We start from the raw sequence: 57671 nt of genomic DNA on the forward strand, positions 1-57671 counted from the left end.
GTGGCGGGCCGCCGGGGTGCGCACGGCCGAGGAGCGGGACACCTCGATCCCGCGCAACCTGGAGGGGTTGTCGATCGTGGTGACGGGTTCGCTGGAGACGTTCTCGCGGGACGAGGCCAAGGAGGCGATCCTGTCGCGCGGCGGCAAGGCGGCGGGCTCGGTGTCGAAGAAGACGGCGTTCGTCGTCGTGGGCGAGTCGCCGGGTTCCAAGGCGGAGAAGGCGGAACAACTGAAGGTCCCGGTGCTGGACGAAGCGGGTTTCCGCGTCCTGCTGACCGAGGGCCCGGAAGCAGCCACCAAGATCGCCACCGTCGCCGAAGACCCCGCCGACCCCCCAACCCCCACCGACGACTCCACCACCCCGCCACCTAACCCAACCCCTGCAATGCCCTGACCAGCAGTTTCCCTCACTACAAGCACCACGATCGAGTGATCACGACAGGAGGACTGAATCAAAACGTCGTTATCGCCAGCCTCGAACGTCGGTTGAAACAACGAGGCCGGCAACCAACCCCCACCCCAACCCGCCCAACCCCCGCCCGATCCGATCCATCCCACCACCGCGACCGCCGCCACCACCCAGCCACCGCCCACCCCACCACCGACCCGAAACCCGACCCCAACCGCGCCACCACACCTGCGCCCGGCCCGCCCAACCCCGTCCGGCCCGCTCGGCCGGCCGGCCAGCCAGCCAGCCAGCCAGCCGAGCGAAGCCCGCCGCAGCCGTGGACCGGGTTGGGCGGGGAGTCGGTACGTCACATCGGCCGGTAGACCGAGATGTGGCCCTTGCTGGCGCCGGTGAACGGGCGGCGGGTCCAGGATTCGTGGCGTTCGGTCAGGTGCAGGCCGGCGCGTTCGGCCATCAGGTCCAGTTCGCCGGGGTAGGTGTAGCGCTGGGCGTGTGGCTTCAGGCGGATGCCGTCGGCGGTGAAGATGACCTTCTGGCTGACGAACCGCTGCGCCGCCAGGTCGACGTCGTACACCTCGATCGCCGCCGACTCGACGTCCGCCCACAGCGCCTGGACCCGCTTGCCGCCCGGGAACTGCGACGGGTCGGGCACGTACGTCTCGATCACGAACGCGCCGTCCGGCTCCAGCACGCGCGCGACGTTCGCGAAGCAGTCCGCCTGCCGCCGGACGTCCACCAGGTTGAAGATCGTGTTGAACACCAGGTACACGAGCGCGAAGCGGCCCGTCACCGGCACGTCGGCCATGTCGCCGATGGTCACCGGCACGTCCGCCCCACCCGGTTTCGCGGCCAGCTTCGCCGCCATCAGCTCCGAACCCTCCACCCCCTCCACGGGCACACCCCGCGCCGCCAACGGCAACGCCACCCGCCCCGTGCCGATCGCCAACTCGAGAGCCCGCCGCCCACCCGCCATCGGCGCCAGGAAGTCCACCGCCGGAGTCGGGTCGAGCTCGGTTCCGCTGTCGTAGTCCTCCGCCCACACCTTCCCGAAGAACGCCGGATCACCGATCACGTCATAGCTGGACAAGGTTCACTCCCATGGGTCAGTTGGTCCGCCGCGTCACGCGCAGCAGGTATTCCTTTCGGTTCAACGGGTTCTGATCCGTCCGCGCCCGCACCGGGACCGCACCGCGCACCGGCGCGTGGTGCGAGAACGCCGCCTCCAACACCCCCTCACCACGGGTCAGCCCGGGCACCACCCGCTGGAACCCGTGCACGGACCCCGCCGGGATCTCGCCCTCCACCACGGTCACCCGCCCCCGCGGCACGCTCCCCAGCAGCACCGCCCCCCACCGCGCCAGCACCGGCGTCAACCCACCGAGCACGTCACCCGGCGCCTCCAGCGAAAACCGGTGCACGGGCGAGAGCACCGACGTCCCCGCCGAACGCAAAGCCGAGAACAACACCAACGGCGCCAGCGACCGGAAGTCGCCGGCCGTGCTCGACATGCTCTTGTCGAACGTCCCGTGCGCGTGCGACTGCCGCGCCCAATACCCGGCGTGCGTCATCGTCACCGCGCAATCGGTGACCTCCCACCCGCACAACCCCTGCCCGAGCGCCTCCCGCACGCTCTCCTCCACCGCCTTGAAGAACGCGAACGGCATCGACCCCAGCTCGACGCCCAACGCGAACGTCACCCCGTCACCCGGCTCCACCCGCAACCCCACCGTCGCCAGGAACGGGTTCCCGTCGTCGCCGATGAACTCCACCGCCGACCCCACCCCGACCGGCCGCTCCAGGCAGATCGTGGTCGTCTCCCGGAACTCCACCTCCAGCCCGTGCTCCTCGGCCAACGTCGCCTGCAGCACCTCCTTCTGCACCTCGCCGTACAGCGAAACCCGCCCGCCGTGCCGCAGGCCGATCAACGGGTCCTGCTCGGCCAACCGCGTCAGCGCCACGTGCAGCGCGCCGCGATCGGCCTCCCGCGACGGCACCACGACCGCCTCCAACGTCGGCGGCGCGAACCGGTGCTCCCCACCGGGAGGCGGAACGCCGAGGGCGTCGCCGACCCGGACACCCTCCAACCCCCACACCTTCGCCACCTGCCCCGCCCGAACGGCGCCGCGGCGCACCACCGCACCCCGCTCGAACACCCCCAAGGCCGTGACCCGCTCGGGCAACCGGTCGCGCACGCGCACCGTCCCGGAGAACATCCGCACGAACGCGACCCGCTCACCACCGGCCCCGCGTTCCACCTTGAACACCACCCCGGACACCGGCCCGTCGGGATCACCGGACGCCGGGGGCAGGAACTCCGCCAACCCCGCCATCAACTCCGGCACGCCGGCGCCCGTGATGGCCGACCCGAAGTAGACGGGGTGCACCGCGCACCGCCGGGCGTGCGCCGCCACCACCGCACGCGGATCGGGCACCACCCGCCCCTCGACGTAGGCCGCGAGCACGGCGTCGTCGTGCTCGGCCAGCACCTCGACCGCACCGTCCCCGATCCCCGGCACGACGGCAGCCGCACGGCCACCGGCGTCGACCACCCGCGCCATCGGAACCACCGCGGGCGTCAGGAGAGCCGCGACGTCCCGCAGCACGGACTCCGGTCGAGCCCCACCCCGGTCCACCTTGTTCACGAACACCAGCGTCGGGATGCGCAAGCGCCGCAACGCCCGCATCAGCACGCGGGTCTGCGCCTGCACGCCCTCGACCGCCGACACCACCAGCACCGCGCCGTCGAGCACGCCGAGCACCCGTTCCACCTCGGCGATGAAGTCCGGGTGACCGGGTGTGTCGATCAGGTTGACCGTCGTGCCGCCGACGTCGAACGACACCACCGCGGCCTTGATGGTGATGCCGCGCCGCCGTTCGAGGGCGAGCGAGTCGGTCCGCGTGCTGCCGTCGTCGACGCTGCCGACCTCGTCGATGACACCGGCGGCGTGCAGCAGCCGCTCGGTCAGGCTCGTCTTACCGGCGTCGACGTGCGCCAGGATCCCCAAGTTCAGCGTTCGCACCAAGCGTCATGTCCTCTTCTAGACAGGCGATTACGACCTTCTGGAAGGGCATGACAGCTCGCACGATCGTCCTCCTCGGTGAGGTGTCAGGGACGTCGGCCACCAAAGCAGCCGGCGAGAACGGCCGGCAACCGATTAACCCGCCGACGTCACGTGCGGGAAGCGCGCGACCCACCCCTTCTGCCAGGGCGTTTCCACCGCACGCCGGTTGTGGTCGGCCCGCGCCCACGCCACCGCGTCACCCGATGGGACGCCCGCCGGCACAGCCGGGCACGCGATCACGGTGCCCGTCCGCCCGACACCGCCGCCGCACGTCACCTCGACCCGTTCGCCGGCCACGGCCCAGGTACAGCCCGTGGTCGGGCGTGCCCTCTGGCGTGGGGTTCCGCAGGCCACGACCGCGCACGACATCGGGCCGGAATCTTGATCGCACCGTGTCGGAGCAGTTGTCTGGACGACAATCGGGGACTGTCCGATGACGTGGAAGGGAACCAGATGGCCGACATCGTGGTGAGGCCCGCCAGGGAAGACGAGTGGGCGGCGGCGGGTGCGATCACCGTGGCCGCCTACCAGGCCGACCGCCACATCGACAGCCACACCGGCGGGTACGCCGACACGCTGGTCGATACGCGCACGCGCGCCCGTGAGGCGGAACTGCTGGTGGCGGTGGACGTCGAGAACACCGTGCTCGGCACCGTCACGGTGGTCCGGCCCGGCACCCCGTACGCCGAGGTCAGCAGGGACGGCGAGGTGGAGTTCCGGATGCTGGCGGTGAGCCCGTCGGCGCGCGGGCGCGGCGTCGGCGAGGCCTTGGTGCGCGCGGTGATCGTGCGGGCGCGTGAGCTCGGCGCCCATCGGTTGGTGATGAGCAGTTCCGAGCACATGACCACGGCGCACCGCCTCTACCAGCGGCTCGGTTTCCGACGGCGGCCCGATCGCGACTGGCGGCCGGTGCCCGGCGTCGACGTGACCGCGCTCGGGTTCAGCCTCGAACTCGCATGATCTCGTCGCGCAGCGAACGGTCCCGCGCGGCCCGGTCGTAGAGCAGTTCCACCAGCGTCGCGTGGTCGAGTTCGGCGAGGCGGACGCGCAGCTCCTCGTCCTCCGCGTCCGGCGGCGGCACGGTCAGGCCGCGTTCCAGCAGCACCAGGCCGACCGCGACGCAGTGCTTGCAGAAGAAGCCCTGCGACCCGTACGGGCAGGTGCACGCGCCGTCCAGGCGGGTGTCGTCCCACTGGAGCGTCACCCGGTACTCGGCCGCGCCGACCACGACGCCTTCCACGTGCCGCGAGCGGACGGCCAGCTCGACCACGGCGTCCCGGTAGGTCAGCCCGCGCCAGTACGACTTGGCGCCCGCGTGGTGGCGCAGCAGGGCTGAGGTCAGCGTCGGCATGGCGGTATCCAACACCTTGTGGTTCGGTGGGTTACGTGCTCCAGGCCTGTCTGAACGGCGCCCGTGAGCCGGGCAGCCACCCTAGTGTGCCGATCACGCCGCAGCAGCTGGCGGCCGACGCCGCGGCGTGCGGAGAGCTGGGCGTGACGTCGTTCCACCTGCACCCGCGGGACGTGGTCGGCTTGGAGGTGCTGGCCGGCCCGGAGGTCGCCACTTCGGTGTCCGTGGTGCGGTCCGTCGTGCCGCGGGCGGAGATCGGCGTGACGACCGGCGCGTGGATCGTGCCGGACCCCGTGCGGAGGGCGGAGCTGGTGCGCGGGTGGGCGGGGCTGGCGGCGGGACGTCCGGACTTCGCGTCGGTCAACGTCCACGAGGACGGGTGGCTCGCCGTCGCGGACGCGTTGCGCGACGCGGGCATCGGCATCGAGCTGGGTGTGTTCCACGTCGAGGCGGCGCGGGCGTTGCTGGACGTCGGCGTGCCCGCGGGGACGGTGCGGGTGTTGGCGGAGGTGCGGCCGGGGGAGACCGCGGAGCACGCGGCGCGGTTGCTGGACCTGCTCGGACCGCTCGGGGCGCCGATCCTGCTGCACGGCGAGGACGACAGCGCGTGGCCGGTGCTGGACTACGCGGTGACGCGCGGGCTGGACACCCGGATCGGCCTCGAGGACACGCTCACCTTGCGTGACGGCACGCAGGCCGCGGACAACGCGCAGCTGGTGAAGCTGGCTCTCTGACGCGCGAAAAGCACTGGTAGCGCGGTCGCGTGCCGTGGTTTCGTTGCGCCATGGTGTCCACCGACCGGCTCCTCGCCTTCGCGGCCATGTCGTTCCTGCTGATCGTGATACCGGGGCCCAGCGTCCTGTTCGTGGTCGGGCGGGCGTTGGCGCAGGGTCGCCGTGCCGCTCTGATCACGGTCCTGGGGAACACGCTCGGCGCTTATGCCCTGGTCGTGGCCGTCGCGTTCGGCGTCGGGACGGTCGTGGAGCGTTCGGCGGTCGTGTTCACGACGTTGAAGCTGGCCGGGGCCGCGTACCTGGTGTACCTCGGGGTGAAGGCGGTGCGGCAGCGCGGGGCGCTGCACGCGACGTTCACCGCCGGCGGCCCGGCGCAGGGCGGGCTGCGCACGTTGTGGGAGGGCTTCGCGGTGGGCGTGGCGAACCCGAAGACGATCGTGTTCTTCGCCGCCGTGCTGCCGCAGTTCGTGGACCGCGCGCAGGGCCACGTCATCCTCCAGATGCTCCTGCTCGGGCTGGTGTTCAACGTCATCGCGGTGGCGTCCGACAGCGTCTGGGGCCTGGCCGCCGCCACCGCCCGCGCCTGGTTCGCCCGCTCGCCCCGCCGACTGGCCATGGTGGGCGGCGCCGGCGGCGTGGCCATGATCGGCCTGGGCGTCACCGTCGCCACCACGGGCCGCCAACCCTGACCCGCGCGTGTCGAACCCTCAGCGCCCGCGTGTCGAACACTCAGGACCACCGTGTCGAACCTCCAGGACCCCCGAGTTCAACGTTCCGGATGTGGAGCTCGGGGGTCCTGAGTGTTCGACACGCCGGTCCTGAGTGTTCGACACGCGGGACCTGAGGGTTCGACACGCGGGTCAGTCGGGGAGGACGACGGAGACGATGCCGGCCAGGTGGGCCAGGCGGGCGACTTCGGCGGCGCGGAACATCGGACCGCCCGGGCGGCCCACCAGCAGGACGCGGTCCGGCTTGCCCAGAGGGGTGGCGGCCAGTTCGGTGCCCAGTTCCTGCCAGGTCGCGGGCACCCAGTCGTCCTCGCCGTCGAGGACGGTGGCGCGGGGCAGGGGCAGCCACGGCGGGGTCTGCAGCTTGGTCTCGGGAGCGGCCGATGAGGAGGTCAGGCGGTGCACGACGCCGCCGTCCCACGACACGACCACCGCCCACCCCGCACGGATGATCTTCGGCACGCCCTCGGTGAACACCGCGAGGCCGTTGCGGGGGTCCTCGGCGACCTCCTCCACCAGTTCCAGCTCGCGGTGGGTGTCCAGCACGCCGGCGTACGGCCGGACCGCGTCCACCTCGACGCCTTCGATGGACTCCGCGGCCGTGATCAGCACGTCGGGCAGCCGCCCGGAGGGCAGCTCGACCACCAGGTCGTCGATGGCCAGGCCCGCCCCGCGCTCCACCACGTCCACGCTGAGGATGTCGGCCCCGATCTCGCCGAGCGCGGAGGCGACCGCGCCCAGGGTGCCGGGACGGTCCGGGAGCTGGACCCGGATCAGGAAGGACACGGTGCACGCCTCCAAAGGCTGTGGTGGAGCATCGACGTGGAAACTCGCCGGTCGATGATTCTCGCAGACGCAGCTTCGCTTTCCGACCCACCAGGCGCGTTGCGCACGGGTAAAATCGCGCACCCACGCGCGCGAGCGCGGGCAACCCGGTCGGAGGTCGGCCTGACCAGCCAATAGACTCGGCAGGTCCCAAATCCGAAAAACCGACCCACGGGGGTTGACGAGGTGCCCAGCATCTCCCGCGACGAGGTCGCGCACCTGGCCCGCTTGGCGAGGCTCGCCGTCACCGACGACGAGCTGGACCTGTTCGCCGGCCAGTTGGACGTGATCCTGCAGTCGGTGGCCACGGTGGGCGACATCGCCACCGCGGACATCCCGCCCACTTCGCACGCCGTTCCGCTGACCAACGTGTTCCGCGAGGACGTGGTGCGTCCCAGCCTCGGTCAGCAGCAGGCGCTCGCGGGCGCCCCCGCCGCCGAGGACGGACGCTTCCGCGTGCCCCGCATCCTGGGGGAGGAAGCATGACCGCCGACGTTATCTTCCGCGCGGAGGCGGAATCATGAACAGTCTGATCCGCAGCACCGCCGCGGAGCTCGCGGCCAAGATCGCGAGCCGCGAGGTCTCCGCGGTGGAGGTCGCCCAGGCGCACCTCGACCGGATCGCCGAGGTCGACGGCGCGGTCAACGCGTTCCTGCACGTCGACACCGAGGGCGCGCTCAACGCCGCGCGCAAGGTCGACGAGGACATCGCCGCCGGCGCCCACGTCGGCCCCCTGGCCGGCGTGCCGATCGCGCTCAAGGACGTGCTCACCACGGAGGGCGTGCCCACCACGGTCGGCTCGAAGATCCTCGAGGGCTGGATCCCGCCCTACGACGCCACGGTCACCCGCCGGTTGAAGGAAGCCGGCGTGGTGGTCCTCGGCAAGACCAACATGGACGAGTTCGCGATGGGCTCCTCCACCGAGAACTCCGCGTACGGCCCGACCCGCAACCCGTGGGACCTGGACCGCATCCCGGGCGGCTCGGGCGGCGGCTCGGCGGCGGCGCTGGCCGCGTTCCAGGCGCCGCTGTCGATCGGCACGGACACCGGCGGCTCGATCCGCCAGCCCGGCGCGGTCACCGGCACGGTCGGCGTGAAGCCCACCTACGGCGGTGTGTCGCGGTACGGGCTGGTGGCGTTCTCGTCGTCGCTGGACCAGGCCGGGCCGTGCGCCCGGACCGTGCTGGACGCGGCCCTGCTGCACGAGGTCATCGCCGGGTACGACCCGATGGACTCCACCTCGATCAACGCGCCCGTCCCGCCCGTGGTGGCCGCCGCGCGCGAGGGCGCGAACGGCGACCTGTCCGGCGTGCGCGTCGGCGTGGTCACGCAGTTCAGCGGCGAGGGCTACCAGCCCGGCGTGCTGCGCAGCTTCGAGGCGGCCGTGGCGCAGCTCAAGCAGCTCGGCGCGGAGGTCGTCGAGGTCTCGTGCCCGAGCTTCGACTACGCGCTGCCCGCGTACTACCTGATCGCGCCGAGCGAGGCGTCGTCCAACCTGGCCCGCTTCGACGCGATGCGCTACGGCATCCGCGTGGGCGACGACGGCACCCGCAGCGCCGAGGAGGTCATGTCGCTGACCCGCGAGGCCGGTTTCGGCCCCGAGGTGAAGCGGCGCATCATGATCGGCACGTACGCGCTGTCGTCGGGCTACTACGACGCCTACTACGGCTCGGCGCAGAAGGTGCGCACGCTGATCAGCCGCGACTTCGACGCCGCGTTCGCCACGGTGGACGTGCTGGTCTCGCCGACCACGCCGACCACCGCGTTCCCGATCGGCGAGCGCACGAACGACCCGATGGCGATGTACAAGGCCGACCTGTGCACGATCCCGGCGAACCTGGCCGGCAACGCCGCGATGAGCGTCCCGAGCGGACTGTCCGACGAAGACGGCCTGCCGGTCGGCCTGCAGATCATGGCGCCCGCGTTGCAGGACCACCGGATGTACCGGGTGGCGGCGGCGTACGAGGTGGCGCGGGACGCGGCGCTCGGCGCGACGGTGATCAGCGGCGTGCCGCAGTTGGCGGGTGCCCGGTGAACCGGGGCGCGGTGGGCCGGGCGCGGACGGTCCTCGCCCTCGTCGGCGCCGCGGGCGCGGCCACCAGCGCGTTCTCCACGTTGAAGGCGGCTCGCGGCAAGAACGACAAGCTCGCGCTGGCCAACGCGGCGGCGAGCATCCTGGTGGCGATCACGGGCGCGGCGCTGGCCGTGCGGGGTCTGCGGAAGGACGGGAAGGCATGACGTCGGTGCACGAGCTGATGGACTACGCCGAGGTCATCGAGCGCTTCGACCCGGTGCTGGGGTTGGAGGTGCACGTCGAGCTGCACACCAACACCAAGATGTTCTGCGGTTGCGCGAACGTCTTCGGCGGCGAGCCGAACACGCAGGTCTGCCCGGTCTGCCTGGGCATGCCCGGCGCGCTGCCCGCGGTCAACGGCACGGCGGTGGAGTCGGCGATCCGGATCGGGCTGGCGCTCAACTGCGAGATCGCCGAGTGGTGCCGGTTCGCCCGGAAGAACTACTTCTACCCGGACATGCCGAAGAACTTCCAGACCTCGCAGTACGACGAGCCGATCGCGTTCAACGGCTTCCTGGACGTGACGCTGGACGACGGCTCGCTGTTCCGGGTCGAGATCGAGCGCGCGCACATGGAGGAGGACACCGGCAAGTCGCTGCACGTCGGCGGCTCGGACGGCCGCATCCACGGCGCGGAGCACTCGCTGCTGGACTACAACCGCGCCGGCGTGCCGCTGATCGAGATCGTCACCAAGCCGATCGAGGGCACCGGCGAGCGCGCGCCCGAGGTGGCGCGCGCCTACGTCACGGCGTTGCGCGACCTGTTGAAGGCGCTCGACGTGTCGGACGTCCGGATGGACCAGGGTTCGCTGCGCTGCGACGCGAACGTGTCGCTGATGGCCAAGGGCGCGACCGAGTTCGGCACGCGCACCGAGACCAAGAACGTGAACTCGCTGCGCAGCGTCGAGCGGGCGGTGCGGTTCGAGATGACCCGCCAGGCGGCGCTGCTGGCGGCAGGCGGCACGATCACGCAGGAGACCAGGCACTTCGACGAGTCGACGGGGTCCACCTCGTCGGGCCGCACGAAGGAGACCGCGGAGGACTACCGGTACTTCCCGGAGCCCGACCTGGTGCCCATCGCGCCGTCGCGCGAGTGGGTGGAGGAGCTGCGCGGCACGTTGCCGGAGCTGCCCTGGGAGCGCCGCAAGCGGGTGCAGCAGGAGTGGTCGCTGACCGACGCCGAGCTGCGCGACCTGGTCAACGCGGGCGCGGTGGACCTGGTGGCGGCCACGGTGGAGGCGGGCGCGACGCCCGCCGAGGCCCGGTCGTGGTGGGTGGCCTACCTGACCAAGGAGGCCAACGCGCGTGGCGTCGAGCTGGCCGAGCTCGGCATCACGCCGGCGCAGATCGCGCGGGTCGTCGGGCTGGTGAACTCCGGTGAGCTGACCAACAAGCTCGCGCGCGAGGTCGTCACCGGCGTGCTGGACGGTGAGGGCGAGCCCGAGGCCGTCGTCGAGGCGCGCGGCCTGAAGGTCGTCTCGGACGACTCCGCGCTGGAGAAGGCGGTGGACGAGGCGTTGGCGGCGCAGCCGGACGTGGCGGCGAAGATCCGCGACGGCAAGGTGGCGGCGGCCGGCGCGATCGTCGGCGCGGTGATGAAGGCGACGAAGGGCCAGGCGGACGCGAAGCGCGTGCGGGAGCTGATCATCGCCCGCTGTTCGTAGGGTTCGGTTCGGCGGTGGGGCGGTGCTGCGGTCGCGGCGCCGCCCCACCGCCACTTTCGCGTCCGCGAGGGGATGGGTCCACCGCCGAGCGGTCCATTCGCGATTCGTCCTACTCGGACACCGATGGTCACCATTTCGGGACGGCCCGTGTCCGGACCGGGAATGATCCGGGTGTGATTCCACGTCGGGCGGACCGGGTGGACTCGCCTTATTGCGGACCCTGGGTGCCTGCAGCCTGTTAACACATTCCTCCATTCGAGTGGTAACACTTTCCGAACGGCCGCTCCCGTGCTGGTCAGCGAAGCTCAAGATCGACTCGTTGGTCGCTCTCGGTAAATTTCCACCTCCCCAGGTGCGTCCATCTGTGTCAGGCTTGGGCCGTTCGGCAGGGCCGGGGGGCCACCGAAACGACCTGAATCAGCCGCCGAGGATGCCCCGATCAGGGGGTCCCGTTGTAGGGGAGGCAACGTCATGACCCGCACTGACCCGAAGCTCGTCGCCGAGATCGACGCCATCGAGGGCGAGGTCGCCGACACCGAGCAGACCACCACCGACCTGGTTGGCATCGGCGGGCTGGAGCCGACCGGGGGTCCGTACAAGCCGACCACCGACGACCCCGAGGTCGAGCGGCTCGTGAAGCCGATGGGCGGCCCCTACAAGCCGACCGGCGACCCGGAGACGAACGGCGGCCCGTACAAGCCGACCACCGACGAGCCGGCGGCGGTCACCCAGACGAAGTAATACGGGTCACCGACAATCACGGTGACGTCACGCTGAATGCCGCCGGCCACAGGTCGGCGGCATTCCTCTGCCGCTTGTGATCTCATATGACCGTGCCTGGCGAAACGCGTGGCTCCTCCGGACCGGATCACGCCGTCAGACGGGCCCGGCAGCTGCACCGCAGCGCGTTGGACGCGGCCACCGCCGACCGCCACCCGTCCGCCATCCGGCAGATGCGCAGGGGGCTGGCCCTGTTGGAGGCGCCCGGGATCGACCCGCAGGAACGGCTCGAGGTCCGCACCCGGCTGCTCAACACGCTGGCGTTCTGCCTCGCCGAGACGGGCAAGGTCGACGACGGCCTCACCCAGCTCGCCGGCGTCGACGCCGAGCTCGCCGGGCTGCGGGACGAGGAGCTGCGCGCCCACCTGTCCACCCTGGTCAACCTCAACCGCGCGGCCCTGCTGTGCCGGGTCGGCCGCATCGACGAGGGCATCGCCCAGCTCGACCGCGAGATCGAGCGCAGCGCACGACGCCTGTCCGCGCACGCCGACCCCGAAGCCGTCGACCTGCTCGCGCTGGCCCTGTCCAACCGGGGCAACGCGCACGGCGAGGTGCACCGCTACGACAAGGCCGCCCGCGACCTCGACCGCGCGGTCGAGCTCGCCGACGCGCACGGCCTGCCGCTGCGCGCCGCGATCGCCAAGCACGCGTTGGGCAACGCGGTGCAGCGCGCCGGCGACATCCCGGCCGCCCTGCGCCACTACCACGAGGCCAACCGGGCGTTCCAGGACCTCGAACCCGGCCTGCTGCTGCGCCTGCGCATCGACCAGGCCGAGGCGATGATCAGCGTCGGGCTGGCCGACGAGGCGGGCCGGCTGCTGGACGAGGTGCTGCCGGAGCTGCGCCGCCAGCGCATCGGGCAGGACGTCGCCGAGGCCGAGCTGTTCCGCGCGGCGGCGGCGCTGCAGGACGGGGACCTCGTCCTGGCCCGGCGGATGGCGGCCTCGGCGCAGCGCAAGCTGGTCAGGCGCGGCAGCCCGGCGTGGGCGGCGGTGGCGGGGCTGATCGCGCTGCGGGTGGACGTGGTCCGCACGCTCGGCTCGCGGCGCCCGGTCGCCGGGGTGGTGCGGCGCGCGATCGGGCTGTCCGCCGAGCTGGCCGGGCTGAAGCTGCACGACCAGGCCGCGTTCGCGCTGGTGCTCGCCGCACGGCTGGAGATCCGGCGCGGCGACCCCGACCGGGGCGCCGACCTGCTGCGCGACGTGCCCAAGACGCGCCGGATCACGCCGATCGACCACCGGATGCTGCTGCGGCTGTGCCGGGCGGAGCTGGCGCTGGCCCGCGGCAACCAGCGGGTGGCGTTGGCCCAGGCCAAGGCGGGGCTGGCCGAGCTGGGCCGGCTGCGCGACCGGCTCGGCGGGCTGGAACTGGTGTCGGGCACCGCCGTGCACGGCCGTGAGCTGGGCGAACTCGCCGTGCGGCTGGTGCTGGGCGGCAACGACTCGGCGGCCAACGCCAAGCGCCTGTTCACCTGGCTGGAACGCACCAGGGCCCAGCTGTACCGGTACGACCCGGCTGTGTCCACTGTGGATTCCGAGCTGGGTGAGCGGATCGCCGAGGCGCGCACGCTGAGCCGGGCCCTGCTGCGGGCCCGCCTCGACGGCCTGCCGACCGGGGAGCTGGAGTCGCGGCTCAAGGCGAGCCAGCGCGCCGCCACCCGGATGGGCTGGAGCGCCAGCCCGTGGGGCACGCCGCGCCCCGTCGTCACGCCGGACGAGGTGCTGTCCCGGCTGGACGGTCGGGCGATGGTGAGCTTCGCGGTGTCCGGTGACGAGCTGATCGCCGTGGTGTTCGCGGGCGCTCGGGTGCGCATGGTGCGCCTCGGGTCGGCCGCCGACGCCACCGAGGGCGCGCGCCGCCTGCACGCCGACCTCAACGCGCTCGCGCCCGACCACCTGCCGCCGCCGTTGGTGGAGGTCATCTCGGCGTCCGCCCGCCGTGAGGCGGAGAAGCTGGACCGGCTGCTGCTGGGCCCGCTGGCGCCGATGATCGGCGACCGGTCGCTGGTGGTGGTGCCGACCGGCGCGCTGTACGTGGTGCCGTGGGGCGTGCTGCCCACCTGCGTGAACCGGCCGACGACGGCGGTGCCGTCGGCCACCGCCTGGGTGTCGGCGGTCCGGCAGGAGCGCGACCACGTCGAGGGCGTGCTGCTGGTGCGCGGGCCCGGCTTGCAGGCCGCGCAGGGCGAGATCGACCGGCTCGCGGGCTACCACGGCGACGCGAAGCTGCTCGGCGTCGCGGAGGCCAAGGTCGGCGCCGTGCTGGCGGCGTTGGACGGGGTCGAGCTGGCGCACATCGCCGCGCACGGCGAGCACGAGCCGGAGAACGCGCTGTTCTCCCGGCTGGAGCTGGTGGACGGCGCGATGTTCGCGCACGAGATCGGCCGGGTGCGCCGCCCGCCGCACCAGGTCGTGCTGGCCGCGTGCGAGCTGGCGCTGAACCGGGTGCGGCCGGGCGACGAGCCGCTCGGGTTCGCGGGCGCGTTGCTGGCCGGCGGCGCGCGGACGGTGATCGCCGCGTCCAGCCGGGTCGGCGACCGGCCGTCGGCGGCGGCGATGGCCGACTTCCACCGCAACCTCGCGGGCGGCGCGTCGCCGGCGGTGGCGCTGGCCGAGGCGGTCGCCGTCGACCCGCTGCGGCGCCCGTTCGTGTGCCTCGGGTCGGGGTAGTGCGGCTGACCAGCCATTCGACCGGTTGACCTGGATCACCCGCACCCGCTAGTCAGGGTGGAGGAGTTCTTCGGCGATCACCCCTAGGGGGCCCGGTGCGCTGGTTGACGCTCACGGTGCTGTTGCTGGCCACGATGACCACCCCCGCGACCACCGCGCCCGCGGTCGGCCCGGCGCACGAGCCGGGCAACGGGCCCGAGCGCAACCAGGTCGCCGCCGTCGACCCGCCGTCGCACGCCACCGCGCGCGGTGACAACTGGCCCGACGCCAACCCCGGCTACCCGCGCCGAACCCAGCTCCGCGTGTACCCGGAGGACCAGGCCGACCGGGCGATCAAACTGGGCCTCGCGCCGTACCACGCGCTCGCGCCGCGCCTCAACGACCTGCAGCGGCGCAGCGACCGGGTGTCCGTCGAGGTCGTCGGCCGCTCGACGATGGGCCGCGACCTCTACCTGGTCACGCTCACCGCGCCGGAGACGCCGGCCGAGACCCGCAGGCAGGACGCGTGGCGCGACGAGATCGAGAACGACCCGGCCGACGCTGCCCGCGACATCTTCCTCCGCACCGGCTACAAGGCCCCGGTGTGGATCAACGCCAACATCCACGGTGACGAGTGGGAGGGCACCGACGGCGCGTTGCGCGTCATCGAGGACCTCGCCTTCGACCCGGCCGCCCGCGACTTCCTGCGCCGCCACCGGGTCTACGTGCACCTGACCGCGAACCCGGACGGCCGGGTGGCCGGCACCCGCGCCAACGCGGCCGGGTTCGACCTCAACCGCGACTTCGTCACCTCGTCGCAGCCGGAGTCACGGGCCGTGCGGGACGTCGTCAAGCGCATCCAGCCGCTGCTGGTGCTCGACGAGCACGGCTACGTGGCCAGCACGCTGATCGAGCCGACCACGCCGCCGCACGGCCAGAACTACGACTTCGACCTCTACATCAGGCACGGCTACGCGGGTGGCCTGCGGATGGAGGACGCGGTCCAGGCGCTCGGCCATCCCGAGGCGGCCACGCCGGAGATCCCGTTCCGCGACTACGAGCCGGGCGTGTGGGACGGCTGGGCGCCGATCTACACCGCGCAGTACTCGATGTACCACGGCGCGGTGTCCTACACGATCGAGATCCCCATGCGCGTGAACCGGACCGACTACACGACACAGCCGGTGACGGAGTTGCGGCGGCGTTCGGCGATCAACACGGATGTGGTCGAGGCGACGATCCGCAGCGCGCTCACCTACGTGAACGAACACCGGTCCGCCATGGTGGACAACCAGATCGAGATGTTCCGCCGCAGCCTGGCTGGCGAGCCGCAGCGGGCCGTGCCGGACGGTTTCGTGCCCGGTTTCGGCCCCGAAGACCGCTACACCACGGAGTTCCCGCGCGCGTACGTCATACCGGTGGGTGACGGGCAGCGGTCGGGGCAGGCCGCCGCACGGCTGGTCGACCACCTGGTGGCGCACGACGTCCGGGTGAAGCGGGCCGACCGGCCGTTCACCCTGGGCGACCGCTCCTACCCGGCCGGGTCCTACGTGGTCGACCTGCGCCAGCCGAAGCGGGCGCTGGCGAACGTGATGCTGGAGGCCGGCCGGGACATCTCCGACCAGGTGCCGGTCATGTACGACATCAGCGGCTGGAGCCACCGGCTGCTGTGGGGCGCGTCGGTGGACGTCGTGCGGGACGGACCGCTGGACGTGCGCGGGCGCGAGGTGTCCGCGGCGTCGCCCACGGGCTCGCTGGACGCTCCCGAGGGCAGCGACCTGGCGCTGGTGCTGGCCGACGGCAAGGACGTGGCGGCGGTGAACGACCTGCTCGCGCGGGGTGTCGGGCTGCGCAGGCAGGAGGACGGCACGATCGTGGCGCCCGCGTCGGCGCGGTCGGCGGCCGAGGAGGTGTCGGACCGGTACGGCGCGCGGTTCACGGCGGCGGCGCCGGGCGGTGTGCCGCTGCGGCGCCCCGTGGTGGCGGGCGCGGTGGCGGCCGACGAGCTGAAGGCGTTGCGGGACATGGGATTCGACATCCGGCCGGTGTCGACGGCCTTGCTGGACAGGGGGTTCGACCTGACCGGTGTCGACGTGCTGCTCGTGTCGTCGGGGTTGCGCTACGACCAGCTCGGCGCGCCGGCCAAGGCGGCGGTGGACGGGTTCCTGGCCCGCGGCGGCGTGGTGACGCGCGGCGCGACGGGCGTGCGGTTCAACGCCGACGCCGGCGTGCTGCCGGTGCGCGCGGTGGCGGGCCGGGAGGACGCGAACGGCGTCGTCTCGGTGCTGGACGAGGCGGGCGCGGTCGACCACTCGTTCGTCTACGCGCCGTACTGGTTCACCGACCTCGGGCCTGGCGTGAGCGCGCGGCAGCGGTACCAGGGCCTCGTCGCCGGGCACTGGGCGACCCGCCCGGACGGCTCGGGAGGCAGCCGGGACGCGGCCGGGCGGGCGGCGGTCGTCGCGGGCACGTCGCCGCGGGGCGCGCGGGCGGTGCTGTTCGGCACCGAACCGCTGTTCCGCGACCACCCGAAGGGCCTGTACTGGCAGGTGGCGGACGCCATCTACCGCACCACGGCACCCTGAGCGCGTTGTGACGCCCCACCGCACCGCGAGCCCTGACGTCAGTCCTTGCCGCCGACGGGGCCGCCCTGGCGCACGATGATCACCACGCGGTCGTCGCTGGAGACCGGCGCGCCGCCCGGGTTCTTGTTCACGGTGCCGGACAGGGCGGTCGTGTCGTCCAGCATCAGCAGCGGACCGAGGCGGCCGAAGCCGTCCTCGCCGTGCAGACCGGCCTCGGGCTTGCCGGTGAAGCTGCCGTCCGGGTTCATCGGCAGGTTGAGCACGCCCGGGGTGGCGCTCGCGGCCACCATCACCGCGTTCGAGAACGACGCGCAGCCGGAGACGCCCGGGCGCTCGGGCCACGACCACGCCGGGTCGCCCAGCGCCTTGCCCGGCTCGACCCGGTACAGCAGGTCGGCGGTCGCGCCCGCGTCCGTCACCCACGTCTTCGTGCCGTCGCCGGACACGCACAGCCCGCCGGGCGACTTCAGGCCGCTCGCCAGCACCCGGGAGCCCGCCGTCGGGTTGCCGCGCGCGGGCTGGCCCGTGGCGTCGATCCGCAGCACCTTCCCGGCCAGCGAGTTCGGGTCGGCCGCCGCACCGGGGTTGCCCGCGTCGCCGGTGGCCACCAGCAACGCGCCGGTGCGGTCGTAGGCGAGCACGCCCCGGTTGCCGGTCGGGCCCTTCGGGATGCCGGTCAGCACGGGCTTGGGCACGTCGTCCGGCGCGATCCGCAGCACCCGGTTGTCGGTCGCGGTGGTCACGTACACGAAGACCAGCTGGTCCTCGGCGTAGGTCGGAGACAGCGTGAGCCCGGTGAGCCCGCCGTCGCCCGCCGCGTCCACCTCGAGCTTCGCCACCTCGACCGGGTCGACGTCCTTGGTCACCTTGAGCAGTCGTCCGGTGGTGCGCTCGGCGGCCAGCGCCGTCACCGCGCCGGTGGTCTGGTTGACGTCGGTCAGCGCCACGCCGGAGATCGGGTTCAGGCACGTGCCGACGACGGCGGGGTTGAAGTCCTTGCAGCCCTGCGGCGGTGGCACGGGCGTCGGCTGCTGGCCGGGCTGCTGGCCCTGGACGGGGCCCTTCGGCAGCTCGCCGGGCAGCTCGGGCACCGGCCCGGCCTGCGGCGTCAGCTGCTGGGCCGCGCTCCACCCCGCCGGTCCCGGCTGCTCGGGGAAGCTCGCGCAGCCCGCGGCCAGCAGGCCGAGGGCCGAACCGATCAGCACTCCACGCAGTCGTGACACGGGTCCCAGGTTAAGCGCGTGGCCGTGAACGCGAGGTGAGCGGCCCTTCCACGTCGTCGTGCACGGCCCGGCGCACGGCGTCGGCCCGGTCGAGCAGGAGCTCCAACTCCTCCACCACCACCTGGGGGTCCTCCAGCGGCAGGAAGTGCGTGTTCGGCAGCACCCGCACCCTGGCCTGCGGCAGGGCGGCGACGGGGCCGAGCACGCCGTCGGCCGAGGCCAGGAAGTCGTACCGGCCCGCCAGCACCGTTGTGGGGCACGTCACGCCGGTCAGGTCGAGCCGGGGCGTGCGGCCCAGCGCCAGCGCCAGGGTGAGGTACCAGCCCCAGTCGTGCTGGAGGTAGCGGCGCAGCGACCCGAGCAGCGGCCCGCCGACGTCCGGCACCGGCACGCGGTGCAGCACGGCGTCCAGCAGCGGCGCGGCGGCCTTCAACGCCGTCAGCCCGCCCACGCCGAGCAGCCGCCGGACCGGCTCCGGCACGCCGGGGAAGCCGAACACGTTCGCGAACGTGTCACCCGGCGCGCCCGTGACCAGCAGCAGGCCCGCCACCCGGTCCGGGTGCCGCAGCGCCAGCTCGGCGGCCACCGTCACGCCCATCGACCAGCCCATCACCACGCACCGCTCGACGCCGCCGTCGTCCAGCACGGCCAGCGCGTCGGCGACGTGGTCGGCCAGCTCGACGCGGGACGGGTCGGCCGGCCGGTCCGAGTCGAGGGTGCCGCGGTGGTACCAGCCGTGCACGCGGGCCGACGGCAGCTCCGGCCACGCCGTCGGCACGGCGCCGAGACCGTGGCTGAGCAGCACGTCCGGCCCGTCCGCGTCGGTGCGCCACAACCTGATCCGCGTGCCGTCCGCGGAGAAGACGTCGTGCTCCCGCATGCCCGCAAGTGTGCCGTAACGTGCGCTCCCGTGAGCCTAACCGTGCTGGTCCCCGACGACCTGGGTGTCCGCGTGCTGTCCGACGTGGAGGGCGTGCGGCCCGTCCGCTACGAGCCGGGCCAACCGCTGCCCGCCGAGGCCGCCCACGCCGAAGTCCTGGTGCCGAAGTTCCTGCTGGGCGCGGACCCGCGTGACGTGTTCGGCCGACTGCCCTCGCTGAAGCTGGTGCAACTGCTGTCGGCGGGCGCCGAGCGGTTCATCGGCGTCGTACCCGATGGTGTGATGCTGTCGACGTGTCGCGGCGCGCACGGCGGCAGCACGGCGGAGTGGGCGATCGGCGCGCTGCTCGCGATCTACCGGGACTTCCCGGTGTTCGAGCGGGCCAGGCAGGAACGCCGCTGGGACTACCACCTCACGGAGACGTTGCAGGGCAAGGAGGTGCTCGTCGTCGGCGCGGGCGACCTCGGCGAGCAGTTCCGGCGCAGGCTGGAGCCGTTCGACGCGACCGCGACCCTGGTCGGCCGCACCGCCCGGCCCGGCGTGCGCGGCGTGGACGAGCTGCCCGACCTGCTCGGCGGGTTCGACGCGGTGGTGGTCGTGGTGCCGCTCACCGAGGAGACCACCGGGATGGTGGACGCGAAGTTCCTCTCCCGGATGAAGGACGGCGCGATCCTGGTCAACGCGGCGCGCGGCGCGGTGGTCGACACCGGCGCGCTGGTGGCCGAGCTGTCGTCGGGGCGGCTGCGCGCGGCGCTGGACGTGACCGATCCGGAGCCGCTGCCGTCGGACCATCCACTGTGGACGGCGCCGGGCCTGTTCCTCACGCCCCACGTGGCCGGCAGCTGCACGGGCCACGCCGAGCGCGCGTACGCCGTGGTGGCCGCCGAGGTCGGCCGGTTCGCCCGCGGTGAGCAGCCCCGGAACCTGGTCAAGGGCGATTATTAGCCCATTCGGGGGAATCGAGCCGACTGAAAGGACGCTCGCGGACGTCGTCCGAACCTCCTAACGTGCGGGTGCGTGGCTACTCACGACGACCGCTCGAGGACATCTGGCGGCTACTCCGACGACGGGTTCTACTCGACGAGTGGCGTTGGCGGAGGAGTTCACCACTTCGACGACGGCACGCGGACGATCGACAGCGACGCGTTCGGCAAGGACACCAAGGGCTTCGACGCCTCCGGCTACACGCCCATCGCGGACTTGGACGACAAGCCCGCTTCCCACTACGACACCTTCGAGGACGACGAGCGCAAGCCGTTCGGCTGGACCGCCGGCGCCGACATCGGCCTGCTGGTGCTGCGGCTCGCGTTGGGCGGCGCGTTCGTCATGCACGGCCTGCAGAAGGTGTTCGGCCTGTTCGGCGGGCCGGGCATCGACGGGTTCGCCCAGTACCTGCAGTCCACCGGGTTCCGCGAGGCCCGGATCCTGGCCTGGGTCACCGGCATCACCGAGCTCGGCGGTGGCGCGCTGCTCGTCCTCGGCCTGTTCACCCCGCTCGCGGCGGCCGGTGTGCTCGGCGTGATGGCGAACGTCATCGCCCTGAAGTACCGCGGCGGCTTCTTCGCGCCCAACGGCGTCGAGCTGGAGGCGGTGTACGCGGCGATGGCCTTCGCGACGCTGTTCGCCGGTCCCGGCCGCGCCGCCCTGGACTACAACCGGAGCTGGTTCCGCCACCCGCTGCTGTCCGGTTTCATCTGCCTGGTGATCGCCGCCGGCGCGACCGCGGCAACCCTCTACGTCTTCAGATGATCGTCAACCGGCCGACCACCACGCGAGGTCGCGTCGACCGTTCGCGACTCGTTTCCCGGCGATCACGTTCTTCGGTCGTCGGGACATCAGGAGCGAACGGTCGACTTCCAGGCGACCTCGCCCGCCGTCTGCGGAGCAGCGGCTATCGAACAGAGTCCACATCCCGCACCGCGCCCGTAGAGGCGTCCGTCGCCATCCGGGCGTAAGCGCGCAGCGCCGCCGTCACCGGGCGGACCCGGTCGACCGGCTGCCACGGCCGCTCCGACGCCTCCATCTTGGCCCGCCGCTCGGCCAGCGCGGTCTCGTCCACCAGCAGCTCCAGCCGCCGCTCGTGGACGTCGATCAGGATCCGGTCGCCGTCCTGGACCAGGCCGATCACGCCGCCGCCCGCCGCCTCCGGCGAGACGTGGCCGACGCACAGGCCCGTCGTGCCGCCGGAGAACCGGCCGTCGGTGATCAGCGCGCACTTCTTGCCCAGGCCCGCGCCCTTGAGGAACGCGGTCGGGTGCAGCATCTCCTGCATGCCCGGCCCGCCCGCGGGACCCTCGTAGCGGACCACGAGCACGTCACCGGGCTGGATCTCCTTCTTCAGGATCGCCGAGACGGCCTCCTCCTGGGACTCGACCACCCGCGCCGGCCCCTCGAAGTGCCACAGCTCCTCGTCGACGCCCGCCGCCTTGATGATCGCGCCGCGCTCGGCCAGGTTGCCCCGCAGCACGGCCAGGCCGCCGTCCTTGGTGTACGCGTGCTCGACGTCGCGGATGCAGCCGCCCGCCGCGTCCGTGTCCAGCTTCGACCAGCGGTTGGACGTGGAGAACGCCTCCGTCGTGCGCACACCGCCCGGCGCCGCGTGGAACAGCTCGACGGCCCGCGGCGACGGCGACGGAGCGCGCACGTCCCACTCGCCCAGCCACGACGCCATGTCCGGGCTGTGCACGGTGTGCACGTCCTCGTTGAGCAGGCCGGCCCGCCACAGCTCGCCGAGCAGGGCCGGGATGCCGCCCGCCCGGTGCACGTCCTCCATGTGGTAGTCCGAGTTCGGCGACACCTTCGACAGGCACGGCACGCGACGGCTCAGCGCGTCGATGTCGGCCAGCGTGAAGTCGACCTCGCCCTCGCGCGCGGCGGCGAGGATGTGCAGCACGGTGTTCGTGGAGCCGCCCATCGCCATGTCCAGCGCCATGGCGTTCTCGAACGCCTCGCGGTTCGCGATCGAGCGCGGCAGCACCGACTCGTCGTCCTGCTCGTAGTACCGCTTGCACAGCTCCACGACCGTGCGGCCGGCCTCGGCGAACAGCTCGCGGCGCGCGGAGTGCGTGGCCAGCGTGGAGCCGTTGCCCGGCAGCGCCAGGCCGAGCGCCTCGGTGAGGCAGTTCATCGAGTTCGCGGTGAACATGCCCGAGCACGAGCCGCAGGTGGGGCACGCCGACCGCTCGACCTCGGCCAACCCGGCCTCGTCCACGTCCGGCGAGGCGGACGCGGAGATCGCGGTGATCAGGTCGGTCGGCGCGACGGCGACACCGTCCACCACGACCGCCTTGCCGGCCTCCATGGGTCCACCGGAGACGAACACGACCGGGATGTCGAGCCGCATCGCCGCGTTGAGCATGCCCGGCGTGATCTTGTCGCAGTTGGAGATGCACACGATCGCGTCGGCCTGGTGCGCGTTGACCATGTACTCGACCGAGTCGGCGATGATCTCCCGCGACGGCAGGGAGTAGAGCATCCCGCTGTGCCCCATCGCGATGCCGTCGTCGACCGCGATCGTGTGGAACTCGCGCGGCACCCCGCCTGCCTCGCGGATCGCTTCGGCCACGATGTCCCCGAGGTCGCGCAGGTGCACGTGCCCCGGCACGAACTGCGTGTAGGAGTTGGCGATGGCCACGATCGGCTTGCCGAAATCGCTGTCGGTCATGCCGGTCGCGCGCCACAGCGCGCGTGCGCCCGCGCCGTTGCGGCCGTGGGTGGTGGTGCGGGAACGGAGCGGTGGCACGGCTCCTCCAGAAGTCTTTGCCAGACGAATTCGCGTACGTCGCGCGCGGGGTGTGGGGCGCGGAAAGCGGGAGCGGTGCCTCAGAGACTACTCCGCCGCAACGCGCCGACGACCAGCACGGCGGCGAGCGCGAGCGTGATGACGTGCACAGCCGTGCACCACAGGCAGATCTTCCCGATCAGCAGGAACTCGGCGGCCACCAGGTACACCACGAACAGCACGCCGACGCCGACGGACGCCAGCCGCGCCCAGTGCAGCGCCTCGTTGCGCCAGGCGAACGGCAGGCACGCGACGGTCAGGAACGCGAAGAACGCGAGCCCCAGCACCGCGACCGGGATGCCGACCAGCTCGGACTGCTCGCTGGTGGTCACCGTGCCGCAGTCGATCACCTCGCCCTCGGCGCACAGCAGCGCGCCCGTGGTGAAGTGCGCGACCGTGAGGTAGGCCGAGACGGCCAGGCCCGCCACGGACAGCACCAGGCTGACGACGGGCACCCAGCCGAGGGTTCGCGTGTTCGAACTCACTCCGGCGACTTTACGGGCGGCGGCGTTTCGTCCTGGTCAGGCCCCGCGGGCTCGGCCGAGGGCCCGCCGGCCTCGGGCACGGCCGTCGGATCGGCCACCCGACCGCCGCTGACCTGCGACAACATCGGCAGGTGGGCGGCGCGGACGGCGGGCAGCCGGACGAGTGAGCCGTCGGTCAGCACCGCCGACAACCACCCCTTCGGGACCACCTTGATCGCCTTCACGTCCGACCACGGCACGACCCGCTCGCCGAACGTGCCCCGCGCCACGATCCGCTCGCCGTCCACGGTCGTCCGGTTGCGCACCACCCACCAGGCGAACGCGGCCGGCAGCAGGTAGAGGGCCTGGAGACCCGGTACGCCCCAGGCGACGGGCGTCGCGCAGATCGCCGCTGAGCCGGCGGCGAGCAGGGCGGGCGTGGGGATGCGGAACACGACTTTCGGCACGATTCGAGATGCTGTCACTCCTCGTCCGAGCGGGTGACCTCGGCCCACGTCCACGCACGTGGGGCTTCCACGATCCGGGAGTGCCGTCCCGCACAGTTGACGCTCCGCCTCCTTGACGGTTAACGTCAGCCCCATGCAGCGCAACCTCGTTCTCGTACTTCCCAGGCGCGTCGACGCCTAGGCATTCGAGCTTGCGTCGACGCGCGACCCTCGTGCGACCCGTTCGGGTTGGCGAGGGTTTTTTCGTGCCCGGACCGTGCATTCTCCTTACCCACGAGGCAGACAGATGACCAGCGCAACCTCGCGACCGGCTCCCGGAGAGTCGTCGTCGCCCCGCCCTGGACCGCGGCCGAAACCGGCCCCGCCGAGCGGCGCTCCCATCCGCGTGACCGGTGCCCAGTCCCTCGTCCGCTCGCTGGAGGCAGTGGGCTGCGAAGTGGTCTTCGGCATTCCCGGCGGCACGATCCTGCCTGCCTACGACCCCCTCCTCGACTCCACCAAGGTGCGCCACATCCTGGTCCGCCACGAGCAGGGCGCGGGCCACGCCGCCACCGGGTACGCCCAGGCCACCGGCAAGGTCGGCGTCTGCATGGCGACCTCGGGGCCGGGCGCCACCAACCTCGTCACGCCGCTGGCCGACGCCAACATGGACTCCGTCCCGGTGGTCGCCATCACCGGCCAGCAGTCCCGCCCCCTGATCGGCACCGACGCGTTCCAGGAAGCCGACATCTGCGGCATCACGATGCCGATCACCAAGCACAACTTCCTCGTCACGGACGCCGCGGACATCCCGCGCGCCATCGCCGAGGCGTTCCACCTGGCCGCCACCGGCCGACCCGGCCCCGTCCTGGTGGACATCCCCAAGGACGTGCTGCAGGAGATGACCTCGTTCTCCTGGCCGCCGGAGCTGCGCCTGCCCGGTTACCGGCCGACGACCCGGCCGCACGGCAAGCAGGTGCGCGAGGCCGCGAAGCTGATCGCCGCGGCCCGCCGGCCCGTGCTGTACGTCGGCGGCGGCGTGATCAAGGCCGAGGCGTCGGCCGAGCTGCTGGAGCTGGCCGAGTCCACCGGCATCCCGGTGGTGACCACTCTGATGGCGCGCGGCGCGTTCCCCGACTCGCACCCGCAGCACATGGGCATGCCCGGCATGCACGGCACGGTCGGCGCGGTCGCCGCGATGCAGAAGTCGGACCTGCTGATCGCGCTGGGCGCGCGGTTCGACGACCGGGTCACGGGCCAGCTGTCCACGTTCGCGCCGGATGCGCAGGTCGTGCACGCCGACATCGACCCGGCCGAGATCTCGAAGAACCGCCGCGCGGACGTGCCGATCGTGGGCGACTGCAAGGAGATCATCCGCGACCTGGTCGACGCGGTGCGCGCGGAGAAGGAGAACGCGGCGCGCACGGTCGACCTCGCGCCGTGGTGGGACCAGCTCAACGCGCTGCGCGAGACGTTCCCGCTCGGCTACGACTGGCCCGAGGACGGCACGCTGTCCCCGCAGTTCGTGATCGAGCGGATCGGCCTGCTGACCCCGCCGGACACCCTGTTCACCGCGGGCGTCGGCCAGCACCAGATGTGGGCCGCGCAGTTCGTGAAGTACGAGCGACCGCGCACCTGGATCAACTCCGGCGGCCTGGGCACGATGGGCTACGCGGTGCCCGCCGCGATGGGCGCGAAGGCGGGCGTGCCGGACGTCCAGGTGTGGGCGATCGACGGCGACGGCTGCTTCCAGATGACCAACCAGGAGCTGGCCACCTGCGCCATCGAGGGCATCCCGATCAAGGTCGCGGTCATCAACAACGGCAACCTGGGCATGGTCCGCCAGTGGCAGACCCTGTTCTACGGCGAGCGCTACTCCAGCACCGACCTGGGCACGCACAAGCACCGCATCCCCGACTTCAAGCTGCTCGCCGAGGCCTACGGCTGCGCCGGCCTGCGCGCCGAGTCGCGCGAGCAGGTCGACCCGGTCATCCAGCAGGCCATGGAGATCAACGACCGGCCGGTCGTCATCGACTTCGTGGTCGGCAAGGACGCCCAGGTGTGGCCCATGGTGGCCGCCGGCACCGGCAACAGCGAGATCATGGCCGCGCGTGGCATCCGCCCGCTGTTCGACGAGGACGAGTGACCACTGATGACTAGGCACACCCTGAGCGTTCTGGTCGAGGACAAGCCCGGTGTCCTCGCCCGTGTGGCGGGTCTGTTCTCGCGGCGCGGCTTCAACATCGAGTCGCTCGCCGTCGGCCGCACCGAGCACCCGGACATCTCCCGGATGACCATCGTGGTGTCGGTCGACGAGCTGCCGCTGGAGCAGGTCACCAAGCAGCTCAACAAGCTCATCAACGTCATCAAGATCGTCGAGCTCGAGCCCGCCGCGTCGGTCCAGCGGCAGCTCCTGCTCGTCAAGGTGCGCGCCGACGCGACGGTGCGCAGCCAGGTCCTCGAGACGGTGCAGCTCTTCCGCGCGAAGGTCGTCGACGTCTCCCCGGAGGCGGTCACGGTCGAGGCCACCGGCACGTCTGAGAAGCTCGACGCGCTGCTGCGGATGCTGGAGCCCTACGGGCTCCGCGAGATCGTCCAGTCCGGCATGGTCGCCATCGGCCGTGGCGCCCGCTCCATCACCGCGACCGCGGTGCGCTGATTTTCCAGTTCCGAGGAAGGAAGTACCACCAGTGAGCGTCGAGATCTTCTACGACGACGATGCCGACCTGAGCATCATCCAGGGGCGCAAGGTCGCGGTCATCGGCTACGGCAGCCAGGGGCACGCGCACGCGCTGAGCCTGCGCGACTCGGGCGTCGACGTCCGGATCGGCCTCCCCGAGGGCTCCAAGTCCCGCGCCAAGGCCGAGGAGGAGGGCCTGCCGGTCGGCACGCCCGCCGAGGTCTCCGCCGAGGCCGACCTGATCATGATCCTGGCGCCGGACACCGCGCAGCGGCACATCTACGCCAACGACATCGCGCCGAACCTCAAGGACGGCGACGCGGTCTTCTTCGGCCACGGCTTCAACATCCGCTACGGCCTGATCACCGTGCCGTCCAATGTGGATGTCGCCATGGTCGCGCCCAAGGGCCCCGGCCACCTGGTGCGCCGCCAGTTCGTCGACGGCAAGGGCGTGCCCGCGCTGATCGCGGTCGAGCAGGACGCCTCCGGCAACGCGCAGGCGTTGGCGCTGTCGTACGCCAAGGGCATCGGCGGCACGCGCGCGGGCGTCATCAAGACCACGTTCAAGGAGGAGACCGAGACCGACCTGTTCGGTGAGCAGGCCGTGCTCTGCGGTGGCACGTCCGCGCTGGTGCAGGCCGGTTTCGAGGTGCTGACCGAGGCCGGTTACGCGCCCGAGGTCGCCTACTTCGAGTGCCTGCACGAGCTCAAGCTCATCGTGGACCTCATGTACGAGGGCGGCATCGCCCGCATGCGGTACTCGATCTCCGACACCGCCGAGTTCGGCGACCTCACCCGGGGCCCGCGCGTCATCACGCCGGGGGTCAAGGAGGAGATGCGCAAGATCCTGGGCGAGATCCAGGACGGCACCTTCGCCACCGAGTGGGTGAACGAGGACGACGCCGGCCGCGGCAACTACAAGAAGTTGCAGCAGGAGGGCGAGCAGCACCCGATCGAGGAGGTCGGCAAGAAGCTGCGCGGCCTGATGTCCTGGGTCGACCGCCCCATCACCGAAACGGCGTAAGATAAGCGGTTTTTTCACCGGGGCCCGCGGTTTCGACCGCGGGCCCCGGTATACCTAGGGCCCATGACCGACAGCGCGCCCATCTACGACGACAAGGCCCACGTCCGGGGCAACCTCGACCTCGCCGGAGCCGAGTGGATCCGCAGCGACGAGGGCGCGGAGGACGAGGAGGAGCACGTCGAGATCGCGTTCGTCGAGCACACCGACGGCGTGACCTACACGGCGATGCGCAACTCCGCCCACCCCGACGGCCCGGTCCTGGTGTTCACACCCGCCGAGTGGGAGGCCTTCATCCTCGGCGTCAAGGACGGCGAGTTCGACGAACCCTGGTAACCCGCCTCCCCGCGCTCCGGAGCGCCGCCCTCCCGCACCCCGAACCTAGGGACTCGCGAGAGTCCTACGTCCACGTCGCGAGAGTCCTACGTCCAGAACGCGCGTGTCGAACGTTCGCGCACCCCGAGTTCAACGTTCGCGTCGGCGGACAGGGTGTCTCAGGACACGTCGGTTCCGTGAAGGGCGTGGCGTCCCGCGGGCAAGTAGAGGCATGACGAGGACGACTGCGAGTTCAGCGGGGCCGGGCCCGGCGCCGCCGCTCGGCGATGACCCGGACCTGTCGGGGCCGGATCCGGGGTCGGTGTTCGGGCGGCTCTTCGACGACCACGCCGGGTCGCTGCACGCCTACCTGGCCCGCCGGGTCGGGGACCAGGCCGCCGACGACCTGGTGTCGGAGACGTTCCTGGTGGCGTTGCAGCAACGGCACACCTATGACGCGGCGCGGGCCGGGGTGCGGCCGTGGTTGTACGGGATCGCCAGCAACCTGCTCCGGCGGCACGTGCGGCAGGAGGTCCGGGGCTGGCGCGCCAGGGCCCGGGTGGTGGGGTCGGACCGGGCGCAGGCGGAGTCGCCCGAGGTCCGCACGACCGAGCGGGTCACCGCGCAGCAGCGGGTCCGGCAGTTGGCGGGCGCGCTGGCCGCACTGGAACCGGGGGACCGGGACGTGCTGCTGCTGACCTCGTGGGGTCGTCTGAGCTCGAACGAGGTGGCCCAGGCCCTGGGCATCCCCGTGGGCACGGTCTACTCGCGCCTGCACAGGGTGCGTCGGTGGCTGCAATCACACAGTTCTGTTGCGACCGGTGGAGCGGAGGACGGCGATGGGTGAGGGGGATCGGGCCGGGGTCCGGCAGGTGTGGACCGAGGACGAGCTCGACCGGGCGCTGACCGGGCTGTACCTGGAGATCAAGACCGATCAACGGGGTCTGGCCGGGGTGCGGGAGAACCTGGTGGCGACCGCGGCCGCCCAGGCCCGGCCGCGGCTGGGCCTGGCCGAGGCCGGGGAGGGAGCACGTCGGCGGCGGCCCTTGCGCCGCTGGTTGGCCGCGGCGGCCGCGGTCGCGGTGCTCGCGACCGGGGGCGTGTTCGCGCAGGCGGTGTTCTTCTCCGACAGCACCGCCAGTGCCCGGGCGCGGGAGGCGTTGACCAGCGCCGCCGAGGTCGCCGCGCGGGCCCAGGATCCGGTGTTGGCGGACGGCCAGTACCGCTATCTGGCCACCCACGCCTGGTGGGCGAGGACGACGGGCGCGGAGAGCGAGAGCTTCACCTTCCTCAACGAGAACGTCATCGAGACCTGGATCCCCGCCGACCCGGACGGGGAGTGGCTGCGGCGACGCGGGGAGACCGGCAACCGCAAGTGGGTCAAGGGCACCGAGGCCGAAGCCCGCGCGGCCGGGGCCGTGATCGAGGAGACGCCGTGGCCGGAGCAGCGAGCCAGGGGCGGCGAGTTCGCGCAGGGCGCTCCGGAGCACGGCAACTGGCAGTTCCCCAAGCCGGAGTTCCTCGCCGGCCTGCCCACCGACCCCGAGCGGTTGTACGAGCGGTTGCACCAGGACAGCGGCGGCGGAAAGCGATCACTGGTCTACGCCGCCGACGCGTTGCGCACCCGGCTGATGCCCGCCGCCGCCCGCGCGAACCTGCTGCGGGCGTTGACCCACCTCCCCGGGCTGGACGTCACCGACGGCGCCGCCGACCTCGACGGCCACCGGGGCGTGGCGCTGGGCATCTCCGAGGGCGGAGAGCGTCAGGAGATCATCCTCGACCCCGGCACGGGCGAGGTGATCGGGGAGCGCACGGTGTCCGACTCGGTGTTCGCCGGCATCCCGAAGGGCACCGTCACCGGCTACTCCTCCACCACCACGGCGGTGGTCGACGGCATCGGGGCCAAGCCCACCCGGTGATCCGTCGGCAGTCCGGTGGTGAACCCGCCACCGGACTGCCATCGGTGGGATGGCGGCCGGGGGACCGGCTGCTCCGCCGAGGTGCAGCCACCCCGTGACCGGGCTCCCTCCCGCCGTGACCGGGGCGCCTTGCGGGACGCGCGTACCGTGTTCCAGCAGGTGAAACGGGGCACCCGGGTGTCAACCGCCGGGCGGGTGCTGACTATGCTCGTTAACAACCCGGACACATTGCCGTGGCCGGCCGGCGCGGGTGACGACCTGCTCGACGGCCCCGCGCTCCCCACCCGTTCACACCTCCGGGAGCGACGTCCGTGACCAAGCCCGTTGTCCTCATCGCCGAGAAGCTCGCACCGTCCGTTCTCGACGTCTTCGGTGATGGCATCGAGGTGCGCCACGTCGACGGCACCGACCGTCCCGCGCTGCTCGAAGCCGTCGCCGACGCCGACGCACTCCTGGTCCGCTCCGCCACCAAGGTGAACGCCGAGGTCTTCAAGGCCACCACCAAGCTGAAGGTCGTCGCCCGCGCGGGTGTCGGGCTCGACAACGTCGAGGTGCCCGCCGCCACCGAGCGCGGCGTCATGGTGGTCAACGCGCCCACCTCGAACATCGTCAGCGCCGCCGAGCACGCCGTCGCGCTGCTGCTCGCCACCGCGCGCCAGATCCCGGCCGCGCACGCCACGCTGCAGAACCACGAGTGGAAGCGCAGCAAGTTCAACGGCGTCGAGGTCCAGGGCAAGACCGTCGGCGTGGTGGGGCTGGGCAAGATCGGCCAGCTGTTCGCCGCGCGCATCGCGGCCTTCGGCACCGAGCTCATCGCCTACGACCCGTACGTCAGCGCCGCCCGCGCCGCGCAGCTCGGCATCGAGCTGGTGACGTTGGAGGAGCTGCTGGAGCGCGCCGACTTCATCTCCATCCACCTGCCGAAGACCCCGGAGACCAAGGGCCTGATCGGCGCCGAGCAGCTGGCCAAGGCCAAGCGCGGCGTGATCATCGTCAACGCCGCCCGCGGCGGTCTGGTCGACGAGGAGGCGCTGGCCGAGGCCGTGAAGGAGGGCCAGGTCGGCGGCGCGGGCATCGACGTGTTCTCCACCGAGCCCACCACCGAGAGCCCGCTGTTCGGCCTGCCGAACGTCGTCGTCACCCCGCACCTGGGCGCGTCGACCACGGAGGCGCAGGACCGGGCGGGCACCGACGTGGCCAAGTCGGTGCTGCTCGCGCTGGCCGGCGACTTCGTGCCGGACGCGGTGAACGTGCAGGGCGGCGGCGTGGTGGGCGAGGAGGTCCGCCCGTACCTGCCGCTGGTGCAGAAGCTGGGCACGGTGGTCGCGGCGCTGAGCGCGAAGGCCCCGACGAGCGTCTCGGTCGAGGTGCGCGGCGAGCTGTCCAACGAGGACGTCGCGGTGCTGCCGCTGGCCGCGCTGCGCGGCGTGTTCTCCAGCGTGGTCGAGGAGCAGGTCACCTTCGTCAACGCGCCGGCGCTGGCCACCTCGCTCGGCGTGAGCGTCGACCTGGTCAAGGAGCCGGAGAGCGCCAACCACCGCAGCCTGGTCACGGTGCGCGCGGTGCAGGCGGACGGCGCGGTCATCACGGTGTCCGGCACGCTCACGGGGCTGGACCAGGTCGAGAAGCTGGTCGGCATCAACGGCCGCGGCTTCGACCTGCGCGCCGAGGGCAACGTGCTGCTCCTGGAGTACCCGGACCGGCCGGGCGTGATGGGCGCGGTCGGCACGCTGCTCGGCGAGGCGGGCGTGAACGTCGAGGCCGCCCAGATCAGCCAGACCAAGGACGGCGCGGACGCGTTCATGCTGCTGCGCGTCGACCGCCCGGTGGACACCGCGGTGCTGGACCCGATCGGCGCGGCCGTCGGCGCGCGCACGGTGCGCTCGGTCAACTTCGAGTGATCGGCTAGTCCCCGAAACGGAGTAACGCCGCCGAGACCTGTCGATGTATATCGTCGCAGGTCTCGGCGGTGTCACAGTTAACCGTTAGTTGTCAAAACTGTGGTTGCCATCACTCGTTTGGGCTAACTGATCAGCTCGATCGAGCGATTAGGTTCCTCGCACGAGGTTGACCCGGTGCCGTAGAGGGCACGGCACCACGCGGGCAGTGCCCCTACTGGAGAAGACGCTGCCTGCCCGGTCGAATCCGACCTCGCTTGGGGCACGTTGTGAGCCGATCTCGCGTTTTCGCCAGATCTGCCGTACCGGTGTTGGCCGCGATGCTCGTCGCCGGGTCCACCGCCGGTACCGCACTGGCCGCGGAAGATCCACTGGCACCGTCCGTCGCGAACGCGCGCGGTCTGGATGCGGGCAAGTTGCAGTTGAAGGTGTCCGACCGGCTGACGGCCGCCAAGGGCAGGGTCACCGCGTTCGTGGAGTTGGAGGCCAAGCCGGCCGTCGACGCGTTCGCCGAGAAGACCAGCCAGGGCGCCACGAAGCAGCAGGCCAAGGACGCCGCCAAGGCCACGAGGAACGACACCGGTCGGGTCACCGACGTCGTCGTGAACGCCTTGAGGGGCAAGGACTCCGCCACCAAGGAGCTGTTCCGCACCGCGAACGGCGTGCCGGGCGTGGTCGTGCAGGCCGACGCCGCGAAGGTGCGCGAGCTGGCCCAGCGCGCGGACGTGAAGTCCGTGCGCACGGTGGTGCCGAAGAAGCGCCAGAACTCCACCGCCGTGCAGCTGACGAACACGCTCAAGGCGTGGCAGGAGTACGGCAAGCTCGGTGACGACACCCGCGTCGGCATCATCGACACGGGCATCGACTACACCCACAGCGACTTCGCGGGCCCCGGCACCATCGAGGCGTTCGAGGCGATCGACGAGACCAAGGTCGACGCCTCGTACTTCCCGACCGCCAAGGTGGTCGGCGGCTACGACTTCGTCGGCAACGCCTACGACGGCGAGAGCGACGACCCGGCGATCAACACCCCGAAGCCGGACCCGAACCCGCTCGACTGCAACGGCCACGGCTCGCACGTCGCCGGCACCGCGGCGGGCTTCGGCGTCAACGCCGACGGCTCCACCTTCAAGGGCGACTACACCAAGCTCACCCCCGAGGCGCTGGACGCGATGCGCATCGGCCCCGGCACCGCGCCGAAGGCCCTGCTGTACGCGCTGAAGGTGTTCGGCTGCGACGGTTCGACCAACGTCACCGCGCAGGCCCTGGACTGGGCGCTCGACCCCGACGGCGACGGCGACTTCTCCGACCACCTCGACGTGGTCAACCTGTCGCTCGGCTCGGACTACGGCGCCCCGGACGACCCGGACAGCCTGTTCGTGCGCAAGCTCAACGCCTCCGGCGTGCTGACCGTGTTCTCCGCGGGCAACGGCGGCGACCTGTACGACATCGGCGGCTCGCCGGGCAGCACCCCCGAGGCGCTGACCGTGGCCAGCACCCGTGACGCGTACGTGCTGCGCGACGCGGTCGAGGTGACCGCGCCCGCCGGCTCCGCCGGTTCGAAGCCCGGCCAGTACAGCGTGGCCTACAACTACGAGGGCGCGAACGTCAGCGGATCCGTCGTGGCGATGAGCGACGCGGCCAACAAGGACGGCTGCCTGCCGTTCTCGGCCGCGGACAAGGCCGCCGTCGCGGGCAAGATGGTGTGGCTGGAGTGGGACGACAACGACGCCACGCGTCGCTGCGGCTCGGTCGGCCGGAGCAACAACGCCACCGCCGCGGGCGCCATCGGCGCGCTGTTCACCTCCAACCTGGAGCACTTCAACGCGGGCATCTCCGGCAACGCGGCGATCCCGGTGTTCCAGCTGACCGGCTCGGCGACCGCGGCGCTGCGCCCGGCGCTGGCCGCGGGCACGCTGGCCGTCCGCCAGGCGGGCGACCTGCGCACCTCGCTGCCCACGTACGACCAGTCCATCAGCGACACCCCGAGCTCGTTCACCTCGCGCGGCGTGCGCGGCCCGGTCGTGAAGCCGGACGTGGCCGCGCCCGGCGACTCCATCGCCTCCGCGCTGGTCGGCTCGGGCAACAAGACGATGGTCAACTCGGGCACGTCGATGGCCGCACCGCACATCGCCGGCATCGCCGCGCTCGTGCGCCAGGTCCACCCCGACTGGACGACCGAAGAGGTCAAGGCCGCGGTCATGAACACGGCCGGCCACGACGTGAAGGCCGGCGACAAGACCTACGCGCCCAACCGCGTCGGCGCGGGCCGCGTCGACGGCAAGGCCGCGGTCGAGAACCAGGTCCTCGCCTACGTGCAGGACAACCCGGGCTCGGTGTCGGCGTCGTTCGGCACGGTCGAGGTGGCCGCGCCGGTCAGCCTCACCAAGACCATCAAGGTGGTCAACAAGTCCACCAAGTGGGTGGACTACACCGTGGGCTACGAGGCGCTGACCCAGATCCCGGGCGTGCGCTACGACCTGTCCGCGAGCACCGTGCGGCTCAGCCCGCGCGGCATCGCCCGGATCACCGTCACGCTGAAGATCGACGACCCGGCGGCGCTGCGCAAGACCGTCGACCCGACGATCGAGGCGAACCACCTCGACGTGCCGCGCCAGTACCTGGCCGACGCGTCGGGCCGGGTCGTGCTCACGCCGAAGTCCGGTTCCTCGGTGTCCCTGCGGGTGCCGGTGTACTCGGCGCCGAAGCCGGTGGCGGACATCGCCGTGGCCAACAGCGTGCGGGTCAACGGCAAGGGCCAGGGCGTGCTGAACCTGACCGGCCGGGGCGTCGACCAGGGCGCCTACCGCTCCCTGGTGAGCGTGCTGGAGCTGCAGGCGTCCTCGCCGCAGCTGCCGGAGTGCCGCCGCAACGTCACCGACAACTGCGTGCTCAACGACACGGCCAAGGGCGGCGACCTGCGGCACGTGGGCGTCGCCTCGACCGCGCCGCTGGCCAAGGCGCAGGGCAAGCCGGCGGACGCGATGCTCGCGTTCGGCCTCTCCACCTGGGGCAACTGGTACAACCTGGGCAGCAACACGATCCCGTTCGTCGACATCGACACCAACGGTGACGGCACGTTCGACTACGAGGTCTACGCGACCAAGCTGACCGACACCGACCTGCTGGTCGCGGCCACGGTGGACCTGTCCACCGGCGCCACGGTCGACCTCCAGGGCGTCAACGGCCAGTTCGGCGACGTCGACACGAACGTGTTCGACACGAACGTGGTGGTCCTGCCCGTGCTGCTGTCGGCGCTGGGCATCGACGCGTCGGCGGACACCTCGCGGATCGCCTACCAGGTCGGCGTGGCCGGGTTCTACGTGGCTCCGGGCTCGTCCAACGGCCTGGTCGACGCGCTCCCGAACCCGCTGTCGTTCGACCCGCTCAAGCCGGGCCTGTGGGTGCAGGGCGGTGGCGACCCCGCGCTGTCCTACCTGGCGCGTCCGGCCACCGCGCTGGTGGTCAACCACGACGCCGAGGCCGCGGCGGCCGACGGCGCGGACAGCCTGCTGGTCCTGCACCACCACAACGCCTCGGGTGACAAGGCGGACGTGGTGAAGGTGCGGGCGAGGTCGACGGTCGGCGTGGCCGTCCGCCCAGTGGCCTGATCGTCGTGCACCGCTCTGGCCGGTCGGGGGTTGCCCCGGCCGGCCAGAGCCGTTTAAGCGCATCGGGTGACACCCAAAAGGGCGCACTGGACCGTTCGGGTGTCCCGCAGTCCGGGAGATATGACCACGGAGGGGTGTTCCGAGTGCGGTTTCACGGCCTCGGACCGGTAGCCTTTCGCAATGGAAACTAGTCCCGTGCAATGGGACTGATACCTGGGAGGTGTGTGGATGCGGCTCGCAGTGATCCCAGGAGACGGGATCGGGCCCGAGGTCGTCGCCGAGGCCCTGAAGGTGCTCGGTGAGGTCGTTCCAGCGGCTGAGATCACCCGCTACGACCTCGGCGCGGCGCGCTGGCACGCCACAGGTGAGTTGCTGCCGGAGTCCGTGCTCGGGGAACTCCGCCAGCACGACGCGATCCTGCTCGGCGCCGTGGGCGATCCGTCGGTGCCGAGCGGAATCCTGGAACGCGGCCTGTTGCTGCGGCTCCGGTTCGAGCTCGACCACCACGTGAACCTGCGGCCGGCGCGGCTCTACCCCGGTGTGCGCAGCCCGATCGCCGACCCGCCCGAGATCGACATGGTGGTGGTGCGCGAGGGCACGGAGGGGCTGTACGCCGGCAACGGCGGCCTCCTGCGCAAGGACACGCCGCACGAGATCGCGACCGAGGTGTCGATCAACACGTCGTTCGGCGTGGAGCGGGTGGTGCGCGACGCGTTCGCCCGTGCCGCGAACCGGCCGCGCAAGCACCTCACGCTCGTGCACAAGACCAACGTGCTCACGCACGCCGGGTCGTTGTGGTCGCGCGTGGTGGAGGAGGTGTCGTTGCAGCACCCCGACGTGACGGTGGCTTACCAGCACGTGGACGCGGCGACGATCCACCTGGTCACCGACCCGGGCCGGTACGACGTGATCGTGACGGACAACCTGTTCGGCGACATCCTGACCGACCTGGCGGCGGCCGTGACCGGCGGCATCGGGCTGGCGGCGTCGGGCAACCTCGACGTGACCAGGCGCAACCCGAGCATGTTCGAGCCGGTGCACGGCAGCGCGCCGGACATCGCCGGGCAGGGCATCGCCGACCCGACGGCCGCCGTGCTGTCGGTGGCGCTGATGCTCGACCACCTGGGCGAGTCGGAGGCGGCGCGGCGGATCGAGGCGTCGGTGGCGTTCGACCTGGCGACCCGCGACCACTCGTCGCCGGGCGCGACCTACGCGGTGGGCGACCGCCTGGCCGCCCTGGTCTCCTCGAACGTCCGAACCGCCTGACCGCGAGTCGAACCTTCAGGTCTCGCGTGTCGAACCTTCAGGACCCGCGTGTCGAACGCTCAGGACCCGCGTGTCGAACGCTCCGGTACCCCGAGTTCAACGCTCAGGACCGGCGTGACCCGACCTGAGTGTGGAATTCGGGGGACCTGAGCGTTCGACACGCGGGACCCGGAGGTTCGACACGCGCGAGCGCAGTACGTGATCAGGGCCACCACGGCGATGTCGTGGTGGCCCTGAACGCGTCACGGGCCGTAGGGTCGCCGGTGCCGCCCGTGGGGGAAGTCCGGTCGAATTCCGGCGCTGACCCGCAACGGTAGGCCGAACGTCACGCTGCACGACGCTCGGCGAGCCCGATCACCCGTGGGCGGTGGGAAGAAGCTCCAACTCCTGCCGTGGTCTGCGGGACGGGTGCGCCGGCCTGCCGCGAGCGGGTGCGGGTGGCCGGTCTGGGCCACCCGTCCGAAAGGCGACCGGTGACCTCCACCAGCAGTCGGGGCACGTCCGACCCCACTCCGCCGCCGACACCGCGCACCCCGTCGGCCTCACGTACCCCGTCGGGACCGCGTAGAACGCCGACACCGCGCACCTCGCCGACACCGCGCCGCCCGTCCACCGCGGGCCTGTGCCTGGTCCTCACCGCCGTCCTCGCCGCCTCGGTCGTCGCCGGCGTCGCGCTCGGACCGGTGAGCATCCCGTTCGGCGACGTCCTGCGCTTCCTCGCCGCCGCGCTCACCGGCGGCACGATCGACGCCGCCGAAGCGGGCCCCTACCGGATCGTGTGGGACATCCGCCTGCCCCGCGTGCTGCTCGCCGCCGTGGTCGGCGCTGGCCTGTCCGTGGTCGGCGTCGCCATCCAGGCCATGGTCCGCAATGCCCTGGCCGACCCGTACGTGCTGGGCATCTCCTCCGGCGCGAGCGTCGGCGCCACCGCCGTCGTGACCACGGGCCTGTTCGCCTCACTCGGCGTCTACGCCCTGTCCACGGCCGCGTTCCTCGCCGCGCTCGCCGCGATGGCCCTGGTCTACGTGGTCGCCGGCCGCGACCTCGCCCCGCTGCGCCTGGTCCTCACCGGCACCGCCCTGGCTTACGGCTTCTCCGCCGTAGCCATGCTGCTGGTCTTCCAGTCGCCACGCGGTGAGGCCGCACGCGCCGCGATGTTCTGGCTGCTGGGCAGCCTCGGCGGCGTCACGTGGGGCTCACTGCCCGTCGCCGCCGCGGTCGTGCTGGCCGGCGTCGCCTACCTCCGGACCCGCGCCAAGCACCTCAACGCCCTGTCCATGGGCGACGAGACCGCCACCACCCTCGGCATCGACGTCTCCCGCACCCGCAAGGCGCTGTTCGGCGTCACGGCCGCCATGACCGGGGTGCTGGTCGCGGTCAGCGGCGCGGTCGGCTTCGTCGGCCTCATGCTGCCGCACCTGGTCCGCCTCACGGTCGGCGCGGACCACCGCAAGGTGCTCGCCGTCGCACCGCTCGCGGGCGCGTGCTTCCTGATCTGGGTGGACGTCGCCGCACGCCTGCTCGCCGCGCCCGAAGAGCTGCCGCTGGGCGTCATCACGGCCGCGCTGGGCGTGCCGTGCTTCATCCTGCTGATGCGCCGCCGCGGCTACGTGTTCGGCGGTCGCTGATGGACGTCCGGCTGGAAGACCTCACCGTCACCGACATCCTCCACGGCGTGGACCTGCACGCCGCGGCGCACGAGGTGCACGGCATCGTCGGACCCAACGGCAGCGGCAAGTCCACCACGCTGCGCTGCGTGTACCGGGCGCTCGCGCCGTCCGGGGGAGTGGTCCGCCTCGGCGGCCGGGACATCGCCGCGATGAGAATCCGCGACACCGCCGAGCACCTCGCCGCGCTCACCCAGGACAGCCACGTCGAGTTCGACTTCACCGTCACCGAAGTCGTCGCGATGGGACGCCTCCCGCACCGCGGGACACCCGAGCACGACGACGAGGTGGTGGCCGGAGCACTGTCCCGGGTGGATGCCGCGCACCTCGCCCACCGCGGTTTCCTCAGCCTGTCCGGCGGCGAGCGCCAGCGCGTCCTCATCGCCCGCGCCCTCGCCCAGCAGCCGAAGGTGCTGGTCCTGGACGAGCCCACCAACCACCTGGACATCAGCCACCAGCTCGCCGTCCTCGCGCTGGTCCGGAGCCTGGACGTGACCGTCCTCGCGGTCCTGCACGACCTCAACCTCGCCGCCGCCTACTGCGACCGCCTGCACGTGCTCGACGGCGGTCGCGTGGTGCGCAGCGGCACACCGGACGAAGTGCTCACCCCCGAAGTGCTGCGCGAGGTCTTCGACGTCCGGGCCCACGTCGTCCGCCACCCCACCAGCGGCGCACCCCAACTGCTGTTCGAACACTAGGGAGCCCACCGAAGTGAAGAAGTTCGTCGCCCTCGCCCTCCTCCTCACGACGGGCTGCGGCGCGCAGATCGCACCGACCGCCGCCACCGACGAGGTCACCGTCACCAACTGCGGCCAGGAGGTCTCGTACGCGAAACCGTCCCGTGTGGTCACCAACGACACCGGCATCGCCGAACTCATGTTCGCGCTCGGCCTCGGCGACCGGATGGCCGGTTACGTGATCGGCGCCGGCCAGGCGGGCGACGTCGCCTCCTCACCGTGGAAAGCGGACTTCGACCGCGTGCCGAACCTCGGCGAGCAGATCACCAAGGAACTCGTCCAGGGCGCCAAGGCGGACTTCGTGTTCGCGGGCTGGAACTACGGCTTCTCCGAGGCGACCGGCTTCACCCCGGACGCCCTCGCCGACCTCGGCATCGCCACCTACCAGCTCACCGAGGCGTGCCGCAACGGCGTCGGCAAGCAGCGCGGCATCATGCCGCCGTTGGACGCCCTCTACACCGACCTGCGCAACCTGGGCCGCGTGTTCGGCGTGGAGCGGCAGGCCGAGGACCTGATCGCGGGCTACCGCAAGCAGGTGGAGGACGCCGAGAAGCTGGTCCGGCGGCACCGCCCGAAGGTGTTCCTCTACGACAGCGGCCTCGACCAGCCGTTCACCTCGGGCCGCAACGCCGCGCCGCACGACATCATCGGCAAGGCGGGCGGCGACAACATCTTCGGCGACCTCGACGACAGCTGGACCACAGTGGGCTGGGAGGCCGTCGTCGACCGGGCGCCGGACGTCGTGCTGATCAACGACTACGCCGACGGCGAGGCGACCACACCGGACGAGAAGCGGGCGTTCCTGGAGTCCTACCCACCGCTCGCCGACGTGCCCGCCATCAAGGCCGAGCGCTTCTTCGTGCTGCCCTACGCGGCCCTGGTGGAAAGCCCGCGCAACCCGGCCGCCATCGCCGCGTTCGCGAAGTTCTTGGCCGATAGCTACCACCCATAGTGTGGGACAACCCGTCCGTGGCTTGGTATCCGCGGACGGGTTGTGGCACCATCGGCCACGTGGCTCTCCACACGGTGATCATTATTTCTGAGCGCGTCGGGTAGTGCTCCCTCGAAGCACCCGACGCGCCGACCTCTCGCATCCTGCGGGGGGTCTTTTTGTTTTCCAAGATCTTTAGGAGCCCTCTCGTGACCCCCCTCGGCGATTCATTCCACGTCTTCGACACGACCTTGCGGGACGGTGCCCAGCGCGAGGGCATCTCCTACTCGGTCAACGACAAGCTGGCCGTCGCCCGCCTGCTCGACTCGCTCGGCGTCGGCTTCATCGAGGGTGGCTGGCCGGGCGCCATGCCGAAGGACACGGAGTTCTTCGCCAGGGCGGCGGCGGGGGAGCTCACGCTCAAGCACGCGCAGCTCGTCGCGTTCGGCTCGACCCGCAAGGCGGGCGTCAAGGTCGAGCAGGACGCGCAGGTCAGGGCGCTGCTGGAGGCCCGGACGCCGGTCGTGACGCTGGTCGCCAAGTCCGACCGCAGGCACGTCGAACGGGCCCTGCGCACCGACGTGGCGGAGAACTGCGCGATGGTCCGCGACACCGTCGCCTTCCTGGTGAACGAGGGCCGCCGGGTCTTCGTCGACGCCGAGCACTTCTTCGACGGCTACGCGTACGACCCGGACACCGCGCTGCGCGTGCTGGAGTCCGCAGTGGAGGGTGGCGCGGACGTCGTCGTGCTGTGCGACACCAACGGCGGCCAGCTGCCCCTCGGGCTGGCCGAGACCGTCGCCGACGTGGTCGCCCGCACGGGCTTCCGGGTCGGCATCCACTGCCAGGACGACACGTCCTGCGCGGTGGCCAACACCATCGCCGCGGTGCAGGCGGGGGCGACCCACGTCCAGTGCACCGCGAACGGCTACGGCGAGCGAGCGGGCAACGCCGACCTGTTCGCCGTCGTCGGGAACCTCGTGACCAAGCTCGGCCTGCAGGTGCTACCGCACGAGTCGCTGGCCGAGCTCACCCGGGTCTCCCATGCGCTGGCCGAGATCGCGAACATCGCGCCCGACACCCACCAGGCCTACGTCGGGTCGTCGGCCTTCGCCCACAAGGCGGGGCTGCACGCGAGCGCGATCAAGGTGGACCCGGAGCTGTACAACCACATCGATCCGGACACCGTCGGCAACGACATGCGGGTGCTGGTCACCGAGATGGCGGGTCGGGCCAGTCTCGAACTCAAGGGACGTGAGTTCGGGATCGACCTGACCCGCCGGCCCGAGGCGCTCACCAACGTGGTGCGCAAGGTGAAGGAGCTGGAGGCGGGCGGCTGGTCGTTCGAGGCCGCCGACGCCTCCCTGGAACTGCTCCTCAAGGCGGAGCTGTCCGATCTGGACGCGCCACCGTTCGTGCTCGAGTCGTACCGCGTGGTGCTCGACCACCACCAGGACGGCTCGATCGTGTCCGAGGCCACGGTCAAGGTGCACGTGGCGGGCGAGCGCGTCATCGCCACCGCCGAGGGCAACGGCCCGGTGCACGCGCTGGACGCCGCGTTGCGCAAGGCGCTCCTGCCCCACCTGTCGTGGTTGGACGCGGTGGAGCTGAACGACTACAAGGTGCGCATCCTGACCGATCAGCACGGCACTGACGCCGTCACCCGCGTGCTCGTGGAGTCCACCGACGGCGAGCGCGAGTGGACCACCGTGGGCGTGCACGGCAACATCGTCGAGGCCAGTTGGCTCGCCCTGTGCGACGCGCTCGTGCACAAGGCGATGCGGGTCAGCCCGTCACCAGCGTGAGCCGCTCGGCGGCCAGGACGCGGTTGAGCGGCTCGAAGTAGGACGAGCCGCCGACCGAGCAGTTGCCGCTGCCGCCCAGCGAGTGCCCCTGGGCCTGCGAGCCGGTGAAGATCGGGGCCCACTGGTCGCCGGGCTCGGTGCACACGCTGGTCCGGGTGAGGCCGTAGACGACCCCTTCCGGGTAGTTGACCGTGACGTTCTTGGCCTGCACGGCGCCGCACCGCAAGCCGGTGGTGCGGCCCGCCGCGCACACCGTGCCGCCGACGGGCGTCTCCGCCGAGCCGGTGATGACGCCGGCGCGCCCGGCGATGGTGGGCCGCTGGACCCAGGCGGCGGTGTTGGTGATCCGGACGATCGCGTAGGTCGTCCGGACCGCGACGATCGGGCCTATGTCCACCATGTTCGGACCCCGGACCACCGTGCCGACGATCCCGCACGACGGCGGCACGATCAGGAAGCCGCGGGCGTTGAAGCCGTTGGCGCAGCGCCCGCCGTTCCACGTGTAGAGGGGCGTGCCCGCTTCCAGCGGGGTCGGCAGCGCGGACGTGGTCGCGGCGGCGGGAGCGGCGGCGGCGACGAGCAGGGCGAGTACGAGCAGCAGGGTTCGCATCCCTCCGACGCTAGGCACGCGCGGTGCGGGCGCAAGCCGCCGGTTAGGGTGAACTCCGTGCGCATTGCCCGTATCGCCCAGCCCGACGGCCTGGCCTTCGCCGCGATCGAAGGCGACGGCGACGACCTCACCGCGGTCGAGATCGCCGACGACCCCTTCGCCAACCCGACGTTCACCGGCCGCCGCTGGCCGCTGGCCGACGTCCGCCTGCTGGCGCCGTTCCTGCCGCCCAAGATCGTGGCCATCGGCCGCAACTACGCCGAGCACGCCGCCGAGCTGGGCAACGAGGTGCCCGAGAACCCGTTGATGTTCCTCAAGCCCAACACCGCCGTGATCGGGCCGAACGCGGACATCAAGCTGCCCGCGGTGTCCGAGCGGGTCGACTTCGAGGGCGAGCTGGCCGTCGTCGTCGGCGTCGGCGGCCGGGACATCCCCGCCTCGCGCGCCCGCCAGTCGATCCTCGGCTACACGATCGCCAACGACGTCACCGCGCGCGACCTGCAGAAGGCCGACGGCCAGTGGACGCGGGCCAAGGGCTTCGACACGTTCTGCCCGCTGGGTCCGTGGGTGGAGACCGAGTTCGACCCGTCCGACGTGGCCATCCGCACCGAGGTCGACGGCGTGGTCAAGCAGGACTCGCGCACCTCGCTGCTGGTGCACGACATCCCCGAGCTGATCGAGCACATCTCCTCGGTGATGACCCTGCGACCGCTGGACGTGATCCTCACCGGCACCCCCGCCGGCGTCGGCCCGCTGACCGCCGGGCAGACCGTCTCGGTGACCGTCGAGGGCCTCGGCACGCTGACGAACACCGTCACCAACCGCTGAGCACCGCTCAGCCGCGCTCGATGCGCTCGGGCGCGCGCCGCGCGAACCCCGGCGCGTGCTCGGGCCGCAGCCCGATCGCCACCAGGTAGGCGGGCACGCCCTGCAGCCGCGGGAACCGCCCCATCAGCCGGACCGGCAGTGGCGGGCGCCCCGGCGTCGCGCTCGACGTGGCGGTGAGCGTCGGCTTGAGGAACGAGTCCTGGATCCGCCGCTGGATCGCCTGGGTCACCGCCGTGGGCAGCCACCGCCTGCGCCGCACCTTCGCCAGCACCTTCGGGCTCAGCTCGCCGCGGCGCAGCGGCGCGGCGACGAGCGACGCGGCGGCCACCGCGTCCTGCACGGCCAGGTTGATGCCGACGCCGCCGATGGGCGACATGGCGTGCGCCGCGTCACCGATGCACAGCGCGCCGTCGGCGTGCCAGCGCCGCAGGCGGTCGAGCTTCACGTCCAGCAGCTTCACGTCGTCCAGCGACTCGACGGTCTCCACCCGCTCCGCCAGCCACGGCACCAGCTTCACCACCCGCTGCCGGAACGCGGCGATCCCCTCCGCCCGCAGCAGCTCGTCCGTGCCCTTGCGGATGAGGTAAGCGCACTGGAAGTAGTCGCCCCGGTTGATCAGCACCATGGCCTGGCCCTGCGTGAACCGGCCGGTGGCGCCGCTGAGCTCGCCCGGGTCGCGCGGCAGCCGGAACCACCACACGTCCATCGGCGCGCCGAACTCGTGCACCGGCAGCCGGAGCTGCTCGCGCACCAGCGAACGGCGCCCGTCGGCCGCGATGACCAGGTCCGCGGCCAGCTCGCCGGTCTCGCCGCCCGGCGTGCGGTAGCGGACGCCGGTCACCTTGCCGCCGCTCCTGAGGAGCCCGGTGAACTCGGTGTTCATCCGCAGCGTGAACGTCGGCTCGCGCTTGCCCGCGTCGGCGAGCAGGTCCAGGAAGTCCCACTGAGGCACGAACGCGATGTGCTTGTGCCGCCCGGGGAGCCGGGTGAGGTCGCCCATCGTCTGCGGGCCGCTGTCCAGCAGCACCTGCACCTTGTCCACGAGCTGGTGCGGCACCTCGGCGAACGACGGCCCCAGGCCCAGCTCGTCCAGCAGCGTCAACGTCGACGCGTGCACCGTGTCGCCGCGGAAGTCGCGCAGGAAGTCACCGTGCTTCTCCAGCACCGTCACCTCGACACCGGCCCTGGCCAGCAACAACCCGGCCACCATGCCCGCCGGGCCGCCCCCGACGACCACGACACCAGTCCTCTCCATGATCCACCCCTCTGCTTTTCAACACCAGTTGAATAAGTTCAGGATGCTCCTGCGCGGGGCCCCGGTCAAGCCCGATACGCTGATCGGGTCATGAGCGCATCAGCAGCATCTCCAGAGGTCCGCGTCCGCTTCTGCCCGTCGCCGACCGGCACGCCCCACGTGGGGCTCATCCGCACCGCCCTGTTCAACTGGGCGTACGCCCGCCACACCGGCGGCTCCGTGGTGTTCCGGATCGAGGACACCGACGCGGCCCGCGACTCCGAGGAGTCGTACCTCTCGCTGCTGGAAGCCATGCGCTGGCTGGGCCTGGACTGGGACGAGGGCCCGGAGATCGGCGGCCCGCACGCGCCGTACCGGCAGAGCCAGCGGCGCGACCTCTACGACGACATCGCCAAGCGCCTGTTCGAGGCGGGCGAGCTGTACGAGTCGTTCTCCACGGCCGAGGAGGTCGAGGCACGGCGCAAGGCCGCCGGTCAGGACCCGAAGCTGGGCTACGACGGCCACGACCGCGGCCTGACCGAGGAGCAGCGGGCCGCGTTCCGCGCCGAGGGCCGTCAGCCGGTGCTGCGCCTGAAGATGCCCGACGAGGACATCTCGTGGGTCGACCTGGTGCGCGGTGAGATCACGTTCAAGGCGGGCAGCACGCCCGACCCGGTGCTGGTGCGCGCCAACGGCGACCCGCTGTACCCGTTCGTGAACCCGGTCGACGACGCCCTGATGGGCATCACGCACGTGCTGCGCGGTGAGGACCTGCTCCCGTCGACCCCGCGCCAGATCGCGCTGTACCGGGCGTTGACCCGGATCGGCGTGACCACCTTCACGCCGCGGTTCGGGCACCTGCCGTACGTGATGGGCGAGGGCAACAAGAAGCTGTCCAAGCGCGACCCGCAGTCGAACCTGTTCCTCTACCGCGACCGCGGCTTCCTGCCCGAGGGCCTGCTGAACTACCTCGCGCTGCTCGGCTGGTCCATCGCCGACGACCGCGACATCTTCACCGTGGCCGAGCTGGTCGAGGCGTTCGAGCTGGAGAAGGTCAGCCTCAACCCGGCCCGCTTCGACCTGAAGAAGGCCGAGGCGATCAACGCCACGCACCTGCGCGCGCTGCCCGTCGAGGACTTCGTCAGCCGCGTGCTGCCCCACCTGGTCAAGGACGGCGTGCTGCCCGCCGAGCCGACGCCCGAGCAGGTCGCCCTGCTGTCGGGCGTCGCGCCGCTCGTGCAGGAGCGGCTCGTGGTGCTGTCCGAGGCCTCCGGGATGGTGCGGTTCCTGTTCGCCGCGGAGGAGGACTTCGCGCCCGAGGAGGACTCGGCGGCCAAGGCGCTCGGCCCGGACGCCCGGCCCGTGCTCGAGGCGAGCGTCGCCGCCCTGGAATCGCTTCCGGAGTGGACGGCCGCCGCCGTCGAGGAGGCGCTGAAGGTGTCGCTTGTGGACGGATTGGGCCTCAAACCGCGCAAGGCCTACGCGCCGGTGCGGGTCGCCGTGACGGGCCGTACCGTCTCGCCACCACTCTACGAATCCATGGAACTACTGGGTCGGAGTCGCTCGATCGGGCGATTGCGCCGCGCGCTCGGGGCAATCTGACTGGTTCGTTCGGGCGGTTCAGGGGTGCTTGACCGTGCAAGAACCCCTAGATATCACCTCTCTGGTCGAGTCGGACGAGGGGCGACCGCACCTAGCCTCACGGGGTGACAACCGCAGCCCCGACTTTCACCCCTCGGAGAACCGGCGAGATCCGGGCCGTGTGCCTCGACGTCGACGACACCCTCGTCGACTACAGCACCTCGTCCCGGGCCGCCCTGGCCGCGATGGTCGGCAACGCCGACGCCTGGCCGCTGTGGCAGCGCATCACGGACGAGCACTGCGAACGCCTCCTCGCCGGCGAGCTCGAGTACGAGACGATGCGCAACATCCGCACCCGCGCCTTCTTCGCGGCCCTGGGCGAGGAGTTGGACGAGGACGAGGCGACCCGCCGGGAACTGCGGCGGCAGGAAGTCCTCGCGTCCGGCTGGCGGTTGTTCCCGGACGTCGTGCCGTGCCTGGAGTGGCTGCGGGCCACCGGTCTGCCCATGGCGGCCGTGAGCAACGCCTCAGGGCGCCACCAGCGGGTGAAGATCGCCTCGCTGGGGCTCGCGCAGTACTTCGACACGGTCCTCATCGCCGGCGAGGTCGGCGCGGCGAAACCGGACCGGGTGATCTTCGACACCGCGTGCGCGGACCTCGGCGTCGACCTGGGTGACACGGTGCACATCGGCGACCGCCTGCACGCCGACGCGATCGGCGCGCGCGACGCCGGCATGAAGGGCGTGTGGCTGAACCGCGAGGGCCCCCGCGAAGGCGCGCTGCCCGCCGGCATCTCCGCCATCAGCAGCCTCGCTGAGCTGCCGGAACTCCTGGTCTGCGAGCTCTCGACCGCCTCGGCGTGACCCCGATTTCCGTTCCGCCGGGTACGTGGTCTAGTATTCCTCCCGGCGGAACGGAGAGGCCCCCTGAGCAGGACCGGCAGGGAGTCGAACCGGGAATCCAATGGGGTATGGTGTAATTGGCAGCACGACTGATTCTGGTTCAGTTAGTCTAGGTTCGAGTCCTGGTACCCCAGCTGCGAAGTGGCAAATCAAGTGTGGTAAGCTACTCGCAACGCAGGACAGCAAGACATGATAAAGTGAACATCGAAAAGTTCCTGGCCCCGTCGTCTAGCGGCCTAGGACGCCGCCCTCTCAAGGCGGTAGCGTGGGTTCGAATCCCATCGGGGCTACAGATCAGGGAGATCCCCGTTTCGCGTCAGCGAAACGGGGATCTTTCGCATTTGCACCGGGTGCGCGGCCCCCGGGCCCGCGCAGGAGGGCTTCGCCCCCTGCACCCCCGGCACCGGCTGGCACTGTGTTCGGTCGGTGGGCCGCCGGCGGTTGGCACCGCGGCGAGTTGGATTGGCGCCTGCGGCGGTGGCACCCGGTGAGTGGGTGGTGCCCCCGCCAGGTGCTGGTGACGGGGGCGATCCAAGGCCGGTAGGCGGGCCGAGCCCGGCTGGGCAGGGCGGCGGGTTGCCTGGGCGTCAGAGGCGGGACTGGAGGGCCTCGGCGGCGGCCAGGAGGTCGGCGGCCCAGCGGGCGCCCGGGCGGCGGCCCATGCGGTCGATGGGGCCGGAAACGGATACCGCGGCGACCACCGTGCCCGTGCTGTCGCGCACCGGCGCGGAAACAGACGCCACTCCCGGTTCCCGTTCCGCCACCGACTGCGCCCAACCGCGGCGGCGGACTTCCAACAATGTGCGCTCGCCGTAAACGGCGTCGGCGAGAACGGAACGTTGAGTTCCCGGATCGGCCCACGCCGCCAATACCTTCGCGCCGGATCCCGCCGTCATCGGCAATCGCGCGCCGATCGGCACGGTGTCGCGCAAACCACTCGGTGGTTCCGCGGAGGACACGCAGATCCGCTGCATCCCGTCCCGTCGGTACAACTGGACGCTCTCGCCCGTGATGTCGCGCAACCTCGGCAACACCGAGGACGCCGCGTCGAGCAGCGGGTCGGTGGCCCCGCCCGCCAACTCCGCCAGTGCCGCGCCCGGGCGCCAGCGGCCGTCGGAACCCCGTCGCAGCAACCGGTGCACCTCGAGCCCGACCGCCAACCTGTGCGCGGTAGCCCTCGGCAAGCCCGTCCGGTTGCACAACTCGGCGAGCCCACACGGATCCTTTGCGACGGCGTTCAAGACGGCCACTGCCTTGTCGAGCACGCCGATCCCGCTATGCTGTCCCACAAGCCGATACTAACTTCCCACTGTCTGGGAAGTCCAGATCTATCGACTGTCCAGATCTTGGGAGAGTTGCGATGAGCCGCACGCTCGCGGAGAAGGTGTGGGAAGCACACGTCGTGCGCCACGGCAGTGGCGCGGAGCCGGACCTGCTCTACATCGACCTCCACCTGCTGCATGAAGTGACCAGCCCGCAGGCGTTCGACGGCCTGCGCCTGGCGGGGCGAGGGCTCCGCCGCCCGGACCTCACGATCGCCACCGAGGACCACAACGTCCCGACGATCGACATCGAGCTCCCCATCGCCGACCCGGTCTCGCGCACGCAGGTCGAGACGCTGCGCAAGAACTGCGCGGAGTTCGGCGTGCGGCTGCACCCGATGGGCGACGCCGAGCAGGGCATCGTGCACGTCGTCGGCCCGCAGCTGGGCCTCACCCAGCCCGGCATGACGGTCGTCTGCGGTGACAGCCACACGTCGACGCACGGCGCGTTCGGCGCGTTGGCGTTCGGCATCGGCACGTCCGAGGTGGAGCACGTGATGGCCACCCAGACGCTGCCGCTGCGGCCGTTCAAGACCATGGCCGTCACGATCGACGGCGCGTTGCAGCCCGGTGTCACGGCGAAGGACATCATCCTCGCGGTGATCGCGAAGATCGGCACCGGCGGCGGCCAGGGCTACGTCCTGGAGTACCGGGGCAGCGCGATCGAGGCGCTGTCCATGGAAGCGCGCATGACCGTGTGCAACATGTCGATCGAGGCGGGCGCCCGCGCGGGGATGATCGCGCCGGACCAGACCACGTTCGACTACATCGAGGGCCGCCCGCACGCGCCGTCGGGTGCGGACTGGGACGCGGCCGTCGAGTACTGGAAGACCCTGCGCACCGACGACGACGCCGAGTTCGACGCCGAGGTCCGCCTCGACGCCGACGAGCTCACGCCGTTCGTCACCTGGGGCACCAACCCGGGCCAGGGCCTGCCGCTGGGCGCCGCCGTGCCGGACCCCGAGACCATCGTCGACGAGAACGAGCGCGTGGCCGCCGAGAAGGCGCTGACCTACATGGGGCTGGAGCCGGGCACCCCGCTGCGCGACATCCACGTCGACACGGTGTTCCTCGGCTCGTGCACCAACGGCCGGATCGAGGACCTGCGCGCGGCGGCGGACGTCCTGCGCGGCCACAAGGTCGCCGACGGCGTGCGGATGCTCGTCGTGCCCGGGTCCATGCGGGTCCGCGCGCAGGCCGAGACCGAAGGGCTGCACGAAGTGTTCTTGGCGGCCGGCGCCGAGTGGCGCCAGGCCGGTTGCTCGATGTGCCTGGGCATGAACCCGGACCAGCTCAAGCCGGGCGAGCGCAGCGCGTCGACCTCCAACCGCAACTTCGAGGGCAGGCAGGGCAAGGGTGGGCGCACCCACCTGGTTTCGCCACTCGTGGCCGCCGCCACCGCCGTCCGCGGCACGCTGTCGTCGCCCGCCGACCTGGTCTGAAGGGAGTCTCACCGAACATGGATGCGTTCACCAGGCACACCGGGGTCGGCGTTCCGCTGCGCAGGTCCAACGTGGACACCGACCAGATCATCCCGGCCGTCTACCTCAAGCGCGTGACCCGCACGGGCTTCGAGGACGGCCTGTTCGCCGCCTGGCGCGGTGACGAGCAGTTCGTGCTCAACCAGGAAGCGTTCCGGGCGGGCAGCGTGCTCGTCGCCGGGCCCGATTTCGGCACCGGGTCGTCCCGCGAGCACGCCGTGTGGGCGCTCATGGATTACGGCTTCCGGGTGGTCATCTCGTCCCGGTTCGCCGACATCTTCCGGGGCAACGCGGGCAAGCAGGGCCTCGTGGCGGCCCAGTGCGAGCAGTCCGATGTCGAATTGCTGTGGAAGCTGCTCGAGAACGAGCCCGGCACCGAGGTGACCGTCGACCTCACCGCGAACACGGTTGTGGCGAAGGACTTCACCGCCCCCTTCACCGTCGACGAGTACACCCGCTGGCGGCTGCTGGAGGGATTGGACGACATCGCCCTGACCCTCCGGCACGCCGACGACATCACGGAGTTCGAGCAGCGCAGGCAGGGTTGGTTGCCGACTACCGATCCGCTGCCCGCGGGGTGACCGGCGAAGGGGTCGGATTCCCCCCGAACAGCGGGAATCCGGCCCCTTCGATCCCTCCGCCGGCCGCCCGGGTGTCCCTCGACAGGTCGTAATTGCCCACGCCACAACAAGAAATCTGGCGTGGCGATTGGTATTTCCTTGCATATGGGCTTACCGTGGGCAATCAGTCGGCCCGACTAGGGCCGTGAGCGTCCTGGGAGGGACTGAAGGTGAACAAGGCCCAGCTCATCGAGGCGCTCGCCGAGCGCCTTGGCGACAAGAAGAACGCCGCTGCCGCTGTCGACGGCATCGTCGACGTCATCGTCCGCAGCGTCCACAAGGGCGAGAAGGTCAACATCACCGGTTTCGGTGTCTTCGAGAAGCGTGCCCGTGCGGCGCGCACCGCTCGCAACCCGCGCACCGGTGAGACCGTGAAGGTCAAGAAGACCAACGTTCCCGCGTTCCGCGCGGGTTCGACGTTCAAGGACGTCATCAGCGGCACGAAGAAGCTGCCGCGCGTCACGGCCGCCAAGCCCGCTGCCGCTGCGGCGGCCAAGCCGGCCGCCGCGACGAAGGCGCCGGCGACCCGCAGCACCACCGCTCGTGCCACCACTGCGCGCGCGACGCGCAGCACCGGCACGGCCACGCGTGCTGCTGCGGCAGCCACCAAGGCGCCGGCGACCCGCCGGACCGCCGCGGCTGCGAAGCCCGCCGCCACCGCCACCAAGGCCGCGCCTGCCAAGAGCACCGCGACCAAGGCCACCGCCGCGAAGGCGACGACGGCGAAGGCGACCGCGGCGAAGCCCGCGGCGGCCAAGAAGGCCACCACGGCCAAGGCGACGACGGCGAAGGCCACCACGGCCGCAGCCGCGAAGCCCGCGGCGAAGAAGGCCCCGGCCAAGAAGAAGTGAAGTCGGGCCGGTTGATCACCGGCCAGGCACGCAACACACGCTCAGGGCCCGGTGCGGACGCGCACCGGGCCCTGAGCGCTGTCTACCCCTTGGCATCGGGTTCGGCTCGGCACAGGCGTTCTGAGCCCCGTTTCCGCGCCCGTGCGGACGGGCTCTTCACGTCGGAACCCCGAACCCCTCTCCCGCACGTCCTCCCCACCCGCGTGTCCTAGGTCCAGAACCCGCGTGTCCTCCGTTCAGAACGCGTGTGTCCTACGTTCAAGACCCCCGAGTTCAACGCTCGGAACGGGTGGGTGCGGCTCGGACCCGTGTGTGTTCGGCCACTCGGATAGAGCAGTCCGGCGGGGCGTGGTGCCAGGCTCGACACCGGCGCCTGCGTGGTGGAGATGCTTCGCAGGGTCCCCGCCGGGGGCTCCCCGGTTTTCATGCTGCCGGCTCAGTCTGACGATTTCGGCGTAGTTCGGGCCGCCTGTGGAGAACTCACCGTGCTCGAACGAACTCCCGGCGTGACCCGACCGGACTAGTGGGCCGGCAATCAGGTCAGGGATCGGGGCGGTGGGTCAGGCGGTGGGGGCGGCCAGCGCGGTGGGGAAGTAGCGGGCCGAGACGAGACGCGGCCAGGACCGGTGCGAGTCCGAAGTGGACCAGCCCGGCTCCGGCCGGCGGAACGCCAGCAGCCACGCGCTGCCCTTCTTGCAGGGCGTGCCGCCCAACGACAGGCCGCCCAGGTCGGCGAGGGTGGAGACGACGTCCGGGATCACGCCGCCCTGGCTGCACACGACCGGCGTCCCGGCCCCGTCCGCGATCTCCAGCAGGCGCACCAACCCGGCCTCGCGGTCCGGCCAGTACCCCTCCTCGGACAACCGCGGCTCCAGCAGCACGCCGACGCCCAAGTCCTCCGCCACCCCCTGAACGGTCTCCACGCACCGCACCCGAGGCGCGGAGTGCACCCGCGCGGGCCCCCACAACGGCAGCATCGACCGCAACCCGCCCGCCTGCCGCCACCCCGCCGAGCTCAACGGCCGCAGGTCGTCGTCACCCGGCCAGTGGTCGCGCTTGCCGGCCTTCGCGTGCCGCACCAGCAACACCGTCGCGAGATCCGAGGGCTCCGCCGTGAACGCCGCCAGCACCGAACGGTCGGTGTCGGACGTCACCAGCGAGGCCGCCTCGGCGAACGGCACCCACCGCAGCTCGTCCACCTCGTCGTTCGGCGCGAACGCACCCGACGCGACCTGCGCGCTGAAGTAGTCCACGACCTTCGGCTTGCCGAAAGCCCGGTACGACACCTGGCACAGGTACCGCCCCAGCACGGCGTGGAACCCGGTCTCCTCCAGCACCTCCCGCACCGCCGCCGCGGGCACGGTCTCGCCGGGGTCCACCTTGCCCTTGGGCAGGGACCAATCGTCATAACGCGGCCGGTGCACGACCGCCACGGAACCCTCGCGCCACAGCACGGCGCCGGCTGCCCGGATCAAACGACTCACCCGATCGCGCGGTGGTTGCGCAGCATCTCGGTCTGGTGGTCGCGCACCCTGGTGCCGTCCGCAGGCGACGCCTCCCACTCGCCGTCCGGCTGCAGCACCCAGCACCGCGTGGTCGGCTCCAGCGCCGAGTCCATCATCGCGTCGAGCTGCGCGGTGAGCTTCGGGTCGGTCACCCGCAGCTGCACCTCGACCCGCCGGTCCAGGTTGCGGTGCATCATGTCGGCGCTGCCGATCCAGTGCTCGGCCGAGCCGACGAAGTGGAACACCCGCGAGTGCTCCAGGAACCGGCCCAGGATGGACCGGACGTGGATGTTCTCCGACAGCCCCTTGATGCCCGGCTTCAACGCGCACACCCCGCGCACGACCACGTCCACCCGCACCCCGGCCTGCGACGCCCGGTACAGCGAGTCGATGACCTGCTCGTCCACCAGCGAGTTCACCTTGATGCGCACACCGGCCGGCGCGCCCGCCCGCGCGTGCTCGATCTCACGCTCGATGCGCTCCACGATCCCCCGCCGCACGCCGTAGGGCGCGACGAGGAGGCTGCGGTAGTGGTCCTGCCGGGCGTACCCGGTGAGCACGTTGAACAGGTCGGTGAGGTCCGCGCCGATGGTCGGCTCGGCGGTGAGGATGCCGATGTCCTCGTACAGCCGGGCCGTCTTCGGGTTGTAGTTGCCGGTGCCGATGTGGCAGTACCGCTGGATCCGCGAGCCCTCCTGCCGCACCACCAAGGAGGTCTTGCAGTGCGTCTTGAGCCCCATCAGGCCGTAGACGACGTGCACGCCCGCCTTCTCCAGCGCACGCGCCCACTTGATGTTCGCCTGCTCGTCGAACCGCGCCTTGATCTCCACCAGCGCCACGACCTGCTTGCCCGCCTCGGCCGCGTCGATCAGCGCGTCGACGATCGGGGAGTCGCCCGACGTGCGGTACAGCGTCTGCTTGATGGCCAGCACGCGCGGGTCGGCCGCCGCCTGCTCGATGAACCGCTGGACGGACGTGGAGAACGAGTCGTACGGGTGGTGCACCAGCACGTCGCCCTCCCGGAGGGTGGCGAAGATGCTCTTGGGCGTCTCACGTTCGCCGAACGCCGAGTGCGTCGCGGGCACGAACGGCGCGTCCTTGAGCTGCTTGCGGTCCACGCTGTAGAGCTGCCACAGGCAGGACAGGTCGAGCAGTCCGGGCACCTGGACGACGTCGTGCGGGTCGACCTCCAGCTCGCGCAGCAGCCGTTCCAGCATGTGCTCGGTCATGTCGTCGGCGATCTCCAGCCGCACCGGCGGCCCGAACCGGCGGCGCGCCAGCTCCCGCTCCAACGACTTGAGCAGGTCCTCGTCCTGGTCCTCCTCGACCTCCAGGTCGGCGTTGCGGGTCACCCGGAACGCGTGGCACTCGATGACCTGCATGCCCGCGAACAGCTCGCCCAGGTGCGCCGCGATCAGCTCCTCCAACGGCAGGAAGGTCGCCGTCGGGCTGGTCCGGTCGCTCTCCACGCGGACCAGGCGCGGCACGTTGTCCGGCACCTTGATGCGCGCGAACCGCTCCGCGCCGCCCTCCGGGTCGCGGACGGTGATGGCGAGGTTCAGAGAGAGGCCGGAGATGTAGGGGAACGGGTGCGCGGCGTCCACGGCCAGCGGCGTGAGCACCGGGAACACCTGGTCGGTGAAGTAGTTCGACAGCCGCAACTGCTCGAAGTCGGTCAACTGCGCCCAGTTGACGATGCTGATGGCGTGCTTCTCCAGCTCCGGCTGGATGTGGTCGAGGAAGGCCCTGGCGTGCTGCTCGACCAGCTCCTGGGTGCGCTTGGAGATGTTGGACAGCTGCTCGCGCGGGGTGAGCCCGTCCGCGCTGCGCACCGAGAGGCCGGTCTCGTCGCGGCGCTTCAGGCCCGCGACCCGGACCATGTAGAACTCGTCCAGGTTCGACGCGAAGATGGCCAGGAACTTCGCCCGCTCCAGCAACGGCTGGGAGGCGTCCTCGGCCAGCGCGAGCACCCTGGCGTTGAAGTCCAACCAGGACAGCTCCCGGTTGAAGTACCGGTCGTCGGGCAGGTCGACCTGGGCCTCGGTGGCCGTGACCGCGGGTGGTGAGCTCGGGAACGACCGGGTCGCGCCGTCGGCCGGTTGCTGAGCCGGTTGCTGCGCCGCCGTCGTGCCCGCACGGGTGCCGGCGGCGCCGCGGCGGGTGGCCGGGCGCGGTCGGCGGCGGGGGGCGCTCGCGGCGGGCGTGGTCCGCGGCGTCCTCGTCCGTCGCTTGGGCGCGGGCTGGTCGGGAGTGTTGTCCGTGCTCACGATCAGCATTGTTCCCCAATACGGGCGACCGTGCGCTGAGCTGAGCCGACGAGGAAGTGAACTCCGCGTCACACCGGGCGGAGCACGCCTCGCACGGCGCCGGCGGCATCCCGCACGAGGGTGACCCGCTGGCCGGGGCGCAGCGAGCGCCAGCCGCCCTCGGCGACGGCTTCGGCCGACACGTCCACCAGCACGCCGTCGTCGCGCAGCACGGTGGCTGAGCCGTCCGGGTGATGGGCGCTCACCGTGGCCTGCTCGGGTTTGGCGGGGTGGGTCACGGGGCAGAACGTAGTCGACCGCAGGCGGTCCGCGGGGCTCAGCCGCCGACGAGGGTGATGGTGGCGGCGGTGCGCGGGCCGAGGCCCAGGTCCGCGGCGAGGCGCAAGTCGTCGGCGGTGTCGACGTCGTGGCGCAGCGACGGCCACGGGCCCAGCAGGGGCGTGGCGCCCGAGGCCGCGTGGGCGGCGGCCGATCCCACGCCGAAGGCCGGAGCGAGGTCGCCGCCGGGTGCGGAGAGCAGCAGGGTCGTTCCCGTCCCCTGGCGGTCCGGGCAGAACGAGCGGCCGTCGGCGGTGGCCAGGGCGGCGGCGAGGTCGGTGGTGCGAAGTGCCGGCAGGTCGGCTTGGAGGGCGCCGATCACCGAAGCGGGGTCGCGGGACCGGAGGACGGTGGAGCCGTGGCGCAGGGCTTCGTTCAGGCCTTCGGGACCGGGGATCGACTCGACGCCGAGCGCTCGCAGCTCCGCCACGACGGACGGGTCGGACGTGACGGCCAACACACGCCGGACGGCCGGCAGGGCTGCGGAAATCGTGTCCAACGCGAAGGCCAGGGCCAGCGCCGGCCGGTCCAGCCGGGTGCCGACCAGCCGCGTCTTGGCCCGTTCCAGGGTCTTGACCGGGACCACCAGGTCGACGTCGGCTCCCACCCCGCCATACTCCCGGATGCCTGCTGGACCTGGCCAGGGGGCCTCAGGGCTGATTGTCGCCCCTGGCGACGTGGGGAAGACTCCAGGTCCACGACGGAGAGGGAGTGCACGTGGCCAAGGAGAAGGGCGGCTTCTGGGTCGGGCTCGCCGCGGCGGTCTTCTACCCCGCGACCGCGCTGATGGCGCGGCGGCGCAACGAGGGCGCGGAGTGGGTGCCCAGGACGGGCGGGGCGCTCATCGTGATGAACCACGTGTCGCACCTGGACCCGGTCTACGACGCCGTCTTCACGCACAAGCAGGGGCGCGTGCCGCACTTCCTCGCCAAGCACAGCCTGTGGAACGTCCCGTTCGTCGGCATGGTCGTCAAGGGCGCGCGGCAGATCCCGGTGTACCGGGGCACGGCCGACGCGCAGCAGAGCTTGCGCGCCGCGCACGAAGCCTTGGAGCAGGGGCTGGTCGTCATCATCTACCCCGAGGGCACGATCACGCGCGACCCGGACGGCTGGCCGATGGCCTCGCGGACGGGGGTGGCGCGGCTCGCGTTGGAGCACGACGTGCCGGTGCTGCCCGCGGCGCGGTGGGGCACGCGCGAGGTGTACGACCACTACCGGAAGAAGTTCCGGCCGTTCCCGCGCAAGACGGTGGTGACGAAGGTGGGCCCGCCGGTCGACCTGGACGCCTACCGGAGCAGGCCGCAGAACCTGGCGCTGCTGCGCGAGGTGACCGACGTGCTGATGAACGACGTGAAGGGCCTGCTCGCGGACATCCGCGAGGAGCAGGCGCCCGACGGCTTCTACACCAAGAAGGCTTGACGTGGACCGGGTCGCGGTGCTGGGCGCCGGGTCGTGGGGCACCGCTTTCGCGAAGGTGCTCGCGGACTCCGGCACGGACGTGGTGCTGTGGGCGCGGCGCGCCGACGTGGCCGACGCCATCTCGGCGGAGCGGGTCAACGCCGACTACCTGCCGGGCGTGACGCTGCCGTCGAACCTGACCGCCACGTCGGACGCGAAGAAGGCGTTGGACGGCGCGCGGGCCGTGGTGCTGGCGGTGCCGAGCCAGACGTTGCGGGAGAACCTGAGCGGCTGGCGGCCGTGGCTGCCGGCGGGTGCGACGCTGGTCAGCCTGGCCAAGGGCGTCGAGCTGGGCACGCTGAAGCGGATGAGCGAGGTGATCCGCGAGGTCGCCGGTGTGCCGGAGGACCAGGTCGCGGTGGTGTCCGGGCCGAACCTGGCCAAGGAGATCGCGGCCGAGCAGCCGACCGCGACGGTCATCGCGTGCACCGACCACGACCGCGCGGTGGAGCTGCAGCACGCGTGCTCGAACTCGTACTTCCGGCCGTACACGAACGTCGACGTGGTGGGCTGCGAGCTCGGCGGCGCGTGCAAGAACGTGATCGCGCTGGCGTGCGGCATGGCGGCGGGCATGGGGTTCGGGGACAACACGATGGCCTCGATCATCACCCGCGGTCTCGCCGAGACGGCGCGGCTGGGCGCGGCGCTGGGCGCGGACCCGCTGACGTTCGCCGGGTTGGCCGGGCTGGGCGACCTGGTGGCCACGTGCGCCTCGCCGCTGTCGCGCAACCGGTCGTTCGGGGAACGGCTGGGGCGCGGGGACTCGTTGGCGCAGGCGCAGGAGGCCGCGCACGGCCAGGTCGCCGAGGGCGTGAAGTCGTGCTCGTCGATCCGCGAGCTGGCCGCGCGCGTCGGCGTGGACATGCCGATCACCGACGGCGTGCACCAGGTGTGCCACGAGGGGTTGGACCCCCGCGTGCTGACGGCCGCGCTGCTCGGCCGCGAACGGAAGGCGGAACGGCAATGACCTGGGGTGACGGCACGCGAGTCGTGCACTCGACGCCGGCGGTGCAGGGTGAGCCGTTCCTGGCCGGTCCCGTGTTCGCCTCCGCCTACCACCTGGGTGGCGCCGACACGTACGGGCGGGCGCACAACCCGACGTGGCGGGCGTTGGAGGTGGCGCTCGGCGAGCTGGACGGCGGCACGACCGTGCTGTTCCCGTCCGGGATGGCGGCGATCTCGACGTTGCTG

Annotated in this window: 52 protein-coding genes and 2 tRNA genes (2 of these 54 cut by a window edge); 37 read left to right on the forward strand and 17 right to left on the reverse strand. The window is 71.7% G+C overall.

Annotation, left to right across the window (positions count from 1 at the left end; all coding sequences use genetic code 11):
• Positions 1-394, forward strand: partial view of an NAD-dependent DNA ligase LigA gene (gene ligA, locus AB0H12_RS05290; RefSeq protein ID WP_499621014.1) — the end only. It extends 1805 nt beyond the left edge of the window; the window shows 394 of its 2199 coding nt (coding positions 1806-2199); the start codon falls outside the window, past its left edge; it ends in the stop codon at positions 392-394.
• A 361-nt stretch (positions 395-755) separates the two neighbouring features.
• Here ligA and AB0H12_RS05295 read toward each other — a convergent pair whose 3' ends face one another.
• The 3 genes from AB0H12_RS05295 to AB0H12_RS05305 form a co-directional block, all read right to left on the reverse strand.
• On the reverse strand, positions 756-1496 hold the full coding sequence (locus AB0H12_RS05295) for a class I SAM-dependent DNA methyltransferase (RefSeq protein WP_499621016.1): 741 nt from the start codon (positions 1494-1496) through the stop codon (positions 756-758).
• A gap of 16 nt (positions 1497-1512) precedes the next feature.
• Positions 1513-3429, reverse strand: a complete 1917-nt coding sequence (locus AB0H12_RS05300; protein WP_499621018.1) for a GTP-binding protein — start codon at positions 3427-3429, stop codon at positions 1513-1515.
• Positions 3430-3564: 135 nt separating this feature from the next.
• The gene (locus AB0H12_RS05305) at positions 3565-3768 is read right to left on the reverse strand and encodes a hypothetical protein (RefSeq protein WP_499621020.1); all 204 of its coding nucleotides are present in this window, start codon (positions 3766-3768) and stop codon (positions 3565-3567) included.
• Positions 3769-3924: 156 nt separating this feature from the next.
• Between AB0H12_RS05305 and AB0H12_RS05310 the strand changes: the two genes are divergently transcribed.
• Positions 3925-4431, forward strand: coding sequence for a GNAT family N-acetyltransferase (locus AB0H12_RS05310; protein WP_499621768.1), 507 nt, complete (start codon positions 3925-3927; stop codon positions 4429-4431).
• On the opposite strand, the gene AB0H12_RS05315 is transcribed toward AB0H12_RS05310, so the two are convergent.
• On the reverse strand, positions 4412-4822 hold the full coding sequence (locus AB0H12_RS05315) for an SWIM zinc finger family protein (protein ID WP_499621021.1): 411 nt from the start codon (positions 4820-4822) through the stop codon (positions 4412-4414). The genes AB0H12_RS05310 and AB0H12_RS05315 overlap by 20 nt on opposite strands.
• A 26-nt stretch (positions 4823-4848) precedes the next feature.
• Between AB0H12_RS05315 and AB0H12_RS05320 the strand changes: the two genes are divergently transcribed.
• Positions 4849-5556, forward strand: a complete 708-nt coding sequence (locus tag AB0H12_RS05320; protein WP_499621023.1) for a 3-keto-5-aminohexanoate cleavage protein — start codon at positions 4849-4851, stop codon at positions 5554-5556.
• Between the two features lie 50 nt (positions 5557-5606).
• A complete protein-coding gene (locus tag AB0H12_RS05325; protein ID WP_499621025.1) occupies positions 5607-6245 on the forward strand; it encodes a LysE family translocator in 639 nt (212 codons plus the stop codon).
• Positions 6246-6416: 171 nt separating this feature from the next.
• Here AB0H12_RS05325 and AB0H12_RS05330 read toward each other — a convergent pair whose 3' ends face one another.
• Entirely contained in the window at positions 6417-7070 is a 654-nt protein-coding gene (locus AB0H12_RS05330; RefSeq protein ID WP_499621026.1) for an ACT domain-containing protein, read from the reverse strand.
• Between the two features lie 225 nt (positions 7071-7295).
• Here AB0H12_RS05330 and gatC point away from each other — a divergent pair, with 225 nt between their 5' ends.
• From gatC to AB0H12_RS05365, 7 genes are all read left to right on the forward strand, one after another.
• Positions 7296-7595, forward strand: a complete 300-nt coding sequence (gene gatC, locus AB0H12_RS05335; RefSeq protein ID WP_015104569.1) for an Asp-tRNA(Asn)/Glu-tRNA(Gln) amidotransferase subunit GatC — start codon at positions 7296-7298, stop codon at positions 7593-7595.
• A 34-nt stretch (positions 7596-7629) separates the two neighbouring features.
• Positions 7630-9144, forward strand: a complete 1515-nt coding sequence (gatA, locus tag AB0H12_RS05340; RefSeq protein WP_499621027.1) for an Asp-tRNA(Asn)/Glu-tRNA(Gln) amidotransferase subunit GatA — start codon at positions 7630-7632, stop codon at positions 9142-9144.
• A complete protein-coding gene (locus tag AB0H12_RS05345; protein ID WP_499621029.1) occupies positions 9141-9347 on the forward strand; it encodes a hypothetical protein in 207 nt (68 codons plus the stop codon). The genes gatA and AB0H12_RS05345 overlap by 4 nt, the downstream gene beginning before the upstream one ends.
• A complete protein-coding gene (gene gatB / locus AB0H12_RS05350) occupies positions 9344-10846 on the forward strand; it encodes an Asp-tRNA(Asn)/Glu-tRNA(Gln) amidotransferase subunit GatB (RefSeq protein WP_499621031.1) in 1503 nt (500 codons plus the stop codon). Before AB0H12_RS05345 ends, gatB begins: the two co-directional genes overlap by 4 nt.
• Positions 10847-11317: 471 nt before the next feature.
• A complete protein-coding gene (locus AB0H12_RS05355) occupies positions 11318-11587 on the forward strand; it encodes a hypothetical protein (RefSeq protein ID WP_499621032.1) in 270 nt (89 codons plus the stop codon).
• A 92-nt stretch (positions 11588-11679) separates the two neighbouring features.
• Positions 11680-14295 carry a CHAT domain-containing protein gene (locus AB0H12_RS05360; RefSeq protein WP_499621034.1) on the forward strand — a complete coding sequence of 872 codons (2616 nt, stop codon included), beginning with the start codon at positions 11680-11682 and terminating at the stop codon, positions 14293-14295.
• Positions 14296-14390: 95 nt separating this feature from the next.
• Positions 14391-16859, forward strand: coding sequence for a M14 family zinc carboxypeptidase (locus tag AB0H12_RS05365; protein WP_499621036.1), 2469 nt, complete (start codon positions 14391-14393; stop codon positions 16857-16859).
• A 38-nt stretch (positions 16860-16897) separates the two neighbouring features.
• On the opposite strand, the gene AB0H12_RS05370 is transcribed toward AB0H12_RS05365, so the two are convergent.
• Both AB0H12_RS05370 and AB0H12_RS05375 read right to left on the reverse strand, forming a co-directional pair.
• Positions 16898-18082: a PQQ-dependent sugar dehydrogenase gene (locus AB0H12_RS05370; protein WP_499621037.1), complete on the reverse strand. Its 1185-nt coding sequence runs from the start codon at positions 18080-18082 to the stop codon at positions 16898-16900.
• 10 nt (positions 18083-18092) lie between these two features.
• A complete protein-coding gene (locus tag AB0H12_RS05375) occupies positions 18093-18962 on the reverse strand; it encodes an alpha/beta fold hydrolase (RefSeq protein WP_499621038.1) in 870 nt (289 codons plus the stop codon).
• Between the two features lie 30 nt (positions 18963-18992).
• Here AB0H12_RS05375 and AB0H12_RS05380 point away from each other — a divergent pair, with 30 nt between their 5' ends.
• Positions 18993-19907, forward strand: a complete 915-nt coding sequence (locus AB0H12_RS05380; protein ID WP_499621039.1) for a 2-hydroxyacid dehydrogenase — start codon at positions 18993-18995, stop codon at positions 19905-19907.
• A 72-nt stretch (positions 19908-19979) separates the two neighbouring features.
• Positions 19980-20711 carry a DoxX family protein gene (locus AB0H12_RS05385; RefSeq protein ID WP_499621040.1) on the forward strand — a complete coding sequence of 244 codons (732 nt, stop codon included), beginning with the start codon at positions 19980-19982 and terminating at the stop codon, positions 20709-20711.
• A 142-nt stretch (positions 20712-20853) separates the two neighbouring features.
• On the opposite strand, the gene ilvD is transcribed toward AB0H12_RS05385, so the two are convergent.
• The 3 genes from ilvD to AB0H12_RS05400 form a co-directional block, all read right to left on the reverse strand.
• On the reverse strand, positions 20854-22704 hold the full coding sequence (gene ilvD / locus AB0H12_RS05390; protein WP_499621041.1) for a dihydroxy-acid dehydratase: 1851 nt from the start codon (positions 22702-22704) through the stop codon (positions 20854-20856).
• 80 nt (positions 22705-22784) lie between these two features.
• The gene (locus AB0H12_RS05395) at positions 22785-23228 is read right to left on the reverse strand and encodes a vitamin K epoxide reductase family protein (protein ID WP_499621042.1); all 444 of its coding nucleotides are present in this window, start codon (positions 23226-23228) and stop codon (positions 22785-22787) included.
• A complete protein-coding gene (locus tag AB0H12_RS05400) occupies positions 23225-23674 on the reverse strand; it encodes a PH domain-containing protein (RefSeq protein WP_499621043.1) in 450 nt (149 codons plus the stop codon). Before AB0H12_RS05400 ends, AB0H12_RS05395 begins: the two co-directional genes overlap by 4 nt.
• Before the next feature lie 286 nt (positions 23675-23960).
• On the opposite strand from AB0H12_RS05400, the gene AB0H12_RS05405 reads away from it, so the two are divergent.
• The 13 genes from AB0H12_RS05405 to cimA all read left to right on the forward strand — a co-directional run bounded on the left by AB0H12_RS05405 (position 23961) and on the right by cimA (position 41503).
• Positions 23961-25799 carry an acetolactate synthase large subunit gene (locus AB0H12_RS05405; protein WP_268996476.1) on the forward strand — a complete coding sequence of 613 codons (1839 nt, stop codon included), beginning with the start codon at positions 23961-23963 and terminating at the stop codon, positions 25797-25799.
• Positions 25800-25805: 6 nt separating this feature from the next.
• Positions 25806-26312, forward strand: coding sequence for an acetolactate synthase small subunit (gene ilvN, locus AB0H12_RS05410; RefSeq protein WP_053723072.1), 507 nt, complete (start codon positions 25806-25808; stop codon positions 26310-26312).
• Between the two features lie 31 nt (positions 26313-26343).
• Positions 26344-27357, forward strand: coding sequence for a ketol-acid reductoisomerase (gene ilvC / locus AB0H12_RS05415; protein ID WP_230567769.1), 1014 nt, complete (start codon positions 26344-26346; stop codon positions 27355-27357).
• 63 nt (positions 27358-27420) lie between these two features.
• A complete protein-coding gene (locus AB0H12_RS05420; protein ID WP_230567768.1) occupies positions 27421-27690 on the forward strand; it encodes a DUF397 domain-containing protein in 270 nt (89 codons plus the stop codon).
• Between the two features lie 211 nt (positions 27691-27901).
• Positions 27902-28516 (forward strand): RNA polymerase sigma factor, encoded by a 615-nt coding sequence (locus AB0H12_RS05425; RefSeq protein WP_499621045.1) that lies wholly within the window; start codon positions 27902-27904, stop codon positions 28514-28516.
• A complete protein-coding gene (locus AB0H12_RS05430; RefSeq protein WP_499621046.1) occupies positions 28509-29588 on the forward strand; it encodes a CU044_5270 family protein in 1080 nt (359 codons plus the stop codon). The genes AB0H12_RS05425 and AB0H12_RS05430 overlap by 8 nt, the downstream gene beginning before the upstream one ends.
• A 311-nt stretch (positions 29589-29899) precedes the next feature.
• Positions 29900-31489, forward strand: a complete 1590-nt coding sequence (gene serA / locus AB0H12_RS05435; RefSeq protein ID WP_499621048.1) for a phosphoglycerate dehydrogenase — start codon at positions 29900-29902, stop codon at positions 31487-31489.
• A 266-nt stretch (positions 31490-31755) separates the two neighbouring features.
• Positions 31756-35097: a S8 family peptidase gene (locus AB0H12_RS05440; RefSeq protein ID WP_499621049.1), complete on the forward strand. Its 3342-nt coding sequence runs from the start codon at positions 31756-31758 to the stop codon at positions 35095-35097.
• A 228-nt stretch (positions 35098-35325) separates the two neighbouring features.
• Positions 35326-36363, forward strand: coding sequence for a 3-isopropylmalate dehydrogenase (locus AB0H12_RS05445; protein ID WP_073891631.1), 1038 nt, complete (start codon positions 35326-35328; stop codon positions 36361-36363).
• Between the two features lie 620 nt (positions 36364-36983).
• Complete coding sequence (locus AB0H12_RS05450) at positions 36984-37991, forward strand: FecCD family ABC transporter permease (RefSeq protein ID WP_499621770.1); 1008 nt, start codon at positions 36984-36986, stop codon at positions 37989-37991.
• The gene (locus tag AB0H12_RS05455) at positions 37991-38728 is read left to right on the forward strand and encodes a heme ABC transporter ATP-binding protein (RefSeq protein WP_499621051.1); all 738 of its coding nucleotides are present in this window, start codon (positions 37991-37993) and stop codon (positions 38726-38728) included. Before AB0H12_RS05450 ends, AB0H12_RS05455 begins: the two co-directional genes overlap by 1 nt.
• Before the next feature lie 13 nt (positions 38729-38741).
• Positions 38742-39719, forward strand: coding sequence for an ABC transporter substrate-binding protein (locus AB0H12_RS05460; protein WP_499621052.1), 978 nt, complete (start codon positions 38742-38744; stop codon positions 39717-39719).
• A gap of 188 nt (positions 39720-39907) precedes the next feature.
• Positions 39908-41503 (forward strand): citramalate synthase, encoded by a 1596-nt coding sequence (gene cimA, locus AB0H12_RS05465; protein WP_499621053.1) that lies wholly within the window; start codon positions 39908-39910, stop codon positions 41501-41503.
• Here the strand turns inward: cimA and AB0H12_RS05470 are convergent.
• Positions 41484-42113 (reverse strand): S1 family peptidase, encoded by a 630-nt coding sequence (locus AB0H12_RS05470; RefSeq protein WP_499621054.1) that lies wholly within the window; start codon positions 42111-42113, stop codon positions 41484-41486. The genes cimA and AB0H12_RS05470 overlap by 20 nt on opposite strands.
• Before the next feature lie 57 nt (positions 42114-42170).
• On the opposite strand from AB0H12_RS05470, the gene AB0H12_RS05475 reads away from it, so the two are divergent.
• Positions 42171-42941, forward strand: a complete 771-nt coding sequence (locus tag AB0H12_RS05475) for a fumarylacetoacetate hydrolase family protein (protein ID WP_499621056.1) — start codon at positions 42171-42173, stop codon at positions 42939-42941.
• Positions 42942-42948: 7 nt separating this feature from the next.
• On the opposite strand, the gene AB0H12_RS05480 is transcribed toward AB0H12_RS05475, so the two are convergent.
• Positions 42949-44196, reverse strand: coding sequence for an FAD-dependent oxidoreductase (locus AB0H12_RS05480; RefSeq protein ID WP_499621057.1), 1248 nt, complete (start codon positions 44194-44196; stop codon positions 42949-42951).
• 90 nt (positions 44197-44286) lie between these two features.
• On the opposite strand from AB0H12_RS05480, the gene gltX reads away from it, so the two are divergent.
• The 4 genes from gltX (at position 44287) to AB0H12_RS05500 (ending at position 46948) form a co-directional block, all read left to right on the forward strand.
• Positions 44287-45777: a glutamate--tRNA ligase gene (gltX, locus tag AB0H12_RS05485; RefSeq protein WP_499621058.1), complete on the forward strand. Its 1491-nt coding sequence runs from the start codon at positions 44287-44289 to the stop codon at positions 45775-45777.
• 104 nt (positions 45778-45881) lie between these two features.
• Entirely contained in the window at positions 45882-46619 is a 738-nt protein-coding gene (locus AB0H12_RS05490) for an HAD family hydrolase (protein WP_499621060.1), read from the forward strand.
• 101 nt (positions 46620-46720) lie between these two features.
• Positions 46721-46792 (forward strand) — tRNA-Gln (locus AB0H12_RS05495).
• 83 nt (positions 46793-46875) lie between these two features.
• A tRNA-Glu gene (locus AB0H12_RS05500) sits at positions 46876-46948 on the forward strand.
• Between the two features lie 297 nt (positions 46949-47245).
• On the opposite strand, the gene AB0H12_RS05505 is transcribed toward AB0H12_RS05500, so the two are convergent.
• Positions 47246-47947: an IclR family transcriptional regulator gene (locus AB0H12_RS05505; RefSeq protein WP_230567757.1), complete on the reverse strand. Its 702-nt coding sequence runs from the start codon at positions 47945-47947 to the stop codon at positions 47246-47248.
• A gap of 71 nt (positions 47948-48018) precedes the next feature.
• Here AB0H12_RS05505 and leuC point away from each other — a divergent pair, with 71 nt between their 5' ends.
• The 3 genes from leuC to AB0H12_RS05520 all read left to right on the forward strand — a co-directional run bounded on the left by leuC (position 48019) and on the right by AB0H12_RS05520 (position 50932).
• Entirely contained in the window at positions 48019-49422 is a 1404-nt protein-coding gene (leuC, locus tag AB0H12_RS05510; protein ID WP_499621061.1) for a 3-isopropylmalate dehydratase large subunit, read from the forward strand.
• Between the two features lie 17 nt (positions 49423-49439).
• A complete protein-coding gene (gene leuD / locus AB0H12_RS05515; RefSeq protein ID WP_230567755.1) occupies positions 49440-50042 on the forward strand; it encodes a 3-isopropylmalate dehydratase small subunit in 603 nt (200 codons plus the stop codon).
• A gap of 209 nt (positions 50043-50251) precedes the next feature.
• The gene (locus AB0H12_RS05520; RefSeq protein ID WP_499621063.1) at positions 50252-50932 is read left to right on the forward strand and encodes an HU family DNA-binding protein; all 681 of its coding nucleotides are present in this window, start codon (positions 50252-50254) and stop codon (positions 50930-50932) included.
• Between the two features lie 560 nt (positions 50933-51492).
• Here the strand turns inward: AB0H12_RS05520 and AB0H12_RS05525 are convergent.
• Genes AB0H12_RS05525 through cofC form a run of 4 tightly spaced genes read right to left on the reverse strand, consistent with a single transcriptional unit; the run spans position 51493 to position 55629 of the window.
• The gene (locus AB0H12_RS05525) at positions 51493-52416 is read right to left on the reverse strand and encodes an NUDIX hydrolase (RefSeq protein ID WP_499621065.1); all 924 of its coding nucleotides are present in this window, start codon (positions 52414-52416) and stop codon (positions 51493-51495) included.
• Positions 52413-54713, reverse strand: a complete 2301-nt coding sequence (locus AB0H12_RS05530; RefSeq protein WP_499621066.1) for an RNA degradosome polyphosphate kinase — start codon at positions 54711-54713, stop codon at positions 52413-52415. The genes AB0H12_RS05525 and AB0H12_RS05530 overlap by 4 nt, the downstream gene beginning before the upstream one ends.
• Before the next feature lie 59 nt (positions 54714-54772).
• The gene (locus AB0H12_RS05535) at positions 54773-54982 is read right to left on the reverse strand and encodes a hypothetical protein (RefSeq protein WP_230567751.1); all 210 of its coding nucleotides are present in this window, start codon (positions 54980-54982) and stop codon (positions 54773-54775) included.
• Between the two features lie 38 nt (positions 54983-55020).
• Entirely contained in the window at positions 55021-55629 is a 609-nt protein-coding gene (gene cofC / locus AB0H12_RS05540; RefSeq protein WP_499621067.1) for a 2-phospho-L-lactate guanylyltransferase, read from the reverse strand.
• Between the two features lie 110 nt (positions 55630-55739).
• Between cofC and AB0H12_RS05545 the strand changes: the two genes are divergently transcribed.
• The 3 genes in view from AB0H12_RS05545 to AB0H12_RS05555 are tightly spaced (at most 1 nt apart) and all read left to right on the forward strand, a layout consistent with a single transcriptional unit that may run on beyond the window.
• Complete coding sequence (locus tag AB0H12_RS05545; RefSeq protein WP_499621069.1) at positions 55740-56441, forward strand: lysophospholipid acyltransferase family protein; 702 nt, start codon at positions 55740-55742, stop codon at positions 56439-56441.
• Between the two features lies 1 nt (position 56442).
• Complete coding sequence (locus tag AB0H12_RS05550) at positions 56443-57447, forward strand: NAD(P)H-dependent glycerol-3-phosphate dehydrogenase (RefSeq protein WP_499621071.1); 1005 nt, start codon at positions 56443-56445, stop codon at positions 57445-57447.
• Positions 57444-57671: the 5' portion of a cystathionine gamma-lyase gene (locus AB0H12_RS05555; protein WP_499621072.1), read on the forward strand. The gene runs 831 nt beyond the window's last position; 228 of the gene's 1059 nt are visible here — the first part of the coding sequence; it begins with the start codon at positions 57444-57446; its stop codon lies beyond the right edge, outside the window. The genes AB0H12_RS05550 and AB0H12_RS05555 overlap by 4 nt, the downstream gene beginning before the upstream one ends.

This window comes from Actinosynnema sp. NPDC023794 (assembly GCF_040639675.1).
GTDB lineage: Bacteria > Actinomycetota > Actinomycetes > Mycobacteriales > Pseudonocardiaceae > Actinosynnema > Actinosynnema luteola.

What these genes read in the sequence shown, in the direction of transcription:
- AB0H12_RS05310 (WP_499621768.1), top strand. Translation starts at nt 3,925, where the DNA reads ATGGCCGACATCGTGGTGAGGCCCGCCAGGGAAGACGAGTGGGCGGCG.
- AB0H12_RS05315 (WP_499621021.1), bottom strand. Translation starts at nt 4,822, where the DNA reads ATGCCGACGCTGACCTCAGCCCTGCTGCGCCACCACGCGGGCGCCAAG.
- AB0H12_RS05325 (WP_499621025.1), top strand. Translation starts at nt 5,607, where the DNA reads ATGGTGTCCACCGACCGGCTCCTCGCCTTCGCGGCCATGTCGTTCCTG.
- gatA (WP_499621027.1), top strand. Translation starts at nt 7,630, where the DNA reads ATGAACAGTCTGATCCGCAGCACCGCCGCGGAGCTCGCGGCCAAGATC.
- gatB (WP_499621031.1), top strand. Translation starts at nt 9,344, where the DNA reads ATGACGTCGGTGCACGAGCTGATGGACTACGCCGAGGTCATCGAGCGC.
- AB0H12_RS05355 (WP_499621032.1), top strand. Translation starts at nt 11,318, where the DNA reads ATGACCCGCACTGACCCGAAGCTCGTCGCCGAGATCGACGCCATCGAG.
- AB0H12_RS05375 (WP_499621038.1), bottom strand. Translation starts at nt 18,962, where the DNA reads ATGCGGGAGCACGACGTCTTCTCCGCGGACGGCACGCGGATCAGGTTG.
- AB0H12_RS05405 (WP_268996476.1), top strand. Translation starts at nt 23,961, where the DNA reads ATGACCAGCGCAACCTCGCGACCGGCTCCCGGAGAGTCGTCGTCGCCC.
- ilvN (WP_053723072.1), top strand. Translation starts at nt 25,806, where the DNA reads ATGACTAGGCACACCCTGAGCGTTCTGGTCGAGGACAAGCCCGGTGTC.
- AB0H12_RS05420 (WP_230567768.1), top strand. Translation starts at nt 27,421, where the DNA reads ATGACCGACAGCGCGCCCATCTACGACGACAAGGCCCACGTCCGGGGC.
- AB0H12_RS05425 (WP_499621045.1), top strand. Translation starts at nt 27,902, where the DNA reads ATGACGAGGACGACTGCGAGTTCAGCGGGGCCGGGCCCGGCGCCGCCG.
- AB0H12_RS05430 (WP_499621046.1), top strand. Translation starts at nt 28,509, where the DNA reads ATGGGTGAGGGGGATCGGGCCGGGGTCCGGCAGGTGTGGACCGAGGAC.
- AB0H12_RS05445 (WP_073891631.1), top strand. Translation starts at nt 35,326, where the DNA reads ATGCGGCTCGCAGTGATCCCAGGAGACGGGATCGGGCCCGAGGTCGTC.
- AB0H12_RS05455 (WP_499621051.1), top strand. Translation starts at nt 37,991, where the DNA reads ATGGACGTCCGGCTGGAAGACCTCACCGTCACCGACATCCTCCACGGC.
- AB0H12_RS05470 (WP_499621054.1), bottom strand. Translation starts at nt 42,113, where the DNA reads ATGCGAACCCTGCTGCTCGTACTCGCCCTGCTCGTCGCCGCCGCCGCT.
- AB0H12_RS05480 (WP_499621057.1), bottom strand. Translation starts at nt 44,196, where the DNA reads ATGGAGAGGACTGGTGTCGTGGTCGTCGGGGGCGGCCCGGCGGGCATG.
- gltX (WP_499621058.1), top strand. Translation starts at nt 44,287, where the DNA reads ATGAGCGCATCAGCAGCATCTCCAGAGGTCCGCGTCCGCTTCTGCCCG.
- leuC (WP_499621061.1), top strand. Translation starts at nt 48,019, where the DNA reads ATGAGCCGCACGCTCGCGGAGAAGGTGTGGGAAGCACACGTCGTGCGC.
- leuD (WP_230567755.1), top strand. Translation starts at nt 49,440, where the DNA reads ATGGATGCGTTCACCAGGCACACCGGGGTCGGCGTTCCGCTGCGCAGG.
- AB0H12_RS05530 (WP_499621066.1), bottom strand. Translation starts at nt 54,713, where the DNA reads ATGCTGATCGTGAGCACGGACAACACTCCCGACCAGCCCGCGCCCAAG.